General features: G+C 42.5%; 62 protein-coding genes (1 of these 62 running past the window's edge). 37 read left to right on the forward strand and 25 right to left on the reverse strand.

What is annotated here, in order from left to right; translation table 11 throughout:
* Positions 1-402: 402 nt before the first annotated feature.
* Genes KNP75_RS15770 through KNP75_RS14475 form a run of 3 tightly spaced genes read right to left on the reverse strand, consistent with a single transcriptional unit; the run spans position 403 to position 2016 of the window.
* Positions 403-531 carry a hypothetical protein gene (locus KNP75_RS15770; RefSeq protein ID WP_285800849.1) on the reverse strand — a complete coding sequence of 43 codons (129 nt, stop codon included), beginning with the start codon at positions 529-531 and terminating at the stop codon, positions 403-405.
* 35 nt (positions 532-566) lie between these two features.
* Positions 567-1283, reverse strand: coding sequence for an ATP-binding cassette domain-containing protein (locus tag KNP75_RS14470; protein ID WP_214879385.1), 717 nt, complete (start codon positions 1281-1283; stop codon positions 567-569).
* A 13-nt stretch (positions 1284-1296) separates the two neighbouring features.
* Positions 1297-2016: a hypothetical protein gene (locus tag KNP75_RS14475; RefSeq protein WP_214879383.1), complete on the reverse strand. Its 720-nt coding sequence runs from the start codon at positions 2014-2016 to the stop codon at positions 1297-1299.
* Between the two features lie 385 nt (positions 2017-2401).
* Here KNP75_RS14475 and KNP75_RS14480 point away from each other — a divergent pair, with 385 nt between their 5' ends.
* The gene (locus KNP75_RS14480) at positions 2402-3664 is read left to right on the forward strand and encodes a helix-turn-helix domain-containing protein (RefSeq protein WP_214879382.1); all 1263 of its coding nucleotides are present in this window, start codon (positions 2402-2404) and stop codon (positions 3662-3664) included.
* A 196-nt stretch (positions 3665-3860) separates the two neighbouring features.
* On the opposite strand, the gene KNP75_RS14485 is transcribed toward KNP75_RS14480, so the two are convergent.
* The 8 genes from KNP75_RS14485 to KNP75_RS14520 all read right to left on the reverse strand — a co-directional run bounded on the left by KNP75_RS14485 (position 3861) and on the right by KNP75_RS14520 (position 12618).
* Positions 3861-4739, reverse strand: a complete 879-nt coding sequence (locus KNP75_RS14485) for an Abi family protein (RefSeq protein WP_214879380.1) — start codon at positions 4737-4739, stop codon at positions 3861-3863.
* A 123-nt stretch (positions 4740-4862) separates the two neighbouring features.
* The gene (locus KNP75_RS14490; RefSeq protein WP_214776080.1) at positions 4863-5666 is read right to left on the reverse strand and encodes a hypothetical protein; all 804 of its coding nucleotides are present in this window, start codon (positions 5664-5666) and stop codon (positions 4863-4865) included.
* On the reverse strand, positions 5663-6439 hold the full coding sequence (locus tag KNP75_RS14495; protein WP_024127810.1) for a ParA family protein: 777 nt from the start codon (positions 6437-6439) through the stop codon (positions 5663-5665). The genes KNP75_RS14490 and KNP75_RS14495 overlap by 4 nt, the downstream gene beginning before the upstream one ends.
* Positions 6436-7119, reverse strand: coding sequence for a DUF3102 domain-containing protein (locus KNP75_RS14500; protein WP_214879378.1), 684 nt, complete (start codon positions 7117-7119; stop codon positions 6436-6438). The genes KNP75_RS14495 and KNP75_RS14500 overlap by 4 nt, the downstream gene beginning before the upstream one ends.
* Positions 7116-7898: a ParA family protein gene (locus KNP75_RS14505; protein ID WP_214879376.1), complete on the reverse strand. Its 783-nt coding sequence runs from the start codon at positions 7896-7898 to the stop codon at positions 7116-7118. Before KNP75_RS14505 ends, KNP75_RS14500 begins: the two co-directional genes overlap by 4 nt.
* Positions 7899-8340: 442 nt before the next feature.
* The gene (locus KNP75_RS14510; protein ID WP_214879374.1) at positions 8341-8673 is read right to left on the reverse strand and encodes a hypothetical protein; all 333 of its coding nucleotides are present in this window, start codon (positions 8671-8673) and stop codon (positions 8341-8343) included.
* A 589-nt stretch (positions 8674-9262) separates the two neighbouring features.
* Positions 9263-10330 (reverse strand): hypothetical protein, encoded by a 1068-nt coding sequence (locus KNP75_RS14515; protein ID WP_214879372.1) that lies wholly within the window; start codon positions 10328-10330, stop codon positions 9263-9265.
* A gap of 851 nt (positions 10331-11181) precedes the next feature.
* On the reverse strand, positions 11182-12618 hold the full coding sequence (locus KNP75_RS14520) for a hypothetical protein (protein WP_214879371.1): 1437 nt from the start codon (positions 12616-12618) through the stop codon (positions 11182-11184).
* 254 nt (positions 12619-12872) lie between these two features.
* Between KNP75_RS14520 and KNP75_RS14525 the strand changes: the two genes are divergently transcribed.
* On the forward strand, positions 12873-13496 hold the full coding sequence (locus KNP75_RS14525; protein WP_215190743.1) for a BA5345 family protein: 624 nt from the start codon (positions 12873-12875) through the stop codon (positions 13494-13496).
* Between the two features lie 296 nt (positions 13497-13792).
* On the opposite strand, the gene KNP75_RS14530 is transcribed toward KNP75_RS14525, so the two are convergent.
* The gene (locus KNP75_RS14530) at positions 13793-14155 is read right to left on the reverse strand and encodes a hypothetical protein (RefSeq protein ID WP_214879368.1); all 363 of its coding nucleotides are present in this window, start codon (positions 14153-14155) and stop codon (positions 13793-13795) included.
* Between the two features lie 306 nt (positions 14156-14461).
* On the opposite strand from KNP75_RS14530, the gene KNP75_RS14535 reads away from it, so the two are divergent.
* The 4 genes from KNP75_RS14535 to KNP75_RS14550 are packed head-to-tail and all read left to right on the forward strand — an operon-like array spanning position 14462 to position 18072.
* On the forward strand, positions 14462-15817 hold the full coding sequence (locus KNP75_RS14535; protein ID WP_214879367.1) for a DUF262 domain-containing protein: 1356 nt from the start codon (positions 14462-14464) through the stop codon (positions 15815-15817).
* Positions 15818-16804, forward strand: a complete 987-nt coding sequence (locus KNP75_RS14540; RefSeq protein WP_214879366.1) for a DUF3696 domain-containing protein — start codon at positions 15818-15820, stop codon at positions 16802-16804.
* Complete coding sequence (locus tag KNP75_RS14545; RefSeq protein ID WP_215190744.1) at positions 16798-17649, forward strand: hypothetical protein; 852 nt, start codon at positions 16798-16800, stop codon at positions 17647-17649. Before KNP75_RS14540 ends, KNP75_RS14545 begins: the two co-directional genes overlap by 7 nt.
* 60 nt (positions 17650-17709) lie before the next feature.
* The gene (locus KNP75_RS14550) at positions 17710-18072 is read left to right on the forward strand and encodes a hypothetical protein (protein ID WP_214879364.1); all 363 of its coding nucleotides are present in this window, start codon (positions 17710-17712) and stop codon (positions 18070-18072) included.
* Positions 18073-18319: 247 nt separating this feature from the next.
* On the opposite strand, the gene KNP75_RS14555 is transcribed toward KNP75_RS14550, so the two are convergent.
* Complete coding sequence (locus KNP75_RS14555; protein WP_214879362.1) at positions 18320-19345, reverse strand: tyrosine-type recombinase/integrase; 1026 nt, start codon at positions 19343-19345, stop codon at positions 18320-18322.
* Positions 19346-19595: 250 nt separating this feature from the next.
* A complete protein-coding gene (locus tag KNP75_RS14560; RefSeq protein ID WP_214879360.1) occupies positions 19596-22106 on the reverse strand; it encodes a DEAD/DEAH box helicase in 2511 nt (836 codons plus the stop codon).
* 112 nt (positions 22107-22218) lie between these two features.
* On the opposite strand from KNP75_RS14560, the gene KNP75_RS14565 reads away from it, so the two are divergent.
* Together KNP75_RS14565 and KNP75_RS14570 are read left to right on the forward strand one after the other, a co-directional pair.
* Positions 22219-22992, forward strand: coding sequence for a DUF6414 family protein (locus tag KNP75_RS14565; protein ID WP_214879358.1), 774 nt, complete (start codon positions 22219-22221; stop codon positions 22990-22992).
* The gene (locus KNP75_RS14570; protein ID WP_214879355.1) at positions 22992-24137 is read left to right on the forward strand and encodes an AAA family ATPase; all 1146 of its coding nucleotides are present in this window, start codon (positions 22992-22994) and stop codon (positions 24135-24137) included. The genes KNP75_RS14565 and KNP75_RS14570 overlap by 1 nt, the downstream gene beginning before the upstream one ends.
* Positions 24138-24354: 217 nt before the next feature.
* On the opposite strand, the gene KNP75_RS15885 is transcribed toward KNP75_RS14570, so the two are convergent.
* Positions 24355-24612 (reverse strand): helix-turn-helix domain-containing protein, encoded by a 258-nt coding sequence (locus KNP75_RS15885; protein WP_214879353.1) that lies wholly within the window; start codon positions 24610-24612, stop codon positions 24355-24357.
* A 301-nt stretch (positions 24613-24913) separates the two neighbouring features.
* Here KNP75_RS15885 and KNP75_RS14580 point away from each other — a divergent pair, with 301 nt between their 5' ends.
* The 21 genes from KNP75_RS14580 (at position 24914) to KNP75_RS14680 (ending at position 42355) form a co-directional block, all read left to right on the forward strand.
* Positions 24914-25402, forward strand: a complete 489-nt coding sequence (locus KNP75_RS14580) for a helix-turn-helix domain-containing protein (RefSeq protein WP_214879351.1) — start codon at positions 24914-24916, stop codon at positions 25400-25402.
* 298 nt (positions 25403-25700) lie between these two features.
* On the forward strand, positions 25701-25883 hold the full coding sequence (locus KNP75_RS14585; RefSeq protein ID WP_021065836.1) for a hypothetical protein: 183 nt from the start codon (positions 25701-25703) through the stop codon (positions 25881-25883).
* 12 nt (positions 25884-25895) lie between these two features.
* On the forward strand, positions 25896-26120 hold the full coding sequence (locus tag KNP75_RS14590) for a hypothetical protein (RefSeq protein WP_012390467.1): 225 nt from the start codon (positions 25896-25898) through the stop codon (positions 26118-26120).
* Positions 26121-26186: 66 nt separating this feature from the next.
* Positions 26187-27287, forward strand: coding sequence for a hypothetical protein (locus KNP75_RS14595; protein ID WP_214879349.1), 1101 nt, complete (start codon positions 26187-26189; stop codon positions 27285-27287).
* 14 nt (positions 27288-27301) lie between these two features.
* Positions 27302-29665, forward strand: coding sequence for a VirD4-like conjugal transfer protein, CD1115 family (locus KNP75_RS14600; protein ID WP_214879347.1), 2364 nt, complete (start codon positions 27302-27304; stop codon positions 29663-29665).
* Positions 29666-29681: 16 nt separating this feature from the next.
* On the forward strand, positions 29682-29924 hold the full coding sequence (locus tag KNP75_RS14605; RefSeq protein WP_012390470.1) for a hypothetical protein: 243 nt from the start codon (positions 29682-29684) through the stop codon (positions 29922-29924).
* 16 nt (positions 29925-29940) lie between these two features.
* The gene (locus tag KNP75_RS14610) at positions 29941-30357 is read left to right on the forward strand and encodes a hypothetical protein (RefSeq protein ID WP_138858520.1); all 417 of its coding nucleotides are present in this window, start codon (positions 29941-29943) and stop codon (positions 30355-30357) included.
* A 15-nt stretch (positions 30358-30372) separates the two neighbouring features.
* Positions 30373-32334: a pLS20_p028 family conjugation system transmembrane protein gene (locus tag KNP75_RS14615; protein ID WP_214879344.1), complete on the forward strand. Its 1962-nt coding sequence runs from the start codon at positions 30373-30375 to the stop codon at positions 32332-32334.
* Positions 32335-32340: 6 nt separating this feature from the next.
* Positions 32341-32640 (forward strand): DUF5592 family protein, encoded by a 300-nt coding sequence (locus KNP75_RS14620; protein WP_115336761.1) that lies wholly within the window; start codon positions 32341-32343, stop codon positions 32638-32640.
* Position 32641: 1 nt separating this feature from the next.
* Entirely contained in the window at positions 32642-33262 is a 621-nt protein-coding gene (locus KNP75_RS14625) for a hypothetical protein (protein WP_214879343.1), read from the forward strand.
* A 17-nt stretch (positions 33263-33279) separates the two neighbouring features.
* Entirely contained in the window at positions 33280-35232 is a 1953-nt protein-coding gene (locus KNP75_RS14630; protein WP_214879341.1) for a VirB4 family type IV secretion system protein, read from the forward strand.
* On the forward strand, positions 35232-36338 hold the full coding sequence (locus tag KNP75_RS14635) for a lysozyme family protein (protein WP_214879340.1): 1107 nt from the start codon (positions 35232-35234) through the stop codon (positions 36336-36338). The genes KNP75_RS14630 and KNP75_RS14635 overlap by 1 nt, the downstream gene beginning before the upstream one ends.
* A gap of 30 nt (positions 36339-36368) precedes the next feature.
* On the forward strand, positions 36369-36947 hold the full coding sequence (locus tag KNP75_RS14640; RefSeq protein WP_214879339.1) for a hypothetical protein: 579 nt from the start codon (positions 36369-36371) through the stop codon (positions 36945-36947).
* Positions 36948-37787, forward strand: coding sequence for a hypothetical protein (locus tag KNP75_RS14645; protein WP_214879338.1), 840 nt, complete (start codon positions 36948-36950; stop codon positions 37785-37787).
* 192 nt (positions 37788-37979) lie between these two features.
* Positions 37980-38231, forward strand: a complete 252-nt coding sequence (locus KNP75_RS14650; RefSeq protein ID WP_214879337.1) for a hypothetical protein — start codon at positions 37980-37982, stop codon at positions 38229-38231.
* Complete coding sequence (gene mobP2, locus KNP75_RS14655) at positions 38224-39378, forward strand: MobP2 family relaxase (protein ID WP_214879336.1); 1155 nt, start codon at positions 38224-38226, stop codon at positions 39376-39378. The genes KNP75_RS14650 and mobP2 overlap by 8 nt, the downstream gene beginning before the upstream one ends.
* Before the next feature lie 9 nt (positions 39379-39387).
* On the forward strand, positions 39388-39837 hold the full coding sequence (locus KNP75_RS14660) for a hypothetical protein (RefSeq protein WP_214879335.1): 450 nt from the start codon (positions 39388-39390) through the stop codon (positions 39835-39837).
* A gap of 5 nt (positions 39838-39842) precedes the next feature.
* Positions 39843-40130 (forward strand): hypothetical protein, encoded by a 288-nt coding sequence (locus KNP75_RS14665; RefSeq protein WP_214879333.1) that lies wholly within the window; start codon positions 39843-39845, stop codon positions 40128-40130.
* 4 nt (positions 40131-40134) lie between these two features.
* Positions 40135-41568: an ArdC-like ssDNA-binding domain-containing protein gene (locus KNP75_RS14670; protein WP_214879331.1), complete on the forward strand. Its 1434-nt coding sequence runs from the start codon at positions 40135-40137 to the stop codon at positions 41566-41568.
* A gap of 188 nt (positions 41569-41756) precedes the next feature.
* Positions 41757-41963: a helix-turn-helix transcriptional regulator gene (locus KNP75_RS14675; RefSeq protein ID WP_214879329.1), complete on the forward strand. Its 207-nt coding sequence runs from the start codon at positions 41757-41759 to the stop codon at positions 41961-41963.
* 2 nt (positions 41964-41965) lie between these two features.
* Entirely contained in the window at positions 41966-42355 is a 390-nt protein-coding gene (locus tag KNP75_RS14680) for a hypothetical protein (protein WP_214879327.1), read from the forward strand.
* A gap of 517 nt (positions 42356-42872) precedes the next feature.
* On the opposite strand, the gene KNP75_RS14685 is transcribed toward KNP75_RS14680, so the two are convergent.
* The gene (locus KNP75_RS14685; protein WP_214879325.1) at positions 42873-43637 is read right to left on the reverse strand and encodes a putative immunity/bacteriocin fusion bifunctional protein; all 765 of its coding nucleotides are present in this window, start codon (positions 43635-43637) and stop codon (positions 42873-42875) included.
* 397 nt (positions 43638-44034) lie between these two features.
* On the opposite strand from KNP75_RS14685, the gene KNP75_RS14690 reads away from it, so the two are divergent.
* On the forward strand, positions 44035-44538 hold the full coding sequence (locus KNP75_RS14690) for a hypothetical protein (RefSeq protein ID WP_215190747.1): 504 nt from the start codon (positions 44035-44037) through the stop codon (positions 44536-44538).
* A 64-nt stretch (positions 44539-44602) separates the two neighbouring features.
* Here the strand turns inward: KNP75_RS14690 and KNP75_RS14695 are convergent, their stop codons facing one another.
* Entirely contained in the window at positions 44603-45031 is a 429-nt protein-coding gene (locus tag KNP75_RS14695) for an OsmC family protein (protein ID WP_214879320.1), read from the reverse strand.
* A 245-nt stretch (positions 45032-45276) separates the two neighbouring features.
* On the opposite strand from KNP75_RS14695, the gene KNP75_RS14700 reads away from it, so the two are divergent.
* The 3 genes from KNP75_RS14700 (at position 45277) to KNP75_RS14710 (ending at position 46650) form a co-directional block, all read left to right on the forward strand.
* On the forward strand, positions 45277-45792 hold the full coding sequence (locus KNP75_RS14700) for a peroxiredoxin family protein (protein ID WP_214879317.1): 516 nt from the start codon (positions 45277-45279) through the stop codon (positions 45790-45792).
* Positions 45793-45893: 101 nt separating this feature from the next.
* Positions 45894-46316: a DUF1440 domain-containing protein gene (locus KNP75_RS14705; RefSeq protein WP_215190748.1), complete on the forward strand. Its 423-nt coding sequence runs from the start codon at positions 45894-45896 to the stop codon at positions 46314-46316.
* A gap of 13 nt (positions 46317-46329) precedes the next feature.
* The gene (locus tag KNP75_RS14710) at positions 46330-46650 is read left to right on the forward strand and encodes a thioredoxin family protein (RefSeq protein ID WP_214879314.1); all 321 of its coding nucleotides are present in this window, start codon (positions 46330-46332) and stop codon (positions 46648-46650) included.
* Positions 46651-46663: 13 nt separating this feature from the next.
* Here the strand turns inward: KNP75_RS14710 and KNP75_RS14715 are convergent, their stop codons facing one another.
* Positions 46664-46909, reverse strand: coding sequence for a glutaredoxin family protein (locus KNP75_RS14715; protein WP_214879312.1), 246 nt, complete (start codon positions 46907-46909; stop codon positions 46664-46666).
* An 83-nt stretch (positions 46910-46992) separates the two neighbouring features.
* Between KNP75_RS14715 and KNP75_RS14720 the strand changes: the two genes are divergently transcribed.
* A complete protein-coding gene (locus KNP75_RS14720) occupies positions 46993-47673 on the forward strand; it encodes a Crp/Fnr family transcriptional regulator (RefSeq protein WP_214879310.1) in 681 nt (226 codons plus the stop codon).
* Positions 47674-47684: 11 nt separating this feature from the next.
* Positions 47685-48341, forward strand: coding sequence for a haloacid dehalogenase type II (locus KNP75_RS14725; RefSeq protein ID WP_214879308.1), 657 nt, complete (start codon positions 47685-47687; stop codon positions 48339-48341).
* Between the two features lie 57 nt (positions 48342-48398).
* On the opposite strand, the gene KNP75_RS14730 is transcribed toward KNP75_RS14725, so the two are convergent.
* From KNP75_RS14730 to egtB, 3 genes are read right to left on the reverse strand one after another with little or no spacing between them, the layout of a single operon-like run.
* Positions 48399-49742 carry a dihydrolipoyl dehydrogenase family protein gene (locus KNP75_RS14730; RefSeq protein ID WP_214879306.1) on the reverse strand — a complete coding sequence of 448 codons (1344 nt, stop codon included), beginning with the start codon at positions 49740-49742 and terminating at the stop codon, positions 48399-48401.
* A gap of 14 nt (positions 49743-49756) precedes the next feature.
* Positions 49757-50713, reverse strand: coding sequence for an L-histidine N(alpha)-methyltransferase (gene egtD / locus KNP75_RS14735; RefSeq protein WP_214879304.1), 957 nt, complete (start codon positions 50711-50713; stop codon positions 49757-49759).
* Complete coding sequence (egtB, locus tag KNP75_RS14740; RefSeq protein WP_251128384.1) at positions 50710-51960, reverse strand: ergothioneine biosynthesis protein EgtB; 1251 nt, start codon at positions 51958-51960, stop codon at positions 50710-50712. The genes egtD and egtB overlap by 4 nt, the downstream gene beginning before the upstream one ends.
* Positions 51961-52323: 363 nt before the next feature.
* Here egtB and KNP75_RS14745 point away from each other — a divergent pair, with 363 nt between their 5' ends.
* A complete protein-coding gene (locus tag KNP75_RS14745) occupies positions 52324-52938 on the forward strand; it encodes a flavodoxin family protein (RefSeq protein ID WP_214879302.1) in 615 nt (204 codons plus the stop codon).
* A gap of 83 nt (positions 52939-53021) precedes the next feature.
* On the opposite strand, the gene KNP75_RS14750 is transcribed toward KNP75_RS14745, so the two are convergent.
* From KNP75_RS14750 to KNP75_RS14760, 4 genes are all read right to left on the reverse strand, one after another.
* Positions 53022-53636, reverse strand: coding sequence for a helix-turn-helix domain-containing protein (locus tag KNP75_RS14750; RefSeq protein WP_214879300.1), 615 nt, complete (start codon positions 53634-53636; stop codon positions 53022-53024).
* 478 nt (positions 53637-54114) lie between these two features.
* Positions 54115-54246, reverse strand: coding sequence for a hypothetical protein (locus KNP75_RS15775; RefSeq protein WP_285800850.1), 132 nt, complete (start codon positions 54244-54246; stop codon positions 54115-54117).
* Positions 54247-54386: 140 nt separating this feature from the next.
* Positions 54387-54584, reverse strand: a complete 198-nt coding sequence (locus KNP75_RS14755) for a hypothetical protein (protein ID WP_214704260.1) — start codon at positions 54582-54584, stop codon at positions 54387-54389.
* A 400-nt stretch (positions 54585-54984) separates the two neighbouring features.
* Positions 54985-55440, reverse strand: a complete 456-nt coding sequence (locus KNP75_RS14760; protein WP_214879298.1) for a JAB domain-containing protein — start codon at positions 55438-55440, stop codon at positions 54985-54987.
* A 1132-nt stretch (positions 55441-56572) separates the two neighbouring features.
* On the opposite strand from KNP75_RS14760, the gene KNP75_RS14765 reads away from it, so the two are divergent.
* Positions 56573-57671 carry the 5' portion of an iron-containing alcohol dehydrogenase gene (locus KNP75_RS14765; protein ID WP_214879296.1) on the forward strand. It continues 86 nt past the right edge of the window, so only the first 1099 of its 1185 coding nucleotides appear in the window; the start codon lies at positions 56573-56575; its stop codon lies off the right edge, out of view.

Here is a 57671-nt window from a genome sequence, read left to right on the forward strand (position 1 = left end):
TTCTAACGCTGGGTTCTTCATAAGAATTCTCTCCTTTTGTAATGTTTCATTTTATGTTTTGATTAGCAGAAAATACTGAAGCTACTATTAAAATCATTACTTGAACTACTGCTACTTGAACCGCTTGATCCACCTTGGTCTACGTTTTTGCTTCGGGTTGTTTTTTGTAATTCTAACGCTGGGTTCTTCATAAGAATTCTCTCCTTTTGTAATGTTTCATTTTATGTTTTGATTAGCAGAAAATACTGAAGCTACTATTTAAATCATTACTTGAACTACTGCTACTTGAACCGCTTGAGCCACCTTGGTCTACGTTTTTGCTTCGAGTTGTTTTTTGTAATTCTAACGCTGGGTTCTTCATAATAATTCTCTCCTTTTGTAATGTTTCATTTTATGTTTTGATTAGCAGAAAATACTGAAGCTGCTATTTAAATCATTACTTGAACTACTGCTACTTGAACCGCTTGAGCCACCTTGGTCTACGTTTTTGCTTCGAGTTGTTTTTTGTAATTCTAACGCTGGATTTTTCATATACCTCACCTCCTTTAAAGTATGTTTATACAAACTCACTTCACTTTGTCCGAATATTCAATCATTTTAATGAATGCTTCATCAGGATCTCTAGTTTGGAATTTTTCTAGCCACTCATGATAATCACCTTCGTATAGAATCACCCCATCATGTAAGAAAATAACATGAGCTGCGATATGTGAAAGATCATGTAACTGATGTGTAGAGATTAAGCATGTAGCATTTTTATCTACAAGTTCATCTAACCTGTTCATAATATTTTTACGTGAAGATGGATCTACTCCACTTGTAGGTTCATCAAAAATGTACAATTCTTTCTTTATACAAGTAAGTAACATTACAAAGAGCCATTTACGTTCTCCTACAGACATTTTGCCAAGCTTCATATCCCATAAGTGTTTAAGCAACTCTTTTTCACGTTCTGAGTGCAAAGTATGAATGAAAGAGTTCATTTGTTTGTACTCTTTCATTTCAGCTAAACTCCCGATAAATAGGGACATGTCACGCCCTGTCAATTCCGACGAATAAAAAATATTTTGGGTTAAATATAAAGTTTCTAACGTTGAAGGTAATTGTAAATCTCCCTCATTGGCGATCAACGTTTTTGTCATGCAGTCAAATAATGTTGTTTTGCCAGCCCCATTTAAACCAACAAGTACATTCAATTTGTTTTTTTTCAACTCAAATGAAACATTTTTTAAGGTTTCTTTCTTCGCCTTCGGATAACTATATCTTAATCCTTGAATATTCACGGTATTCTCCTTTCTATCTTGTGACTAAAGAGACTAAATTTAATTTCTTAATTGACACAAAACCAATTACAAAATAGATAAGCGTAGCAATCAGTGTCAGAGCTATATTAAATTTGATATCAAGACTAGTTACAACGTTAATAATCCATAAAGCATTTTGCTCTAATGCAAAGAAAGGATTTAAGTAACTTAAAAAATGATCAGGTAGTTCTCTTGCGAGTAAAAAAAGTGGAAATAGTAAAATGTTGGCTAATGTACTCATACTCGATATTTTAATAGGAAGTAGTGTGATTACTGTACTTGCAATAGCAAATGGAATGCTTGCAATTAGTAATAGAATAGGCATCAATAGCATTTCAACCGATAAGTACCCATAAATAATTGTAACTACAGATGTAAATATAACTAAACTCACAAAAGCGAATATAACTTGTGCCATAATCACCGCAATGACAAATGTAAATTTGTTACCGGAAATCATGATATATGTTTTCATTAGACCATGCTCTCTCATCCTTGATAATTGAAGACCAATACCATTTAGATATATAGAAAGAATGATATAAACCCAAAAAAATGAAATAAATAATAGAAAATCTGATTGATTTAATTCTTCTCTTGGTCCATACAAGAGCGCAATTCCTAAGGGCAAGCCAATTGTCCATAGTAACGGGACTTTATCTTTAAGCATTATTTTTAAATATAAACGTAGATAACTTTTGATCTGGTTCATATTTACCTCCTTATATATAAAGCGACATCTACTGACTTAAATTTAACTTTTTATTAACAATCTGTTACCCCTTCGGCCATACTTCCTCATTCATTTGAATATTCACATTATGGTTATCTAATGGATTGATGTGAGAGACCTGAAAAACTGATACAAATACCATAACTAATAGTAATTTTTTAATTGACTTCATTTCCTTACCCCTTTTTGTTATAATTATTAACATAAAGTTAGTTTATAACGATTTGTTTATCGCTCTAACTATTTGTTAATGTAAATTTAGTCCATTTCCACTAATATGTCAATTGAAATTAACAACTTTTATCATCTTTTTTTTTACTAACTTTTAAGTAACAATAAACTTAGATAAGAAAGGAGCTTTTTTATGTCTAATATTGGAGAAGTTCTGAAAAGAACCAGAAAGCAAAAAAAAATGACCCAATCAGAACTAGCTGATGGGATCGTCAATAGGAGTTATATTAGCCAAATTGAAAAAAATCTAGTTCAGCCATCATTTAAAACAGTAACTTTACTAGCAAAAAAACTGAATGTAGATATTTCACTTTTCTATGAGAACATAGAATTGAAAGCATTATCTGAAAGCGAGCTGAAAAATCAGATTAAAAATGCTAAATACCACCTCGAAATTAACAATCAAGGAGCATTGGCTCAATCAGTGGGAGAGCTCGAAAACATTTCTAAAGAAGCTTTTGACAAACTTAATGGAGTCGACAAAACAGAATTTCATTTTGTACTCGCTTCTTATTATTTTCAAGAAGATAATCTAGAAAAATGTATGGAGTATGCTCAGAAAGGTTTACAACTTGCTCAAGAGAATGGTCTTGAACGTAAAGAAATTGATTTTTTACTAAAAATTGCTAAAGTACACATTGAGGAAAATGACTTTCATGTTTCCTTAACATATTTAAATCAAGCTAATAATATAATTCTATCTAATAGGTTAATGGACCTAGTAAAAGTGGACGTTTTGTTAAATATGGGAATTTGTCATGGTCGAATTGGTGAATATTATTCTGCTATTCGTTTATGTGAAGAGGCACTTCATATAAATAGTATTACTCAATCCACACATAAAAGTGGAGAATTGTTTATGACATTAGGTATATGCTATCGGAATGTTCATGACCTCGAACAATCTCAAAAATTTTATGAAAAAGCTATGCAATATTTTGATTTATTTGAACAACGCTTTAATAAAGCTGGTATTTTGATTAACCTCGCTATTCTATTTAGAGAAAAAAATGACATTAAGAAATGTATCGAATTAATCAAAGAAGCAAAACAAATATTTATTGAAATGGATAATGATTATCAAGTTTTAAATTGTGATGTGGAGTTGTTCAAAACAAATGTAATTGTTGGTAATTTTTCAAGTATACCTACAGAGTTTAAAAAAATAAATGAATTAATTCCTAACGATTACAAAACTTTAAAAAGAGATCTACACACGGCAATGATTGATTTTTATTTCAATTCAAAGCAATATCGTGATGCTTTAGTATTTCTCACAGAGTCACAAGAAATCACTTCTAAGAATCTATACTTAGCCAAGATTTTTTACAATTTAAAAATGTGGGAAGATTCCTCTGTTTCATTTATGGAGTATTTCGAACAAAACCTTCCTTGACGGTACTTAAGCTAAATAGTCTATATACTATTTAGCTTACTTTTTTTTAAAAGAACAGGTTGATCATATGCTTTTAAATTTTGGGAGTTCTTGATGCAATTGAATATTTGAATATAAAACAGGAAATATATTAATAAAAGGATACTTGGATGTAGTCAAAGATTGACTCTCCAATGTATCCTTTTCATTTTTAATCTCATATTATAAATCGTTTCCACCCTTGAGGAATACCTAACTGCTTATAATCAATAAAGGCTGCGTATGTTTCTAAAAGATGATTAATCTTGTCTACAAATACGTTCCGCTCGTTTGAAGTCAACAGTTTGGAAATGATAAAGAACACAATAAAGATTCGTTCATTTGAAAGTTCTTTTTTAACGTTCGCAAATACTTGAGGTCGAATCGTTAACGTTTTACCATATAACCGCCCATGGTGTGCACAAATATTCCGAATCATCGTTAACGTATATAACCAGCTTTCAATATATTTAAAATCCATCGAGTAGTGTTCTTTAGAAATCATTTGCTTGTCTTGATTATGTAAATTCTTAAACATCATGGAGAGTGTCGAAAAGGACAGGACCTCGACGGCTACCCATATCGGGAAATTACTTTGATATTTTGTATGATGATGCTTCACAAAGAGTTCCCGCTCATTTTCTTTAAGTGATCGTTCAAGATTAGTCAAAAACTTAGCATGATACGTTTCATTTTTAAAGTGCGTAGGGTCTTTGTAAGCATCTGCACCATACGTATGCGCATGATAATAAGCGATATGAGCCCGAAACGCAGTTTCAATACTTTCAATTGCATCTAGCAACAAAAGTCTCAATTCTTTATCGAATTCGTAGAGCTTTAAAATATGTTCAAATGAAATTCCAGACTTAAATTGATCTACTTTATCACTCGTCTTCAGTGTTAATCCGTATGCGGTCAAACGATAGTAATTGATCCGTTTAAGTACTTCTATAGCCTTTCGCTCACTTTCAATATGCAGACCACGCTCTTTTAGAATGGATACTTGTTCTTCGTAAGTTTTTGGTACTTTTAACTGGTTAGGCTCCATAGAATCCATGTCCTTGCCCCCATTTGTATAAAAAAAATGACCCACCGTGGTCCGCATTGTGAAGAGGCGTGGTGGGTTCTGTTACAAATAATATAACAAATCCACGATATATTGTCTATTTCTTAGGTTGTTTCAGGATTCATTCAAATACTTATTTAAGGCTCGACGAATAATTTCATCTTCAGATACATGTTCTTTTTTAGCAGCTTGTGTTAATCCAACATATAATGGATCCGTTAAATCTGAAAATCGAATATGGACCTTCATAGGTTTTACAGTGGGAGAATCAGCTTCAATGACGCGCTGCTCTTGACGCTCGATCAACATACGCTTCACTTCACGCAATTCTTCACGTGTCATTTCATAAACTGTTTTGTCCCCATTTGCTGTGTAATATTTCTTACTCTCAAGTAATGCGAGCTTTGGATCTTCCGGCCATGATAAGAGTTCCGCTAACTTGGTCGCACTGAAATCTTGTTCAATCGTTTTTTCTAAAATATTCGGACCAAACGTATTCCAAAAAGAAACAAAACGATTCACTTGGGAATGAGACATCCCAATCTTCGCTAAAAAGTCTTTCCAATTTCCCTCTTCTTGTTTAAATTCCTTTTTTGTTTCCGGATCACGGAACAAGCTATTTGCATGCGCAAGAATACGACACTTTTCGACAAAACTTGTCGCCTGAATCGCATCAATATGATTATAGTATTGAACAATGCCTTCCATGTCTTCGGGCAGTTTTTTTGTGATAATACGAGAAAGTCCGGTTGCTGGTAAGGACTGATACGGATTCGTGATAGTCGTCGTTGCAGAAAATTCTTTGACAGCTTCCACTTGATCGGTACGGTCTTCGCTAGATTGTGTTCCTTGTTTCACCGGTAAATTAGCACTGAATGTCGAAATTTTAGGCGTATGTTTTTTACGAGGGCGACTCATAGAGAAAGTACCTCCTGGGCAAGTTGTAAATAAGCATCCGTTGCAGGACTTTTATGATCAATCACAGGTCTAGATTCACGTTGTAGGGTTTGTACCTTAACGGCATACGGGATCGTTGTAAGGACAGGAATCCCGACCTCTTTCCCGAGCTCTTCAAGTTCTTCTACCGTCGTCGTATCCCCTTTAGAACGTGCACTGACCATTGTCGGGATAAACGCTGCGATATGAATATCTTCTCGGAATCGTTTCATTTCTTCTAACTCTTCAGGAGCCGAGTATACCGCATCCATCGAAAACTTTTGCATCTGTACAGGCATGATAATTCGATCTTGTGCGACAAGAGCGCAGCGCGCATAAGGATTCAACGCTGACGTCGAACCAGGACAATCAATTAAACAGATATCAAATAGTTCATCTAGTTTGGCCAACTCTTCACTGAGTCGGTACTCATAACCAATTTGACTCGTTAAATCACTCGGTGAAGCAGACCGTCTTGTCGGAACTAAGTAAATCGTTCCAGTCTCATATTCACAAGTGACGATGACTTGTTCAATCGGTGTATAAAATGGATCGTTCTCTTCGAGTAGACAATCCAATAGCACTTTCCCTTCATAGTCGTTCGTCAGACCTAATCCATTCGTTGAAGACGCCTGATCATCGGCATCAATCACGAGTACACGTAAGCCATCCCGTGCGTAGGCATGAGCTAAATTGATGGTTGTCGTTGATTTTCCAACTCCACCTTTACGATTGTACAATGCGATTTTCTTCATGACTGCTCTCCTTGTTCATCTGTGGCTTCTATTATATTGTCTGATACAGTTCGTTCAATCATTTCAGCTAGTAACTCACTGACACTACGATTATGTGCATGGGCATACTGTTGAAATTGTTCCGAAAGATCGCTTGGAATACGCGCGGACAAGATCGAAGATGACTTTTTCTCTTGCTGAAAAGGTTTCACTTTAAGGGGTGTATGAGTGTTCCCTTTTCGAAGATCACGGATCTGTTTGACCGTGAGTTCTTCGACCTGTCTTCTTTCACCATTAATATATAGTCCTTGCTCGACGACCTCATCGACATTATCGAGATACATGAGTTCAAAAATTTTGGATGCTGGTAGACTTGTTAGCGATGCCTCGAGTGGATGCAGCGTCTCATAGGCTTTTATATATCGTGAGGCAAGTGAGGCGGACATGGAGACCGCTTCTAAAAACGCCCCCCACTCTTTTTTATCATGCATCTCAGAACGGGCGATCACTAGACGTTTGCCAATCTCAAATACGGAAATGGTTTGTACTTTGGCGAGTTCATTGATTTCGTGAACGAGGTCTTCAACTTCCTTTGAAATTGGCAGCTTTTGAACCAGTGAACTGATATTCGTTAAACCGCTCTGATAAGGGTGTTGCTCACTCGGTTTGATTTTATGAATGTTACGATTTCTGGCCTTCATAGAGAATCACCTCTGGCTGTTCGGATCTTTTGTGCCAACTCTCGAAACGGTTCAGATAACTGTTTTGATTCTCTGGAGCGGTATTGAATGACACTTTTTCCGCTATCTGCTGCTTTTTCAATAAATGTCGATCGTTTGATGACAGGTAAAATAGTCAACGATTCAGTCAACGCAATTTGTTCCATTGCTTCGAAGTATTCTTTATCGGCTTTTAACGTATGGTCCATCGCCACAGGCAAGACCCCGGCAATCTCTAAATCAGGATTATAGAATTTTTTCACCTTTTGTACGGTGCGAATGGTACTTCCTAGCTGATCAAAGACAAGCTTTTTCGGCATAAATGGAATAATGGTGGTATTAGCAGTCGACAAGACAACTTTTGAGAGTTCGTTGATCGAAGGAACTGAATCTAAAATGACCCAATCAAATTCATCTTCGAGCGGTGCAATCATATCTTTTAATAAGAAGAGCTTATCTTGCTCAGAGAGTAAGTTGATTAACCTTGCATTTCGTTCATTTGAAGGAAGAAGACTGACATGATACGTTTCGTCATCAAATAGAATGTCTTTGATATCTAAATTTCGTGTATGTACATCAAACATAGTCATGTATTTGATCGTATCAGATTCTTTTAACATTAGTTTGCTAAGAGAACCCTGGGGATCTAAATCAATGAGAAGAACACGTTCCCCTAACTCTCCTAATGCATAGGCCATGTTCAAGGAACAGGTGGTTTTACCCGATCCACCTTTCGAAATGTAAAACGTTAATATGTTCATGTCCTCTCCCCTTTCTAGTTCTTATGATGACACAGTCTGTTTTATGGAACAACTAAAAATAATGAACAAATGACATATTTAAATAAATAATTTGTATACAAATTAAAAATAGTTTGTATACGTGTTTTATACTCTTAATTTTACCATCTGATTTGTATACATTTCGACGTCGAAATGTATACTTTCGACTCTCACCTCAAGAGTGTTTTACTATTTGAAATAGAAAAAAGACTACAACCTTGGGTTATAGTCTTCGAATGTGAAATTAGTGAATGAATAAAACATAGCAACTTGAGCTAAGCCCTTATCAGGATAAGTGGATACTAAAGGAGCATACAGTTTCTGGCCATACATATTTAAAGTTAAAAACACCGAACATGGATAGATAAGATGAGATCAAATAAAAGCTAAGACAATCGTGTAGCTCTAATGAAGAATACATTTACATGTCAAATTGATAGGTTGGTTCCATCAGCGAAACAGAGAGTGATCCTAGTGTATAGACACCGTCATCTTCGTTATGTAAATGTTCAAATATCGCATTGGTTGTGGCACAAGGGGCACCGAGTAGTTGTGTCACGTACTGATAGAAAATTTCAGTTGCAAAAATTTCATCTAACATTTGACCCGTAAATACGAGATTCTCAATATTTTCTCCTGCGTTTTTAAGTTCTAAATCTGTAATCTCATCACGATATGTCCAATGTCCATACTTTTCAATATTGTCAAAACCTGCGAATACATAATCAACATCATAGCGAATACTTCGTTTCATAGGAAAGACCTCCTAGAAGATGATATATACTTTATTGTATGAGGGGTATATAGGATTAAGTCATCATGTATGTGACACTTTCATGATAGTGAATGAACGGTTTTTTGAACGATTACTATGATTTAAGTCGTTAGAGAATGTACATGTAATCAAGCGCTCAGATCTAATCGATTAAGAGAAGAATACAAAACCATATTCTTATGAATAAAAAAGATTAAATAGAATGAATAAGAATTAAAGATAGATTAAAAGAATTAGGAAAAATGAAAGTCCGAAAATCCTTTTGACACCAACGTTTTCGAGAGATTTAGAAGATTGTAAATATGTCAGCTATAGTTTCTTTTATTCAAAAGGGCTATTTTTTTTTCATTTCCTTTTTGATAAATCATATCCAACAGCCAATTTTATTCGCTATATATTTGAAATAAAAACGATTGTATTTGATTTTTTTCCGAAGATGTAAAATATAAAAATGACCTTATGAAACACAGGTCATATACGATGCCTTTTGATGGAATGAATCAACAATGGATATAGATTCGGGATGTTTTCATACAATTTTTCAAAATGAGGCATGCCAAAAAGACCATCATGCGATCGTCAATTTTTCCACTTTATGTTTTAGTTGTTGATGCAGGTAAAGAATTGGCTCATTGAAGAAGAGTTGATGCTCACTTGAATGAACTAAGTCTTCACGATGGTGAAGAAACGCTTGTTTCAAGTCAGCCAAGACTTCACGGAACGCTGATGCACCGAACGTATCACTCATTGAATAGAGAGATTCACGGCTTACTTTTAGTGCATCGAAATCGAAGAACTCACCAACGCGCTTACGCAACTCGAACCAAGCAAGTTGAGCATCTGAACGCTCTTCTTCTCGGATCACTTTACTGTCTTGAGATTTGTCTAACGTCAATTCAACGAGGACTGGACGCGAAATATCTTGAACGCGTTTTTTAAGCGTGAGATTTTGCTTCACCACATTTAAGAAATGACGGCTATCTTCTATAAGGGAAACTTGAAGGAATCTCAAACGAGCCATCATCTTTTGAATGGCAAGTTTGTGGCCACAGTATTTAGGCAAGAAGCCTTTAATCTCGTCATAGGTAAGGATGGCTTGGTCATGTGATTGAACATGGATATCTTTTTCAACTTGTACGAGTGTACGTAACGCAAGACGCAAAGCGTTCACGTTATCAAGCGTGAGCAGTTCGGAAAGAAGATCATGCCAAATAGACGTGTACCCGGTCTTCGAAACGATAGAAGCTCCGTCAACATAAAGGTCACGATAATTCTCAAGATAATCGGTTAGTTCAATCGAGAGCACTCCAGGGAAATGTCGGACAAGTCGTAACAAGCCATGGCTCTCAAATGTTTTTAAGTTATTATGTAAAGAACGGACAGACGTATGAGCGGAAGAAGCAAGCTCTGTATCTTCCATAAACTCAATCTTCCCTTGGTCATCTGCATAAGAAAGAAGTGTGAGGACATGGCGAATCCGTGACTTTGTCCACTTAAAAGAAGTGAAGCATGTAGGGATGTTATAGTGATGCTGTTCATAGCGATAGTGATCAGCTCGTTTCGTCCAACGAGTTAAGCCACTCATCGCGACGAGTAGTTTGTTTGCAACTAAAATGTGACGGTTTTTGTAAGCCACGTACCCTACACCTCCTCTATCCTAAAATATGCTAGTTTTAGTATCTTGTTCTTTCGAGATAGTGTCAAAGTGTGGGTTTGGTACGATGTATCGCGACCAAATTTGATGAAACGTTGATGTTAAGCCATTTTAGAGCTATAAAAATGTGTCATTTCAGTACGATGGTTTGCGACCAAATTAGGAGGAATTGCTTAAGAAAGCCATTTGAGAGTGATTTAGAGTAGAAATTTTATACGAAAAGTAGTCAAAATGTCGTTTCAGTACGACGGTTTGCGACCATTTTAATAAAAGTGTCGTTTCAGTACGACGATTCACGATCAAAATAATCGAAAATGCGGTTTCAGTACGATGATTTGCGACCATTTTTAAGAGACAGACACTTAAATTTTTTTTGGTTTTTCATCAAAAAGTTGAGAAGTGTCGTTTCAGTACGACAAATTGCGACAAAAACCAAATAAATGTCGTTTCGGTACGATGATCTGCGACCAAATTGAGAGGCGTGTCATTTCAGTACGGTAATTTGCGACCAAATTCAATTAAAATGTCGTTTCAGTACGTACTTTTACGAATCATTTCACCCTAAAGCGAACAATTTGGTAAGAATGTTTTTTCTAAATTACTCATAAGTGTCATTTCAGTACGACAAGCTTATGCAACTAATTAAAAAAATGATTTGTCCAAATCGCATAAATGTAGTTTGATAGGATACAGCTGATAATTAAATACTGGCACTCACCTGTATTTAATCATCACTTCATCTAAAAACGTTCCATGTGAAACATAAACTATAGAGTAAGCATAGAAAAGAAGAAGCCTTCAATATAGTAGGCTTCTTCTATGTTTTGTTTCTATTAAAGTAGCAATGTATCAGGATGATTTAATAACTCCCATGATTCGAGCGGGTAAAACGTGAAGAAATAGTAGTCGCCCGAACGATGCCAATCTTTCAAAATAAATTCATGTTCTTTAATGCGATCAAGATTTGCCTCAAGTTCCCGCAAGTTCTCTGACTTTCGTGATTTATTGAAGCGAATCGAATAAGTAAATTGACGCCAATGCCGACGAACCGGGCTTTGCTCCCCTGTCTGAAGCGACGCAATGCGTTCTTTTTGAAGAACGAATGCCAAATGATAGGCAAAGCTCCCTTTCAACTGTTCAATCTGTTCACCATAGATACTGACGATTTGCTGCTTGAGTAGATCATCATACACTTCTTCAGCTACTGTGACGATGACCTGACTATCCGCAAGGGTTGTGGCGTTCTTGATGGTAACGGAAGAGAAGAGGCCCCGGATAAAGAAATCGCCTTCTTCATTGTGCCCAGCTACTCGATAATAACCAAGTTTCATAAGGCGTTTTGTTGTTAAGTCATAGCTCTTCCCGCTCTTGTTGGCATAGAGCTTTTCAACTAATTGTACGAGTGGAAAGATGATCTTGCGACTCGTTTGGAACGAGATATCTCGATATGACAAGATCTCGGTAAAGGCCTCGAAATCTTTCGCGTCTAGATCAGGTACTTTACCATTTAACTCTTGAATAAACTCTTTACTAACCAAAACAGAAAGGTTCTGTGGGACGCCATCTTTATATTTCGGTACGACCGAGTCGTAGTTCAAAAGCTCGAGGTTAAGTTGTGACGCGTCATTGAGCTTCTCATCAAGTTGTTCAGTCTTATTTTTGATGCGATCAGACATCCCGAAAAATGGAATATCAACAGCAAGCGTTGGAGAGTGATGTGCTACACGCTTGGTTGCATCAATTTCCTTTGCAACTTCCCCTAATATCATGAGCACATCTGTTTTTAACGTCGTAGTTTTTTGATTGACGGTTTTTTGAGACCAGTACGGATATGTGTGGATTAGTTGGTTTGGGTCTTCTGCCCACTCTTCAATCTCGGTGATACAGAGATTCATGTAGTCTTCAATTGTTTTCACGTGAAACTCTTTGTAAAGTCCTTCAAAACCTGCAACTTTTACATAAGCTGAGATCATGTCGTGTTTGGCTCGAAGTTCTTTGTTGTAACCACGATTCTCTTGATAATTTCGCACGGCTGTTTTTACCCAGCGGCGTTTTAGTTTCATAAAAGAGTAATAACGAATCTTCTTATAGGCGCTTTCGATATTTTCAAGCGCATAGTGCTCCTGATAGAGTGTTGAGACAAATTCCTGAATATCAAAAATGGATACACTATGGAGGATCTCCTCCATACCATGCTGCTTTATCGTATTGACCGCTTGAGAAATAATGAGTTGTTGCGAGCGGCTATTGGAGGATGAATGATTCTCCATATTAATCACCTCTTCTTTGAATAAATATAGCATATAAAGTAGAATACGTACGGAGAGTTTTCATTTATTTCAATTACCGCGAAAGTGTGCGCTGGCGCACACTTTTTTAGAAAGGGACTAAAATTAAAATGATGTCTAAAATAAGAAGTGGATGTAGAAAAGATATATAGAAACATCGACCTGAAATTAAATTTCTAATTAGCAGTGTTACGACTGATACGTGATACTCTATAAGAAAAAAGGAGATTGATTGGATGAACTTTGAAACGAAATATTTAATTAGATGGGGAATACCAGGATGGGTGTTCATTTTTTGGTTATTCTTTTATTTTTCATTTGTGCAAAATGATTATTCCGAATTCGTAAAAAATGTTCCGTTATTAATATCTTTGATAGTTGCAGGAGTTCCCTTGGGCTATCTAATTTATCAAGTCTATTTTGTCTGTTTTTGGAGTTTTAGAACAAAAGACAGTCTGAATAGATTTAGAACCGAATTAGGAGACAAGTTTTCTACAGATGCGAACTTTGGCAAGCTTTACGAAAATAGAAATAAAGATTACTACTATCTTGAACACGTGTGGCACTCTATGTTATTAGAACAGGATGAGGGAGTCCGTGCTTATTTAGAGGGGAGATATAGACATTTGTTGAGCACAATCCATGGGGTTGGAACATTGTTCGTCAGTACGACAGGGTCACTAATGCTTATCTTCTTCTTGTTGGTCCGGAGTTTAATCACAGGTGAAGAACCATCATTATTTTATATAGGTATTGTGATGCAATCCATTATTTTAGTTGCGACTTCTTTTAACTATAGATACTTCTCCGATAATCTTCGAGCGTTTCAGATCAATATGTTAAATAAATACCTATCTTGAAGCGATGTACCAAAGGACTTAAATCATGGTTCTAAAAATAAAAGATAGACTAGTGATTATAAAAATACATTATTGATTTATTTTCATCTAAAAGGAGAGATGATTCATATATATTCTAGAATCATCTCTTTTTGATGAAATATCTTTACTCGTTATGATGAAAACTTTCAGCATCTTACATATTCATTTGATTTACCCAATATAAATTTCAACCAAGCAGACACGAAAGCATTCATCATATTCTTGATAGGAAGTAAAAAAGAGTCTGGATAGAAGTCGATCTTTGCAAAAAAAAATCACAACAAAGGTTCTTTCTCTTCGTTCTGGATCATTTCAAAAAAGAAATCAATAAAATCTTTCCCGAACCTTGAGATTTCGAACTGCTCCTTAGATTTAAATTTAGGCTCTTTCAATTTTGGTAAACGATTGGACTTCGGATTTAAAAGTTTTTCAAGGTGTGTAAAAATATCTTTGAATGTCTTTGAGATTTCTTTGAGATCATCAACGACATTAAGCTCTGTACGAGTTGTCAATAAGCCAATCCGAAGCAAATTTATTTTTACTGCTTCGTACGGCTCAAAGGATATCCCATGTCTCTTCATGACATCGTGAAATGTTTCTATAGAACCCTCTTGATACCAGAAACGAGTCGAATTCATTAGCCGTAAAACCGAAGTATCAACAACTATAATTCTTTTAGCACGTCGTAATAAGTCAATACGAAGTTTTCTGATACAAAATCATTATCCACGATTTGTACAAGCCATTGACCATGCATTTAATTTATTCTTCTTATTGTTCGTCTATCACCGAGTCTAATACATACTGAAAAAGTCTATCAATCTATAAACAATGTTGATCATAGATTAGAGTAATTTAAATAATCAGCAGATGGTTAAAAAGAGTGTTATATAATTAATAGGCAATAGTAAAATTAAATTGTATAAGAGATGGGTGGAGTAAATATGAATAATGTATATGATGATTTCAATTATGAAGTAAATACTAATAATAATAGTTTAAATTTTAAATATAAAAATCAAAGAATCAGCTTAAACATTTCAGATCCTATTTTATTCTACGAAGAAGTTGAAAGAATAATTGAGGAAGAAGATTTCAAGGACTATTTAAAAGAATTCTATATGAAATTATCTGAAAAGAATTTTGAAGCTAGCTTAGATGGGGTCGAAGGAAATGATGATGAGGAAGACAAATATAAAAAAGAACCTTATGACCCCACGAAAGTCAGATACACTCTCAAGATTTTTTCTGCGGCTAGTTTGGTATCTTATGTTACGGGATTTGAAGGCGAAGAAGAGCCTACAATTAATTTACATCCTGATTTTCAAAGGAATTTTGTATGGTCCGCAAAGGATAAAAGTTTATTGATTGAGTCCATGTTGTTAAATATTCCTATCCCAGCTATTTATTTGAACGAAACAGAAATGGGGAAATACTTCCCCGCTGATGGATTACAACGTCTTAATACACTGACGGAATTTATGACAGGGAAGCTAAAGTTAACTGGGTTAGAATACTTAGAAGAGTATAATGGTTTCAAGTATAAAAAGATTAATGATAATGATAAAGTACTACCAATAAATATTAAAAGACAAATTCGAGATTATCAAATCACTTGTTATGTAATTGAATATAGTACTCCAGAAAAGATAAAGTTAGATATTTTTAAAAGGTTAAATTCTTCAGGAGTCAAATTGACTTCACAAGAATTGCGTAATGCAATTACTAGTCCACAGGTACGCATTCTTTACAATAAAATTGAAGAAAATTCTATATTTAAACGTTTAATTAAAGACACTGTTAACACAAATCGATTTGTACACCATGAATTTATTTTAAGATTTTTTGGATTTTACTATTCCGAAATTTCAAAAGAGATTTCCTATAAAGGAACTGTTAAAAACTTATTGGATTCTGCTTTAATAAAAATGAATAGTGAAAGTAACGAGAAACTAAAAGATGTGGCTGATGAGTATATTTCTGTTCTTGAAAAATCATACTATTTGTTTGGTGAAAACAGTTTCAGAAGATCAAATGCCTCAAAAAAACATTCAAAATTCAAAACACCGATAAACACAGTCCTTTACGTTCAAATCTTATTACATTTAATTCACGCAAAGTTACCAGTCGGAAAAGAAATTGGGTTTGCGAGCGAGGAATTCTTTAAATACTTAGAAAATAATCAAGATTTTTTAATGAGTATTTCAAGTGCTACAAGTAATCAAAAAAATATTGTGTCTGCAAGAGAACATGTAAACAGGTTTTTTGATTTTTTATTTTTGGGAGAGGAGAGAAATTAAATGATAAATACTTTGTATTGTAAAAATTTCAAATGCTATTTAAGTACAGAAATTGACTTTCAACAATTCACTGTAATATCAGGAAAAAATTCTAGTGGGAAGTCAACTATAATACAAGCTATATTATTGTATTACGCGAGTTTAAACAGTAACAAAGTTAATCTACACAATATTTTCAATTTAAATTTAGTGGGACAAAAGGAATTAGTTTGTAATAAGCAAATGGACGAAGATTTTTTTGAAATAAGCATCAATTCAAACGCATTTACATATAAAGAACTTGTTTTGAATGAGCGATCAGTCTTAAACAATATTAGCCTTGTCGAAAAACAGCCTGACTTTGATGATCATTCAATTATATATTTAGGAGCAGATAGAACATTATCTTCTCATCAAATTGAAAGTATCCACGGTGATGGATATGTTCCTACGCCAACAAATAGTTTTCTGGCAGATTATGTATTTATAAATGATAATGCACTTAAGTCAGATACAATACGAAACAAGATTTCTGATTGCTTAATAAAGCTAGGATTCGTATCTCAATCATTTGAAGTGATAAAAGGAGGGAGGAATTATCAATTAAAAATAGATAATACTGATATTGAACATGTAGGAGTAGGAATAAAGTATACAATTCCAATTTTATTATCTGTCATTAGTAATCAAAACAGTGTGATCATTATTGAAAACCCTGAAATTCATATTCATCCAAGTGCACAAGTTACTTTAATGCTTTTACTTTTACAAATATCTAAAGAAAATAATAATCAGTTGATTATTGAAACACATAGTGATCATATTTTGAATGCGTTAAGAGTAGGAATTAAAAGTGAATTGGTAGAGTATCAAAACTCTCAAATTTTATTTGTTAACGAAGATAGTGAGGTTAATAGTATTGACATTGATTCCAAAGGTAGACTAGGAGAGAGACATGACGGTTTCTTTGATGAAATTGAAAAGCAATTAAAGGTACTTTTATGGTGAAAAAAATAGTTTTGAATAATGATTCCATTGTTTCTGAAAACCCTCAAAAGTTTGTTGAAAGTTTTAAATTTTTTAGCAATGTTTTAAATGAAAATTTTCTCGAAATTTATCATTCGCGAAAAATTATATATTTTTCTAATCTGGAATTTGCTGAAATGAATTTAACGTCTGATGGTAAAACTCTTTATGACTTTTACCAGTTCATAGAGAATCCGCACGATTGGATAACATTAATTTCAATTTTTATGGATAGTAATTTCATCGTTAACAAAAATATTGATGAAAGAAATCAACTTATATCTTCAAATTCACTAATATTAAGTAGTTTTGCTCATAATTCAATATATTGTACTGATTGTTATGAAGTGGAACTTGATTCGATAAAATATCCAATAAGAAATATTTTTAATTGTGAAACCCTAGAAAGCAATTTAAGTGAAATAATAATAAGTGACTTTACAGAACGAATTTTAGAGGATGATTTAATTATAATTAATAAGTGCGGTAAAAATAGAATCGGGATATCCAAAATTCTTTTTCATGATCAATTTGTTGATGAATATCGTGTAATGCAGAAAAAGTATCAAGATAAGTTTCTAAAGATTTATTCGGCTATTTTGAGGGGAGAAAAGGTTTTAAGAGACTATGATTATCATGGAGAATCAGAAACAGTAAGAAATGGAGATAAATACAAAGCTGAAAGAAAAGTCAAATTCCAAAAAGTTGAACGTATAATATACTATCACTTGAAACTAGATAAGGATGTCAGTGTCTACATGGAAATCGAGAATGAAATATTATATGTTGGAAAGTTTACACATCATCTTAGTACTAAAAAAAATTAGCTGGGTTGAATTTGCACTTAACTCATCCTAAGTCATGAATTGATAAAGAGGAGACTTGAAATGGGGCAAAAACAGAATGAAGACTCTATTCTTAAAGCATATAATATGAATGGCAGAAATAACGCCCTGAATAACATACAGATTATTCTAAAAAATGGACAAGGAGATATTTATTTAGAGAATGTAAATGTTGAGCTGGGACCTAATCCTCCAAAAAGTTCAAATATTAGAATTGAAGTTCAGGACGAAGATGAGGAGCAATTTAAAGAGTGTGGATTTAAAGAAACATACTTTTCAAAAGAGAAAATTGCAATTAAATTTTCTGACATAAGTGATCACCAAATTAAAAAAGCTTTTTTATTTCTCAAACCACAGAATACGAAATACACTTTATCTTTTGAAATGTTCTTCAAACCATATTGATTTTAATTTTTTAGGTTAACTCTATATAATTTAGTAAAACATATCAAAGCTTTAACTGATAGTTCGATACTATGGACAGAAATAATATTTCAAATCTATTCGTAAATAAAAACTGTCTAGTGTGGTTTGTTCAATGAAAATGTGTAGTAATAGGCTTTAAAAAATTTGATAAAATATGATTTCTGCTTAAGAATCAATATATATTAATGTTAAATATTTATTTAATATGGTAGGACAGAACAAGACTTTACTCAAATGGTAAGTCAGCGTTCGATATGTTTGAGAGTCGATCAAGTGATTGCAAGTAACCGTTCGTCGTGTTTATCGATTCGTGACCGACCAACTGCATAACCCCAATTAACGAATTGCCGTTAGCAAGGAGTTTCGTGATATAAGCACGGCGGAACCAGTGAGGTGGATTGGTATTCTCTGCTGCTACAAACTCCACTGCCTTATGGGTCATTAAACGAATTGCTTCATATGTCATTGGGTTTCCTGACTTCTTTGTGCTGAAAGCGATGTATGGAGAATCCATTTCTTCAATCATCATCAATGTCTGCAATCGATTAATCAGATGACTCGCTTTTTCGGTGAGAGGAATTCGACGCCATTTATCACGTTTTCCTTTCACTTCGATGTAGAAGGTTTGTTGATTTCGTTTTATGTCATTAAATTTTACGGAAAGAAGTTCTGAAGCACGCATTCCGGTCGTCAACAACAAATAGCCAATGGTTTCATTTCGGAGCTCTATGAGTTCCTTTTTTTGTGTTCGTTGAACCGTATAGCGAAACGATTCGGCAATGCGTTCAATCTCTTCAAAATCAACTTCTCGACGAAGTGGTTCTGGTCGCTGCTGACTTTTTACATGGAAAGCTAAGTTGTGTTGATGATATTGATTTGTATGAAGGTAAGTCAAGAAACGCTTCAGCATATTGTTTTTACGTTGTGCCGTGCGAGGTGCGTATTGCTCGTTTACGTCAAACAAATAACGATGAATATCCAGAACAGTCAAGCGCTTCAGACCTTCGGTTTTGGTCATCACAAAACTAAGTACGAACTCGAGGTCTTGCTTATAGGCACGACGCGTGTGCGGACTTTTATCAGCGTAGATTGGAAATAATTCCGTTGCCCAGAACAATTCAATTATTTCGATATCAGTTAACGTCTCGAGATCGATATGGTCCTTTTTCAGCGCCTCGGCCAATTTCGGATTCGCCCCGGTCAATTCTCGCAATGCCACTTCGAACGCCAGCTGCTTTTTTTTGATTTCCATGCCTCTCCCTCTTTTCTAATCAATTCTTATAAAAAATGAAACGTATGAACAGTATCTAGCAATATAATGTGTATTACAAATGTATTTTAAATCAGATACAACAAACATTATGGTTTATTCTAGTGAATATAATGTAATACATCATTTACTTTTATATCAAATAATAATCATTAACTTGTGATAACCTTATATTATCACAAGTTAATGTCATATAAAACATAGGCCGAAAATTCGGCCTATGTTTTATACCTTATGATTTAACTCGGAAAGGTACTAAATAATTATCGACTAATTTGTCAGACCGCAAGTTAGACTTCGCTAAACATTCATTGCATAATGCGATAAATTGTTCATCTTTTAGTTGAGATTCTACTAAAGTAGTAATTAATACTCTAGAATCTGAAATTAGTGAAGAAAGTTTTTCAAAAGTTAAAGCATAAGAATCCTCTGCGTATGCAGCTTTAGCAGCGAAATTTTGAGGATGAATACTAGTCCTTACGCACTGATAATCAGGATACTTATTAGCAAACCACTCTCCAGCAACCAATAGTTGACCGTGCTCTGTCTTTGTCAGTTCATTCTTTTTAAGTTTTTTACTCTTGGCCTCAATCACTAATCCAACTCTTTCAGGTAATAGCCATAGGACATCAGGACCTTCTCCTCTTTCGTCAAAACGTTCTGCTACTAAACCAATGAATATAGCTAGCTCTTTAAGAGCCTGCTCAAAACGATTAGCAGAAGAGTCAGGATGCAAATCTGACACTATACTTTCAAATGCTTGTAAATAACCTCTGCGAATTTTGTAGGCTTGAATTCTTTGTGCGATTTTGTCTGCTTGAGGCATTGAAACAGTTAGAGCACGGTAGGGTGGAATAATTTTAGGTCTAATCAAATTTCTATTTTGAGAATAGGCGGAACGTTGTAATTCCGAAGCTTTTTCTCTATTCCCCCAATGATGTGCAATTCTAGCAGCTAATTGTTGAAGCCAGCCAATTGTTTGAGAGTCAAGTTCTTTTCTATCTCGTTCAATGAATTGTTCGATTTTATTTATAGCTTTGTTATGATGACCGTCATTCCATAAATTTAAAGCTTTTCTTTCTATCTTAGCTAGTTCTAATTGAATTCGATCTAGTTCGTTCTCATCCACTGACTCAGCCAAACTGTCTGCATGATATCCCACCCAATCAGAGTCTCTGTTGAAACTTTTTTCAATAGTTTCGATTAGATCTTTAGGAGATTTTATTTCTTTACTTACTTCAATCCCCATTTCTAACTGTGCTTGCGTTGCACTTGTTAAAAATTTGAAATTTGCTTCTTTAGAAATCCATGAAGCGATATCTTTGCCGACTAGTAGAATGACACAATGATCACCTGCTCCTCTTGCGCCTCTACCAAGACCCTGCTCGATTCTTTGAGCAATGCCTTTTAAAATTGTATTACCTTCATATAGTGTACTAGCTTTAAAAATTTCATAATCTGATGTACCTTTTGGGAGCCCTTCCATTACAAGTAACCGACATGAATCGCCAGGTAAATCAATTCCATCGTAACGATTTACAAACACTGCAGGACCTAAGGTCGCTTGTTCTTGTAGTTCTTGAACTACTTTTTCTACATCTTTTCCCATTGATATCTTAGCGAAGATTTTCCAGGATTCTGTTGCTCCTTCCGAAGGAACTAGTACTACTGCGCCCAATCCTTTATTGTTTACAGTCCATTTAACAAGGTTTTGATTAAAGTTTTCAGGAGAGGTAAAAGGCATTAAATCAGGAACAAGTATCATACGTTCACTAATTCCTGCTAAAGATCTCGATTTCAAAGGGTTCTCAAGACTAGCTGGGTTTGAATCAAAGGTTCTCAAAATATCGCTGTCGTCGGATATTGTGGCAGACATATATATTTTTCTTTTAGCATCATCAAAACTAGGGAACATATTCACTTGTGGTAAGACTGGTGTAATTGTGACTTTAGTTTTACTGATAAAGGCATGACATAAATGAAGATTATCTCTTAGTAAGGGCCAAACAAAATCGTATTGCGTTGTATCGGTTCTAAGTCGTTCTCTGATTGTATCAAGCTGTTCATTCCATGCATAATAAGGTACTTCTAAAATTGTAGAATTTTTACCTGAGACTATGTCTTCAAGTGTACCTAATTTATCTATTTCTCGAAAATCTTTGCGGAATATATCGATTACAGATTCAAATAAAGAACGATTGGTGTCAGCTTTAATCTCTAAGGTAAAAGAGTTTCTAATAACTGAAAAAGCCGCATGCGCATCATCTAAAATAATTCCACCTAGTCTCTGTGGATTCATGTCTCCTCTTATACCAAATTTACTTCTCCCATTAAATAGTGCATTATAAGTTCCTACCATAATTGCTTTACTATTAATAAAATCAATATTGAGTGGGTTTCCAGGAACGTAAGGTACAGCGTCGATTCCAAATTCTCGAGCTTTTTGAATAGTTTGTTCTACTAATTGCCTAGTAGGCGTCAAGTATAAAACCGGTTCACCTAATTCATTAAGAGTAGATTGAGCGATAAGTAATCCTATTAAAGTTTTACCACCACCGGTATGTAATTTTATAACTGTGTCAGGCTCATTCTTATATGTATCAAACCAAGTTTGAAGGATGTCAGTTTGACTGGTATACAAGTCATTTACACCCTCTGGTTTAGGAAGTCTTCTGAAAATCTCTATAGGATGTATTGATTTGGGCTTTGCTTTTTGAGTTTTCAACTTTTTAAAATCAACCATATACTGAAACCTTCTTTCTGTATAATGAATATAATAGTGCGGTTATATTTCTAATTGTAACCTAATTAAGATCCATTTATTGAAATTCCAAATTTATAAATCGAGGTGCAATATGATAAAAGTAGTATACTTTGACGAAGCTTCAGCCTTAGATATCCTAGATCAACAACATAAAGGTAGAATGGCTGAGATTACCAAAGAAATGGCTGAAACAGCTAGTCAATTGTCTGCCGAAGGAGAGGTGGGGGTAAAAGGTAAATTGAATCTGTTTGCCTTTTTAAATATGCACACTGGGGTCGAAGGAAAGAGCGGTATATCAAAAAAAGGTAATAATATTTTAACCACCACTTTAACTAATACTATTTTTACTAGCTATAAAGACATCTTGAATTCTGAATATATTAAATCCAATCATAATTTTATCGAACTTAAAAAATGTGAATTAAGAATCCATCCTAACTCCTTGACTTTTATTAAGTCTCTTGCGCCTTTCGTCAAAGCATATACTAATTCAGCTGATGTGCTAATTCAAATGGACGCGAGTAAAGCAACTGAACCGACCTACGATATCTCATTGCTTGATGAAATTTTAGAAAATGCTAAAGGTTATTATGAATTCATTGCAAATACTGATAGTGGAAAAAAGATTGTAAGATTTAATCTGGAAGGTCTAAGAAATAATTACCGCTTAAGTGATCTTCAAAAAATGGACCTCACAATTCATGGAGTTAAGGTTGGTATGAGCAATGAAGCCGACTTAGATTATTTGAAAGAATTTGAAAATAATTCTTTAGAGGAATTTAATTTAGGTGTTCATCTCGATGAGGATAGAAAAAATTCTGGGAAACTTGAAGTAATTGATGTGATTTTAGCAGGTGTAGAGTAATGCCTAATATAACAATTTTTGAGGGGTCTAACAGAGAGTTTATTGAACTAGTAAAAGAAAAAAGTACCTCAACTTTAAGTTTGCAAACTCTTGTTATTATTCTTGATAAAGGGAACTTTGAAGAGTGGTACAGAGAAGAAGTTGACAAGGGGAACAAGTATACATTTATAGGGCATGCAAACGACTTCTCAGCAGTTACTGAATCATTTTTAGATACTTTCCCTGCTTTAATATTTTTTTTGATTGATAACGGAATATTAGAAAATGTTTATATACAGAACCCTGTAATTAAAGTTAAAGACCGTTTTGAACAGTTAAAAAAGCATTCGAAAATTGATTTTAAAATATTGAACGGTAAAATTCAGTCCATAAACGATAGCAGTTTAAAAAGCTTTTATGAAGAATTTAACGAGACAATTATTGGTCAGGAACATGTTGTAGAAGATTTGCTTTCATATGTATATCCACACACTGCTTCATACAAAAAACCAATTGTGCTAATGTTTTATGGACCACCTGGCGTAGGAAAAACAGAAACGGCTAAATTACTAGGAAAAGCTCTTTTTAAAGGAGAGATAGTCAGGGAGCAAATGTCTATGTATCAAACTGAGGCTTTTGCAAATTACCTTTTTGGTGGCAAACCTCATGAGAATTCTTTTGCGAAAAATTTAATGAGTAGGGAGAGTAATATTGTACTATTAGATGAATTTGATAAATGCCCTATCGGTTATTTAAGTGCTTTTTATCAGTTATTCGATGAAGGTATATTTATTGATAAAAACTATAAAGTTGATATAGGAAAATCAATTATTATCTGTACAACCAATTACGAATCTAAAGTCGAAATTTTAAAAGCGGTAGGAAGTCCTATCTATTCAAGATTTGATGGTTTTATTTCTTTTGAACCGTTAAGTACAGAAGCTAGGGAAAAAATCATAAATATTAAATATGAAAAAAATTTAAAATTGTGGAGTATTCCAGACAAAAAAATAATAGAAGCCTCAACATTGAAAGAAGAATTGCTAATAAAAGCTGGGTCTTTTTCTAACGTTAGGAATATTGATAACACTGTTAGGTCTTTCATGTCACAAATTTTAGTTAAAAATAATATCATTTCCAAATCTGAAAAATGCAAAGATAAATAACAAGTGAAAAATTAATTTTATTTTGGAACTCAGACTGGTTATGTTTCAATAAAATAATTTAACGGAAAAGCTGAACAAAGAGTCTTATTCTTTAATTCAGCTTTTCGTAATTATGGTTAAAGAGACAAAATATTTGAAAAGCTCGATTCATACACTATATTTTAATATACAGTGTAAGAACTGAACTTCACCAACTTATCCCTTTAGACATACACAACTACTCGAATTTTTTACTATCAAAAAAATGGCTTATCGTAACGTTTAATCCGTCGCAAAACTTTTGAATCGTACTCACCTTTGGATGCTTTGTACGTCCGCTCATCAGTTCTGAAATCGTCGCTTGATTTAATCCCCCCTTTTGAATCACTTGATGAATAGTCATATTTCGTTCATCCGCGAGCTCCTTCATCCGCTCGATGATTGCCTCATTCAATTCCACTTGCTCACCCCACGATCCAAGGTCTCTCTTCATCATTTATTCTTTACCAAACCTTCTATTCCTCTACCCTACCATAATCTCTTGAAATCAAAATACTTGTCATTATTTTCTATAATTAAAGCGTTATTTTTTTACAGTTGTGCTACAATACCAAAAATATTGAGTTACTGTTGCCTATGAATCCTTATATAGAGCGGATTCGACAAGAATCGTCAATTGTAAAATTTCTGATATATCAGAAAACTGATGATTTTTATTCCTATCCCTGCTATATTAGAACCAACAAAAGGAAACATCTGTTTGGTCGCCGCTCTGATTTACAGAAAGGGGAAGGCTTATGTATCGATTCGGGGAGTGGTTGAAGGAGAACCGCCGGCTCTCGGGCTGGTCACAGGTCGAACTATCAGAGAAGACATTCGGGGAAATCTCACAGCCCGCCATCAGCCAATATGAACAAAACCGCTCGGTGCCGTCAATCGCGGACATCGATCATCTGGCCCGAGCGTTCGGGCACACGCTCGCAACGGTGCCATGGGACGCCATCGACTTCGGATACGGATTGAAGCGGTCCGTCACCAAGCTCGAGCGACGTCGCTTCGACCTGAAGGAACTGCCGCAGGCCGACTCGGTCCGTACGTTCGACGGGAAGACCTATGAGCTGCACGGTTTCATCGGCATCGAGAAGGCGAGCGGCGAGGCGGTCCAGCTGACCCAACTTTATTACCGGATCCGCACGGTAGTCTGTGACGCCCACGTGCTCGCCAAGCGCAAGAACCCGGATGACGAGCTCATCCAGGTCAAGAAACGGAAAAGAGTCCGACAGTAACCGACATCGACGTAGTAGCACATCCTTAAGGATGGTCTCCTCCAATCACATACCGGCGTGTCCCTCACCAGTGACCGGGTGGGCGGGATCTACGCACAGATGGTTCGGCGAGAGTCGCCTAAAACTCGCCACAAGGTCACCGCATCGTTCCGGGTCATCGAAAAACCCTGTACAGCTCCTTCGATTCAACGAGGAGCGGAGTTCGTGGGGGAACGGCTAGAAACCCACCGCACCGAATCGACTGTCCTTAATGATGTGCTGCTGCACATCACAAGATCAAGGGAAGGAAGTGTGTACTGTGGCATCAAAAGAACAGAAACAGAACCGTAGCTTCGCCGAGAAACTCTTACGCATCCGTGGGAAGGACTATGAGGAGTGGCTCGACGAACAACATCAACAGGTCATCCAGGACAACCAGGAACTTATTTTGGAGGCGCTCGAGGCGAAGCTCAGCTTCAAGTCGCCGGCGCATCAGGACTAAGGAGGGAACGACATGGGACTCAATGAGACAGGGCTCAGCTTGCTTCAGTTCTTTCAAGGACTTGCCGTCATCGCCGCGGCCATCGCCTTCGCGATCGGGGGCTTCTACTTTATCTTCGGCGGGGATCGCGGCCGCTCGAAGGCAGTCGGTTGGCTCGTAGGGGGCGCCGTCGGTCTGATCATCGTCATGGGCGCGTTCACGCTCGCCGAGATGGTCGACCAGAACATCAAATTCTAATGCACACGCACGCGGCGTTCCAATCGGAAGGCTTTTTTTGTTGCTTGAAAGGAGAGGAGGAACAAGATGCTGTTTGTACGATTCACCGACGTGCCCGACACACGGGTCCAGAACTATGAACGGCTCACCTTCGCCGAGGCCGTCGTTGCGACACATGACCTGCATAAGGTACTCAACGAGGAAGGGACGAGCTGTTCCGGTGATTTCCGGCTCTTTGATCAGAAAGATGAGTTGCTGTATCGAGGGACGTTCACGTTCGGGACCGAAGGGACCTATCCGAACCTGTATCATCAAGTGAAGGACCGGGTACAACGGATCCGGACGAAGAAAGAGGACAACGCGAAGAAGATGTGGCTCCTCGACGAGATCGAGTCCGAGACACCGGAAGACTATAAACGCCATTCCATCAAATCCAACCCGATCGTGTCGTCGACCTATCAGTCACGCCTGACCCGACTACAGCGTCGCCTCATCTACGGTGCGGCCACGGCCGGGATTCTATTCACCTCACTCTTCACTGCCGCGCAATGGTTCAGTGACAAGGAGGCGCACGCCGAACAGGTGACCGGTACTGAACAGAGGTGGTTAGATGCTTACGAACGAGCGCTCCAAGGTGAGGAGTCCTCGCTCATCGATTTACTGGAACGGAAAGACCGGTCCGAGGAAGAGGATATTCTACTGGTCGACCTCTATCTCGCAGAAGGAGCAGACCAGAAAGCGCTCGAGCTCACGGATGACCCTATCCTGATCGAGACGAAGCTGGCCAGGCTCGACCTATCCGATCAGGAGAAATTGGAACGGCTCCAAGAGTTCCAAGCGTCACATCCGACCGATGAGGGCGCATTCGATCTCGCCACACTGGAACGGGATCATGAGACCGTGGCCAAGACGGAAAATGTGGAGTGGACTGCTCCCCGTATTTCCGCGAAAGTGACCGCCTATCTCTATCTCGGGGACATCGAGGCTGCGAACGATTGGGCGTCCAAGACGAACGACCCTGCCGTACAAGAAAAAATCGACGAGTACCAAAATATCACGGCCACCATCGGTGAACTGAACGAGAAACTGAAGAAGACCTCTAGCAAGGACACATCGGCCCGTGAGAAGATTCAAGCCGCGATCGCAGCTGAAGAAGTTAACCTGGAAACGATTCTTTATTCAGATTAAGGTAGGTGAAATAATTGAGAACTCAGTCTCTATCACCACGATTCCCGATACGTCTGATCTTCCCCGCCCTGTTCTGCCTGTTGGTGGTGCCGGCCGGGATTTTTTATCTGCTGAACGGGGTCTACAACATTATTCGACAAATCATGACCCCAATCGTACAAGATGGGCTGTTGGCCGGAGCGACGATTCCGGCGCTCTCACCCTCCTTGTTCTTGGAGGTGAGTCTCCCCTCTTCGACCGTCTTGATCGGACTGGTGGTGTTCAGTCTGTTCATCGGATTGGTCGTGTTCGGCAAGGTATGGCTGAACTTCCGGGATCTTCGGAAGAATCAGAAAGGGAGCGCCCGCTTCACCTCATTCGATGAATTGAAGCAACAGTACCGTCGTGTCCCGGACCGGAAGAAGCGCTATGACGGATTGGGTGGTGTCCCCGTCGGACGGGTCAAGAACGAGCTGTTCATCGATGATTCGCCCGTCAACAACCTTGTCATCGGGACGACCCGTTCCGGGAAGGGCGAGACGTTCGTTTTCTCGACAATCGACCTATACAGCCGGGCAAGTGACCAGGCCAGCCTGATCATCAACGACCCGAAAGGCGAACTTTTCGCCGCTTCGAAGGAGACGCTCGAGCAACGCGGCTATCAGGTCGAGGTGTTGAACCTGATGAACCCGCTCCAATCGATGTCGTACAACCTGTTGCAACTGACGATTGACGCATTCCTCGAGGAGAACTATTCGCTCGCCCAACAGTATGCACGATCGGTCGCCTTCATGTTGTACCATGACCCGAAGGCGCGGGACCCGTTCTGGGCCAACTCGTCGATCGACCTGTGTACGGCGCTCATCCTCGGACTCTGTGAGGAGGCGAAGGACACACCGGAGAAGATCAACATGTACAACGTCGCGCTCATGCTCTCGGACCTCGGTTCCCGGACGGTGGTCACGCGACAAGGACAGGAAATCTCCGCGCTCGACGAGTTCTTTCAGCGATTCCCGGAGAACCATCCCGCCCGACTCCAGTTCGCGACGCTCCACTTCTCCGGTGGCCAGACACGGGCGAGTATCTTAGCCAATACGAATGCGAAACTCGGGATCTTCACGTTGAACGGGACCGGGAAGCTGACGTCGATGAACTCGCTCGACATGCGACGCATCGGATTCAACCGCTGGATCAGTGGACGGACTGAACCTTTGACACGACTCACGTTCACGTTTCCCGATGGGACGACCCATGCGCTCACGACAGACGACGATGGCAGCTTCATCGTGTACCACGCGTCGTCACTTAGAACCGGAGACGCCGTTCAAATCTCGACCGACTCAAGCACTGCGACGATCCAGCTAGAAGCGCATGACGAGGAGAGTGGACGTTTCCGTTACGCAATAGATGAGATGATACAGATTCGTGAGGTGATGCACCAGCTCCGTCCTGTGGCGGTGTTCCTCATCGTCCCAGACTATGACCCGACATTCAACGTCATCGCGTCGCTCTACATCAAACAGGTATACACGGCGCTCGCCCGGGTCGCCTCGCAGACGAAACAAGGCAAATGCGAGCGCCAAGTCGTCTTCTTACTCGATGAGTTCGGCAACATGCCACCAATCGAGGGTATGGCGAACATCATCACGGTCTGTCTCGGGCGCAACATGCGCTTCAACCTCGTGATCCAGGCCTACTCTCAGCTCGAGAACCTATACGGTGAGGATTGGAAGACGATCGACGGCAACTGCGGGAACACACACTATCTGTTGACCGCGGACGAGTCGACCGCCGAACTAATCTCGAAGAAGCTCGGTGAGGCGACCATCGTCACGAAATCGCGGTCCGGTCAGACGTTCTCGCTCAAAAAATCGAAGACGGAGAATGTGGACGGCCGCCGGCTCATGACAGCGACCGAGGTCATGGGACTTAAAGAGGGCGAGATGCTCATCATCCGTGTCATCAAGCGTCAGGACACGAAGAAACGACGTATCCAGTCGTATCCAATCTTCCTGAGCGGCAAGACGGCGATGAAATATCGTTACGAATACCTGGCGGACGACTTCGACACGAACCGCTCCCTGCATGACATCGACATCCCATGCCGTCACGCCGGTCTCGACTTCGAACAAATCCGTATCCGTTTCGCGAAGCAAGAAGACGAAACGGATATCAATATTCCATCGAATCAGGAAGATAAGTCCTTGACGGTACGAGATGTGCTGCAGGACAGCATCCTCCGCTCGATGTTCGAAGGACATGACATCGGCGGGATGTCCCTCCCCGAGTTCGAGACGAATCTGAACCTAGAAGTTTACGACGTCACCGACAGCCAGAAGAGCTTTTTGAGCACGATGATTGCAAAGCGACTCGAGAAACTGAAGCAAGGTACACCGTAGAGAGGAGGCCGAACCCATGGCCGAGAGTGCGAGAGAGAAGCGAATCCAGAACGAATTGCGTGTCGTCGCGAGGATCATCGAGACGCAACGCGTCCGCCTCGAACGGGGCGACGTGCTCAATATCCAAACGACCGATGGCTTTCTGACCGTCTATCAGGACGACACCTCAGACACCCCGAAAACTGTTACACTAATAGATAAGTTCGACTTCCGCGTCAACTTAAAAGTCGCGGATCTATTGAAGGGGAAAATCGTCTGACGGAGGGGTAAACGTTATGAGGAAACTACTTGCGGGTACTTTAGGAATCAGCTTGTTTTTACTTGGAGCTTGCTCAAATTCCAATGAGTCTTTGGTTCAACGTGATATTGAACACGTTGAGAAGGTCATGACAGCCGAAGAGGATGATTATTTGCTGATTGTAAAAGAAGAAGATGGTGAATTCGAAGAGTTCGTTGAATTCGTAAAAGAGGTAGCGAACGAAGAGAGTCAACAAGTCACGCTCTATAATACGTTTCAGCCAGATGGCGAGGAACTTGTCGATCGTGGTAACTTTGAATACACTGACGAACTAAAAGGTGCCGTTCTATACTCGATTCAAGATGGAAACGTCACAGATGAAATCAATGTTGGAATGTTGACGGCGGATAATTACGAACAACAGTTAGCAGACTTCTTTACTAGGACTCAGTAGATTGGGGGTCTTTCAATGGCTGATTCCGATTTAATCACCAAATTACAGGAATACGAAGATGTACTCCAAATAAGTAGTATGGTCAATGACGCACTGCGCTCAATGGGATGGATTCTTGTCAGAGGACTATCAGTCTTGATTGACGGCCTTGAATCAATCACGAATCAAATCCTATTAACCAATACATTCTTCAATAATGAACAAGTGGTTGAATTCGTTCTTACGATTCAACCTTTTTTGTATGTTCTTTTAGCAGGAAGTTTCTTGTTCACTGGGTACTTGTTGATTTTCCAAAAGAAATTTGAACGTGAGAGTTTTTTGATCAACCTGTTCATCACACTATTGATCTTAGGTTTACTTTCACCAACTATGAGCCGAATTCAGGAGTTCTCTGATGAGGCAATCGCAGAAATCGGAACAGACTCGCTTTACGACGGAGAAGCCTCATTATCTGAGAGTATCTTAAAGCGGAATGTACATGATTTGATTGAGCACGATTCGAAGAATTTTGATGCTAATACAGGCGAATCATTAAATGCCATTCCGACTGAGTTGATTGATAATATCCGAATTAATGAAATTTTCGACAAGAACAACTATGACTTATCGGCAACCGGAAACAAATTGGCCGAGTCCTATATTCTATGGAACGGAAAAGAGACAAGTCTCGGTAAACTCGATCAAAGTGGCGTCGAATGGAACAACCAGTATTACTACCGCTATCAGCCGAACTGGTTGACCATCTTCGTGACACTCGGAATCATGGGCTTCACGCTGTTCTCGATCGCCTACAAACTGGCTCGTCTCTCGTTCGAGCTTGCCTTCAACTATGTCTTGGCAATCCTCGTCGCACCGGCCGATCTGCACAGTGGTCAAAAGACGAAAAAGGTCATCCAAAGCATTTTGAACACGTTCCTCGTGATCATTCTGATCTTCGTCTCCATCAAATTGTACACGATCGGGACCCCCTATCTCGCAGAGACGTTGGACGGGTTCGCCTACCTGATCGCCCTCATCGCCTTCTCGGTCGCATTGATCGATGGGCCAAACATGGTCGAGCGGCTGTTTGGGATCGATGCCGGGCTTAAACGGGGCTGGGGTGTCGCCCTCGGTGCCTATGCCGCCGGGAAAGGCGTGACCTCGGTAAGTGCCCACGCGGTCTCAAAGGTCGCACGTGCCACACAAGGCGCACCGAAGATGCCATCGCTCCATGAGGCCGCGACGACTCGGATGGATTCAAACTCCGTTCCTCAGAATGGTTCACCGCTTAATGCGGCGAGCCAAACTCCACAAAGGATGGACAATGAGCGACAGATTGATGCGAATGAGTTCGCCCAGGCGAATCAAACCGCCAGTCGCACGCAGGCCGATCAAGAGAATCCGACAATTCCGAAGGACGTTGCGCAACCAATCAGTGGTCAAGAATCAGAACCGGAATCGCAAGGCTCTACACACGTGAAGGAAGCGGCAGGTCGCACGTCTCCCGAATCGATTCATGCGACGAACCCGGAATCGAATACCGAACGTGGACCCGACCATCAAACCAGGTCATCAGAGACGCCAAGACCGGAATCGATTCGCGACCATTCAAGTTCTGGTCATTCTCCAGTCCCTGCTTCGTCGACTATCGAACCGGTTACCGGGTCCATTGATGCCGTGTCTGGACCAGACCACCGTCACAACGAATCGGTAGCCCGAAACGACGTGACGTCACCGACACCTTATGAGGCACCACATTCAAATGACTCATCCTCGTCTTCATCATCAACGATGGATTCGAGTGATGCGGCAACAGCGAAACATCAAGGACGCGCCCGACGGACCATCCATCAAGACACCGTGCTCGACGTCGAGACCGAGGTCATTGAACAGGTGCGTGAGAATCATACGCACCGTCATAGCCAGAATCATGAAGAAACGCGACGGATTTATCCGACCTCGCCGCCTAAACCTGACAACATCAAGAAGAAGGAGTGATGACCTATGCGCAACTACCGAATCCCGAACGAGGTCACGACCGAGCTCAAGATCAACAAGATGCTCTATCTGCATGACTTCCTGTTCCTCGTCGGGCTCATCGTGCTCCGGCTCGTGACGCTCCCGTTCATCCCGTCGATGCTGCACATCCCGTTCACGGTCTTCCTCGTCGTCTTCGGGCTGTTCATGGTACTCCGGCCGGCGACGAACCCGCAGAAGCGGATGGTCCACGCGCTCTATTACACGCTCATAAAACGGAAAGACACCTATATCGCGCTCGATGCGCAGACGAAAGGACGTGATTGAGATGGCTTTCATTGAAGACACGCTAAGGGAACCGAGACGCACAGGCACCTGGCTCGACGAACAGGACGTGGTCGAGAAACGGAAGGTCAAAGACAAGGTCGTCGTCAAACCGACGGTCGCCGAACTGATGCCGATCGTCGACATCACCGGTACCGAGGCTTTCGAGATGCGGGATGGGACCTATCTCGACATGGTCCAACTCACCTCAAAGGACATCTACTCCTTGAATGAGGAGGAAAAAGACCATGACGTGTTCTCACTTGCCTATCTTCTGCAGGCGTACAAGCATCCGCTCAAGGTCGTGCCACTGAACACACCGCTCGGTCTCGAACGGCAGAAGATCAGCATCGAGCGACAGATTCGACAAAATCAGACACCGGCCTACCTGCCCTTCTTACTAAAGAAGAAGCAGGAGCTTGAATACCTCGAGGAGCATCGCACCAATCGCGATTATCTCCTCTTTTTTTATGCCGATGACGAGCGGACGCTACGGGAACGGAAGACACACCTCTATAAACTGCTCCGCCGCTCGAACCCGATGCGCGAGCTGACGCTCGACCAGAAGGTGCATGTGCTCTATCAATTGAACAACCCGAACACGAAACCGCAACTCGACGCCTGAAGAAAGGATTGACGTATATGTGGCAACGCCTGCGTGACAAGTTATCCAAACAACAGGACCCAGAGACCGTCAAGATTGAAAAAGGCTACAATCCCGACGTCATCGCCAAGATCCAGCCGCAGGGCGGCATCCGGTTTGAGGCCAACTTCATCCGGCTCGGCGACGGCTATTTGTCGTGCCTCCACGTCTATAAATATCAGTCGCTCGTCTACGACTACTGGCTCGAACCGATTCTGAACATGCCGGGCGTTTTGACGACGCTCGACATCGGGACGGCCGACAAGCGCGAGATCATCCAGACCATCAACAAGTCGATGGCCGAACAGAACACACGCTTCGAGAACGCAAAGGACAACATCGACCGCATCGACGCCCGGGAGACGTATAAGGAACTGAACGAGCTCTACGAACAGATCACCCAGGGCGAGACGATGAAATATCTGCACCTTCGCCTCTATGTGAAGGCGAAGACGCTCGACGCGCTCGAGGTGAAGGTGCAGGAAGTGATGGAGGAGCTCGAGGCCCGGAACTTCCGCTCGACGATCTTCCTGAACGAACAGGAATGGGAGTGGCAGAGCCTGTTCACGAGCTATGACCAACAACAGAGACTGCCGAACCGGCGACGTGGGAAAGAGATCCCTTCCCTCTCCATCGCTGGCGGCTATCCGTTCCACTTCACGTCGCTCCAGGACGCGACCGGGACGTATTACGGGATGACCGACACGAACGGTAGCGTCATCTTCGACCTGTTCCATAAGGACAAACAACGCAAGTTCTATAACGCGCTCATGATCGGCAAAATGGGCTCTGGCAAATCGACACTTCTCAAGAAGACCGTGCTCGACCAGGCGATCAAGGGCAACAAGATCCGCATCCTCGACGTCACGGGCGAATTCTCCGATCTCGTGCTTCAGCTCGGCGGGAAAGAGATCGCGCTCGACGGGTCGGCCGGGCTCATCAACCCGCTCCATGTCTATAAGACCGTGACGAACAATGACGGGAGCGCCAACGAGGCACTCTCGTTCATGCAACATCTCTCGAAGATGGCCGTGTTCTATCACTACATCAACCCGGCGGCAACGCAGGAAGAGACGAACGAGTTCGAGATCCTGCTTCGGGATCTGTACGTCCGGCACGGGCTCTGGGACGAACAGGGCGAACTGCCGATCACGACGCATCCGGCGAACCGGTACCCGACGTTCTCCGACTTCTTGATGCTTGTTCGTCGTGAGCTTTACACGGACGACACGCGCACGTCGATCAAAGAAGCAATCAGCCCGAACCGGGTCCGACGTCTCGAGAACATCGAGCTCGCCGTCACGAACCTCGTTCATAACTATGGCAACATCTTCGACGGCCACTCCTCCATCGACCGGTTCGACGAGGAGCTCATCGTCTCGTTCCCGCTCCGAAACCTCACAAGCCTCCGCGACGAGGTGTTCCAGGCGCAGGTGTTCTCGCTCATGAACATGCTGTGGGACGGGATGATCGCCAACGGATCGGATCAACTGAAGGCCTATAACCAGGGCGTGCTCCGGACCGAGGAGGCATGCAAGTACCTCATCGTCATCGATGAGGCGCACCATTTGATCAACACGCGCGACATCGCACAACCCGCCATCCTGTATCTACAACGTTGCATGCGCGAGGCGCGCAAGTATTTCGGCGGCATCTTCTTCGTGTCGCATCTGATCACCGACTTCGTGCCGGCCGGATCGAAGTCCGAGAACGCGGAGAACGTCAAATCGCTCTTCCAGTTGACGCAGTACAAGATCATCGGCGAACAGGACGCAGAGAGCATCCCGATCATCCAGACGGTGTTTGATGGCCAACTCTCAAATTCCGAGATGCGCATCATCCCCTCGCTCGAGACGGGGCGTGTCGTCCTCAGTATCTCGGGCGTGCAGAACCTCATCTTTGACGTCGACGTCGCGCCCGAGGAACTCGCTTTGTTCGGTGGGGGTGCCTGATGTGGGCGGCCGCGAAACGGACGGCCCGCTTCGCCGTCACAGCGAAATGGCAGCTCGCGACGCTCAAGTGGCGACTCATCCTGCTCGGGATTTCGATACTCGTGTTGTTCCTGGTCATCCTCGTTATCGGAATCCTCGACACGCTCACAGGTGTCCAGAACGAACAACCGACCGATGTCACGTTCGATACGGCCCGTGGTCTCCAAGTGAGCGACCAGGTGCTCCAATATCGGGGCTTGGTCGAATCGGAACTGTCGAAGCACGGACTGGCCGAACAGACGAACCTCGTACTCGCGCTCATGATGCAGGAGAGCGGCGGGCGCGGGAACGACCCGATGCAGGCGAGCGAATCGAAGTGTGGACGGATCGGGTGCATCACCTCCCCCGAGGAGAGCATCGTCTACGGAGTCGAACATTTCGCCTCCGTCTTCGAACGGGCGAACCGTGACGTGCAGCTCACGCTACAGAGTTACAACTTCGGAGGCGGCTTTATTGACTATGTCCAGGAGAACGGAGGACGGTACTCGAAAGAACTCGTCATCTCGTTCTCGCAGATGATGTTCCAACGCGTGAAACACACCGGCATCTATCGTTGTCATCGCCCGAGCGCGGTCCAGCACGGTGCCTGTTACGGGGACATCGAGTATGTCGATGCGGTGTTGAAATACCTCGCGCCGGTCGCCGTCGCCGATGGGGTCATCACGAAAGAACTGTTGTCGGGGTTACATTCCCCGCTCGCCATCCCACTCAACGTGACATCGCGTTTCGGGTGGCGCGTCGTCTTCGGACAACGGGACAACCACACCGGTATCGACTTCAGTTGCACCCCGTCCGACACGATCCACGCGGTCAAGAGCGGCACCGTCATCTATAGCGGGAACCGCGGACCGTATGGCAATCTCGTCCAAGTCCGACACGACAACTACATCACGTCGTACGCGCACCTGAGTCGTCTCGGCGTCCAGACCGGGCAACAGATCAACGCTGGGCAGGCGCTCGGGTACTGCGGCACGACAGGCCGATCGAGCGGGAACCATCTGCATTTCGAGATCAAGACGAGCGAATGGTCCGGTCATATCGACCCCGCCCCGGTCTTCGGATTTTGAGTCATGGATGTATGGAAAGGAGGAGGAAGAATGAACTTCACCGCACGTCACCTCGCGTATCTGTTCGGGGTACTGCTTCTTATTTCACTCGCGGCGAACGCCTTTTTCTATCAACAAGCGACGGCTGTGACGAGGACTTCAGACCCTAGTGAGACGAAAAATGAGAGCGTCACTTCCCTTGAATCGGCAACCTCCGAAGAGTCGTCGGCGGACACTGAACAAGTCGTCACATCGACAGAGACGGAACGAATGGAGGAGCTGACGACACGCGCGACGCGCTTCGTCGAGTACGCCTTCACCATCACGAAGGACAGTTACACGACCCAGAAACGACAGGCGAAGGACGTCATGTCGGAGGAACTCGCGGCCACGCTCTTCGCCGCTTACGGCAGTGACGTCGGCACGTTCGAGACGACCGTCCGCGACATCGAGGTGTTCCCTTCTGTCTCCGGAGAAGATTGCCTCGTCCAGTTCGAACAGCACCTGTTGATCACCGAGACGGGTTATGAAGAGACGACGCGAGAACTGTTGGCCCTGACGTTCGAGTCCATCGAAGGACGTTTGGTCGTCACTGAAATGGAAGACCTGACACCTGAAGGAGGAATCTAGATGCGACGACAAACACGACGGCGTCTCACCCAGAACGTCTCCCGGTTCTACCTCGTACTCGGCGTATTCTTTGTCGTCGGCTTCCTCTTTTTCGGTACCTCGTCGTTCTTCTTCGCCGAGGAGGCACCGGTCAATGAGACGCCGATCAACGAGGCAATCCGTCTCTCGAACGGGGAGACCGTGACGCTCCACGCGTCCAGTTACGATACGGAGGCCAAGACAATACGCATCCGACTCTCGCTCGATGAAGCACCAGGTAACACGAACGATCATCTCTTCCGCTATGTCTATAAGGCACGTCCGGATTCCGAGAAGGAAGTCATGGTGCTGTACGAACGTAACGACCAATACGTGCTCGAATTGAAGGACGTGCCGAGAGACTTCGACCAGCTCGCCGTCCGAATCTATGGGGTAGACGAGTCACAATCAATCGACACACTCACATCCGAGGAACGTGAGAACAGTCTTTTGACGTCCCTCTATGCCGACCGCCGGACCATCGAACAGGCGAACCACAGTTCATCTGACGAGACAACTTTCGCGCGACTATTCGTCGAGGACGCGCTCGCGGGGACCGAGAAACAGTTGAAGACGGCGCAACAATCGGTCGAAGCGCAGCGGCAAAAAATCAAACGGCTCGACCGTGACAAAGAGGAACTCGAATGCGAACTTCCCTACCTCTCGCTCGACGAACAGGTCGAACAGGAGAACGAAATTTTCGACCTTGGCCGAAAGCGTGAGGAGCTCAATCTGGAGCTTGAGAAACTCGAACAGTCGGTCCAAGCGCTCGAAGAAAAGCACGACAAACTGCGCGTCCGGCTCCGGGAACTGTCGATTTAAGTGGCACATTTCGTGCCAAATCGCTGGTTTTACTGGCACATTTCGTGCCATTTTCGGACTTTTGGTGATATCACGGAAACCCCAGGCTCTGCCTGGGCTATCACGACAAGTGATAGCAGTTTCTCCTTATGCTCTTTGAACGGTTATTTCGAACGTTGGCAATAAGTAGCCTCTAGAAAGGTGGTCAGGCAGATGGATCTGTTACTCCGCGACATCGACCCCGTCATCGTGAAGCAGATCGATGAATGGGCGAAAGAACACGACCGCTCCCGGCAACAATATTTGAAAGAACTGCTCGCCTCCTGGTGCGCGAACGGCATCCAATCGACGCAGGTCGAGCGTCTCGAACGACAGCTCGAGGCGAACACGCTCCACTTGAAACGGAGTGCGGACGAGCTCGCCGAGGTGACCCGGTTGTTGAGCGAGGTGATGCAGGATGCGTGAGATGCCGGGGGTCGTCATCAAGTCGAAGTTCAAGGTACCGGGCACGAAAAAGAAGTCGCGTCGGTACACGACGTACCTCGACTACATCAATCGTCCGGACGCGAAAGATAGCCGCGAACAGTTCGAGACGTATCACGACTATATGGAAGACGAGACGAAGTCGAGCGGTCTGTTCACACGTGAGGACGACCGCTTGAACGACGAAAAGCGCCGCGCCGTCCGCAACATCTTCAAGCAAGCGCAAGAGAACGGGAGTATCCTCTGGCAGGACGTTATCTCGTTCAATAACGCCTGGCTACGCGAGACCGGTGTGCTCCACGACGACCTCATCGACGAGAAACGGTTGATCCAGGCGACACGGAACGCAGTCGATTCGATGCTCCAAAAAGAAAAGATGGTCCACGCCTACTGGACCGGTGCAGTGCATTACAACACCGACAATATCCACATTCATGTCGCCATCGTCGAGACGAGCCACATGCGCGAGCGCGGCAAACGCAAACCGAAATCAATCGAGCTGATGAAGTCGAAGGTCATCCATTCCCTCGCTGACCGGACGAAAGAACAGGAGAAGCTGAACGCGTTCATAAGAGACGAACTGGTCGCCCATAAACGGAACCGGAAGATTCCAACGCTCCCGAACCGTGTCCTGCATCCCGAACTCGTCCGTCAATTCAAAGACATCTATAAACGATTGCCGGAAGACAAACGTCAATGGCGCTACAACATGAACGGGATGCAACCGCTCCGTGAGTCGCTCGACCGTCTGACCGACCGCTATATCGACATTCACTTCAAATCAGAGTTCCAAGCCTTCAACGAACAGCTTGAACAGGAAGTGTCGTTCCATCGTCGTAGCTACGGCGACAGGGAGAAGGCCGAGCGGTACCGGACGACGAAGCGACAGGACCTCTACACCAGGATGGGGAATGCCATCCTCTCCGAGATGCGTGAACTGGCGAAAGAGCAACACGTGAATGAGAAGAGTGAACCTATCAAACATCCGGTCCGACGTGCGTTCAAACAACAAAAAATCTTCAAGGAATCACTCTACCGGATCGAGCGGCATATGAACGACGAGTTCGAACACCTGAAGAATCAACGTGCTTTCGAACAGCTGGAACGGGACATCGAATATGGAAAGTGAGGGAGGACGATGGAAGAGTTGAGACAGATCCGCCTCCGATTGAAGCCGGAGACGGTCGCCTATTTGGAAGAGTTCGCCGACGACAAACGCTTCGGTCACCTCGGTCAGGTCATCGACCATATCGCAGACGAGCATAAACAACTGGCCGACGAGAAATGGGACATGCAGTTCCTCATCCGCTCAATTAGCACGCAGGTATCCCGTCATATAGAGGAGATGATGAATGAACAGGTTTCAACGGAACTTGAGCGAATTCGGCTCGCCGCGAACCGCTCTGATCGGCACGGACAGATCCTGACAGAGCTCTTACAGGCGCTCATGCAGACCGAGGGCATCGAGGACATCATGACGACGGACCAATTCAAACCGACGTTCCTCGAGACGGCGGAACGTGTCGTCCAGGAACGCATCGAACACCAAAAACAGAAGAAGGACACACTAACTTTTGAGAGAGGATGAACCTTATGCGACCACTTGACCGTCCCTTTACGATGGGACAACTGTTGACACTTCAACAGAAAACTGTCTCGGTCCTCATCTATGGAAAGCGGTACGAAATTCCGATATCCATAGATGAGCATCAGCTTTTAACCGCCATTGCAGAAGACGAGATCGTCTTGCTTCCCGTCAATTTCGAACGGACACGGCTGTTACTCGATATCCCGGAAACGTCGCCACAACTTGAACATGAACTGAACGAATTTGCGGATAGTGATGAATCTGTCACCGACTTGTTGAAGGAAGGAGTCTGACACGATGGCCAAGATGAAGACGAACGAAGAACGGAAAGCCGATCTCGAGGCCTTGACGGAACAAATGGGGAAACAGATCGACAGCTACTTCGAGAGTCCGGAGAAAATTCGGGAACATCTCCAGTTTCTCGGCAAGTTTCATCAGTACTCGATGCGAAACGCAATCTTGATCGAGTCCCAATTCCCCGGAGCAGTCGCGGTCGGCTCTTATCTGTTCTGGGAGAAGCAAGGCGCACAGGTTCAAAAAGGTGAACGTGGCATCAAAGTATTCGTCCCAAGTCCAGTGACTTACGCCCTGAATAAAGATGAGTGGGTGCCGCTCAGCAAGGCACCGAAGCCAATCAAAGACGGCGTGACACAAGGACGCATCCCGTCACGTAAGATGATGTACTTCAAAATCGGTCATGTGTTCGAGTACACGCAGACCGACGCACGCGAGAAAGGAATCGAGGTCTCGGACATCTTCAAACGGTATCACCGGGACGGCGGGCTCGAGAACGAACAAGACATCCGTGACGCCTTGACGACGCTCGCGGATGCCCGGAATGTGACGCTATTGGATGAAGCGATCGACGAGATCGGGACGGCGAAGGGTTGTTACTATCCGGAACTGCATGCGATCGCCTTGAACCCGCGGAACAAATCGATTGAGGACATTAGCGTCCTGATCCATGAGCTCGCCCACGCAGAGCTACACAACCAGGAGCGGAACTTTGAGCGGAACAAACCACTCACGGCACCCGAGAAGGAGTTCCAAGCCGAGATGGTCGCCTACGTCGTCTCGCATCAGCTCGGGTTTCCGACGGACGATTTCTCACTGTCTTACTTGGCCGGTTGGACGAAGGACAAAGAGCTACTCGATAAGGAAAAATTGTTGCAGGAGGTCCATCAAACATCGGTGGCTTTTATCGACCATATCGAATCACACTTGGAGAAGGCACACACCTTGCAACATGAGAAAGAACAGAGCCCGCTCAATTACCTCGAACAGCTGGAGCGGCGTATGGGGTGGAAAGACGCTGACCTCAATCTCTACGAACGGGTGCATGCCGTACAGCGTGTGTTTCCCGAGGAAATCGAGAACTATCTGAATGCAAAAGCGACCCTCGAGACGAACCTGAAGGTAGATCGTGTCGATGAGCCGCTCATGTATATTCACGATAAAGGGTTCGGATTCCAGTCATTCGGTGTCGCCAACAATCATGACTTCAGTGAAGATGTACTCGTTGTCTACACTCTCGCACTACCCAATCAGCCATTGATTAGCGGTCATTTGGATCCCGAAAACACAGTCCACCCATTACACGATTTAGAAAAGAACAATAAAGTGGAAAAGCCACTTCTAAAATCGCTTGAAGATTGTTGGCATGATGTACTACTTGAAAAAAAGAAGTACCTCTCTGAACCCACGATGCTTAATATTGAAAGACTAATATAGGTTTTAGAAGGTATGAACTTAACTTAAAAGCTCATACCTTTATTACATAATCAATCGAATGAAAAATAGATTCAAAAAATTTTGCTCATCATATAAAAAGGTAAAGTTTTCTTTACATTAGAGCTTTTATCACTTACGATATATGTAAAGATATATTTACTTATTGATTTCCGGGAAGTAGGGATGAAATGCCGGTAAAAAACAATATCCAACAAATACGTAAAGAAAGAGGAATTAAGCAAATAAAAATGGCCGAAGACTTACAGGTCACAAGGCAGACATTTACAGCCATTGAAAAAAATAAATACAATCCCAGTTTAGAACTAGCATTAAAAATCATTCAATATTTTAATCTTCCCATCGAAGAAGTTTTTACTTTAGAAGAGGAGGAATGAAAATGAAAAAGAAAAAACATAATTCTTGGATTATCGCTATAGGAGCAGCTAGTGGTTTGATTGGTATGCTTTTCGGAATATACTTCACTGAAGGGTTAGATTGGGCTTCGATTTCAGGAGCTATAACAGGATTTATCTTTCTTTTCCTGATTAATTTTTTCTATGTAAGATCAAAAAAGGATCAAACACCTGAAGTCGATGAACGAACGATAAATAACATAAGGAAGTATTATGCAATTATCGCTAATGTTTTTATAGGAGCTCTTTTTATAATATTATGCATGGTCTCATACATGGGACATGATCAGATTGCAATTTCTTATTTATGGATTTTTGTAATCTCGTATATGTTAATAAGCGGAATGGGTGCTTTTATTGTTTCTCGTAGATAAGAAACATATAATTTATACACTAAAATAAGTTATTAAAAAGGGATTGCAAAAAGTCGCTCCAAACTGAACTGCTTCCCTCTAAGTAAACAGGAAAAAATAGCAAGAATCGGTCTAGGTGGCTTGAGACCTGTATTCGACAGTGCTTAAGCCATTTAGTCGTTTTAGGCAATCGTGGTTGTAAAGAGATATATTGGTCTCAATGGTCGTGTACCGCAATTGTAAACGGATTTGGCTGATCAACCCTCTCTTCTCGATTTCCTCTAACCTTTCTAGAAAATGCTTCTCAGGTTGAATATGTTCGTTGACTCATACTAAGGGCTCTGCTTTAAGAAGCTGGATAATATATAGATTAGAATAGGAAATCTGCATAACACTTCTTCAATATTATAGGACAGAACGCCTCAAAAATCAGAAATTCACAAAAAAGATGAACCAAATCGCTTTATGCAATCTGGTTCATCAATAGCTTAAGGGACCTAAAGAAGTACCTCTTTTAATACTATACACTTAACCATAGTTAACAAATGGCAGTACCCCAAAATAAACTACAAGCATTAGTACAAATACCATATAGTGCTGCTCCAAAAGGTCCTGAAGCAAATGAAGCTACACATCCAGCTCCACAAGCGGCGATACCCGAAAAACTACAAGCAAATTTGTACCAATAGCTGCTTGTATCAACAGCTTTAGCTGAAACTTCTTGTGGTGCAAACCCTTTAGTTTGGTTTTCGTATACACTATAATATGTTGTTCCGTTCTCTAAGTTTCCATTGAGAAAATCTGTGGTATTAAACTCTTGATGAATCATTAATGTCCCATTCTCATCAAAGTCTTTGTACATGACTGTATCTGTGTTCACCTTAACGTAAGTAAGTTTCAAGATTTTTTTGCTATCTTTTTCAATGTGTGCTGTTAAAAGATCATAATTTAATTCTCTCTTCGAGTTCTCAAATAGCGTCGTAATTTGAAGAACATCTCCATTTGCATAGTCATTTTTCCCTAGATTCAGCACTTTGCTTTTTTTAAAGTTAATAGATTTATGGTCCACATTTTTTTCAAAAATCGAACTCTCTTCTAAACCTGTTAATGCTACTCTTTTTTCTTTACCTTGAATTTCGGTATACTCAAGGTTAACTCCTTCGCTACCACATCCACAGTCTTCCTCTAAATTAGATGAAGCCGAGATAGAATTTGGATTTGAGAGCAGTACCAAAATCATGGTAAGTAACATTATCAGTTTAAATTTTTCCCCTTTGAAGAACGACCTAGATAGTTTAGTCAAATCAATCTCCCCTTTTCTATTTTCTGAATTAAACTATATTTGTTAATTCACCTCCTTTTTTTGATTTTTTTTACATATTTAAAGTATTAAATAAGTACTCCTTTTACAACCTAGTATTTTTTTGATAAGAGGAAAAATTGTTCATGCTTCAAGTAACCTTAAATATGACTATTGATTAATTTAAAGTTTATTTAAGTTGAGATGGAGAAATAGGCATGAACTTTCTTAATTATTCATTGTTTATATTTCATTCTCAATCTTTACTGTTATAAAATTAGTAAACTATCTGGCTTGTTGGACGAAAGACAAGGAACTCCTAGACAAGGAAAAATTGTTGCAGGAGGTTCACCAGACGTCTGCGACTTTCCTCGACCATATCGAGTCACACTTGGAGAAGATGCATACGTTAGAGCAAGAGAAAGAACAGAGTCCACTCGAGTATATCGAGCAACTAGATCGGCGTATGGGATGGAAAGACACCGACCTCACACTCTACGAACGGGTGCACGCCGTACAGAGTGTGTTTCCTGAAGAAGTGGAATCCTATCTTAACGTAAAAGCGGCTCTCGAGACGAACCTGAAGGTGGATCGTGTCGATGAGCCGCTCATGTATATTCATGGTAAAGGATTCGAGTTTCAACAGTTCGGTATCGCGAATAGTCATGACTTCAATGACGAAACGCTTGTCGCTTATACGCTAGCGTTACCCAATCAGCCATTGATTAGCGGTCACTTTGATCCTGAAAAAACTGTACATCCATTACATGACTTGGAAAAGAACAATCGATTAGAGAAGCCGACTCTGGAGGCTCTTGAAGAACATTGGCATAACACACTCCTTGAGGATGAAAAAAGTCTATTTTCTAAAAGATCAGCGCCCCTTATTGAACGGCATTTGTGACGTCCTAAAAACGATTTATCCATGAAAAAGGGAGACTCCTTCGCGAAGTCTCCCTTACGTTCATTTAGGCCTTTGACCAATTAGCGACCATCTCAACATCTGCTGCCACCATAGTGGTGTAGATTGGGCAACGAGCATCTACTATTTTTTGTAGTTCTTGGACACGTGCGTCCGTTTCACTCGTGCTCACTTTTGCATCTACAGTGATCTTTTTGAAATATGGTCGGACCGTTTCGTCCCCCATCATCCCTCTCGGGTCGATATCACCTCGTACTTCGAACTCAATCCCTTTTAAATCGAAGTTGATTTCTTTGGCCACAAAGTTGGCGATTGCATTCTCACACCCTGTCAACGAAATCAATAGTGTTGCTAACGGATTGGCACCTTGGTCTGTCCCACCCATGTTCTGTGGTTCGTCGATGATCACCTTATGATTATGAGAATTTCCTTCCGTATACATCCCTTTAGATACAGCTTTGATTTGTTCTACCATGATCAATCACTCCTAAACTTTGATTTAAATCAATACCAAACGCTTGATATTGACCGTACCTTATCATGTTGATAATTCCCACTTCAATTAAAAAGTTCGAGAGTGTAATCTAGCTTACACAACGGGTCTCAATCGAAACAATATAACATGAAGCGAAACATGTGACCTGGCTTACTTCTTTAGATTTGTAAATGTGCTATATATGTTTTTAAATACAATCTACTTATGTGAAGGAGTGCTTCATAATGACAAAAAATCTTGAGTTGTTAGATAGGGTCCCAGAAATAAATCTCTCACAAGTAACCGGAGGCACATTCTCATTGAACGAGTCAATGTCTCAAAGTGATGATTGGCATTTAATCATCTTTTTCCGTGGTTCTTGGTGCTCGGTCTGTGTGCAAGACTTGAAAGATTTGGAGAGCCAACTAGGATACTTTCAGAAGAAAGGTGTCCGACTCGTTACGATTTCAACTGACCGAACCGAAGACTTGAACAAAATGGTCGACGAGCACACGCTTAGTTTCCCGGTCCTACATGAAGATTCGCTTCGGACGTTGATGGATTACGGAGTCAAGTATCACGGTCCTGATGCGCCATATAACGATCATGGCGAACATGGTGAACCTGCTTATTTCCTCATCGACAAGCACGGACGCCTTTTATATCAACAAATCCAGACGAGTCCCTTTGGACGTCCTACTGCGACCGAACTTCGAAAAATCATTCAATACATCAAAAAGAATTTCAAATTAAGTGAGTGACGGCGCTTTGAGGCGCCACTCACTTAATTGTAAGGTTGGTTACAGAATCAAGAATCAGTTTAAGGTACGCTAACGATATCAACATAAAAGGAGTGAGAAAGATGAAGCGCAACGTGGTCAACGGTGTGATCGGCGGAATCGTTGGAGGAATCTTATTTGGTTTATTGATGCAGATGATGGAGATGATTGGGGCGATTGCCGGGATGGTCGGAAGCGAGAGTCTCGTTGTAGGTTGGCTGATCCATATGATGATTAGTGTCATCTTTGGTGTCACATTCGGTTTGGGACATTTGGTCATCCCGAATATTTGGACTCTGGCGGTCTTATTCGGGATTGGTATCTGGATCGTGGGTCCACTTGTCATCATGCCGCTCATGATGGGAATGGGTACAAATCTTGCAATCGCTCTCGCACCAGAGCAATTGATGAGTCTTGCCACACACCTGTTCTTCTCATTCATCTTAGCGATTGTCTTCAAGTTTCGAACTGAGAAAAAAACCGCACCTAAAGCAGCGGTCCGCTAATGGAGGAAGAGAAATGAATATCACAACCGAACAGCAATTCAACCAGCTCATTTCGTCGAATGAGTATACAATCATCAAATTTTATACGAACTGGTGCCCTGACTGTAGACGCCTTGACGCCTTTATGCCAGATGTCAACTCGACGTTAGGTGATGTCCCATTACACACTCTCAACAAGGACGAACTACCTACGCTGTCCGATCGTGAACAAGTAATGGGTATTCCAAGCCTCCTCGTTTATAAAAACGGTGAAAAAATCGGGCACCTGCATAGCGCGAACGCAAAGACCCCAGGTCAAGTCACAGAGTTCCTAGCCACATATGTCACATCATGAAAAAAGGGAGTGATCACTCCCTTTTGTTCGTTTCCGCCACTAGCCGATCAAGTTCGTCCCATAACGCCTCACCTGTGAAAACCTTATCCCGGTTCACGAGTGTCGGGGTCACAAGTTCTCGATTCAATTCAATCAGTTCCTCGATATGACGATGATCCTCGAATAGATTTTTCTCAGTGAAAGGAATCGCTAATTCATTCACTCGCAGTCTGACACGGTGACAGCGCGAACAACCATCGATTGTATACAGTCGGATCATGAGGCCTTCCCCCTTTTTTTCATCATATCGTTTACAATCATAAAAGACAGTAAGACAAATTACATGAGAGAGAGGCGTAACAAATGGACAAATTGATGTTACTCTCACACATCAGCTTATTCGATGAGCTACCAATGAATGAATTGAAAGTCATCGACGAGATGAGTCAGATGCGACCTGTCAAAAGAGGGACGCTTATCGTTTCTCCAGAGGCCCCGATCCCTGCGCTATTTTTATTGAAGGAAGGGCAGGTTCGGCTCTATCGCATGAATCAGCATGGTAAACAGTTCACTGTCGATATTTTGACGAGCGGCAATATTTTCGGGGAAACAGCGACACTCTCCTTGACCGATGACGACCTATATGCAGAAGCGATGACCGACACGTACCTGTGCACCATCGGGATCCAAGAGTTTGAACAGTTCATCGAGAAAAATCCTAAAATCGCATTGAAACTGATCAATATTTTGTCTGCACGACTCAAAGAAGTATATGCACTCAGTGAAAAAATCGCATTGAGCGATGTAAAATATCGTATCCTATTCCTACTTCTCAAATTGAGTGAGAAGAGCGGAGAACGTCAAAAAGAATGGCAGACGATCAACATGAGACTGACCCATGCCGATATTGCTGCAATGGTCGGTACGACCCGAGAGACGACAAGCATCATCATGTCTAATCTGAAGAAAGACGGGTATATCAAGAAGGGGATTCGCCTGTCCATCCATGCGGACAAGGTTTATCAAGCCCTAGATGAATTGTAGGAGGGGATTTTTTGATAAAAGCTTTTGTATTCGATGTGTATGGCACATTGTTCGATGTCCACTCTGTTCAGGCGGAGTGTGAAACACATTTTCCTGGAAAAGGGGACCAGATCAGTCAGGTTTGGCGCGCAAAACAACTGGAATACTTCTTCATCCGTCAGATTTCAGGACGTTATGAAAACTTCTCAATCGTCACCCGTGATGCCTTACGTTATGCCTTGATGGCGACAGATGTGACCACTTCTGTTGAAACTGAGAATGAACTTCTATCGACATACGCGAGGCTAGCACCGTACGAAGAGGTCGAGGATGTGCTGAAACAGTTAAAGGATCGACATACCGTCGTCTTGTCGAACGGTACTGATGAGATGCTCGATCAACTGATCGGGCATGCATCTTTCGGCCCGTTGTTCGATGAGCTCGTCAGTATTGACGGTGTCAAGCAATTCAAACCCTCACCATCCGCATACATGCACTGGTTCAAGACGACGGACTTGAAACGGGATGAGGTTTTATTCATGTCCTCCAACGGTTGGGATATCGCCGGCGCTAAAAATTTCGGTTTTCAGACGGCATGGATCAATCGTGATAATAAACCGATTGAAGCGTTGGACGTTCGACCGGATTCGGTCTACGAGAATTTGACTGGGATTTTAGAATGGCGTTGACAATCAAATCTTTCGAGAAGAGGTTGATGACCAGTATGATGGTCATCAACCTCTTTTTCAAAGCATGTAGGCGATATCGGATGCAGAAGTCGGATAAGCAAAAACCATCCGTTTGACTTCTTTAACCGGCAATTTGAAACGAATCGCGATTGCAAATATATTGATCAGTTCATCTGCTCCACTCCCGAGAACATGCGCTCCGAGAATCACATCTTCCTCTTCATCGATGATGACTTTGAATGCAGCCGATTTCTCGTTCGTTCGCTTGTACGTATACCAATCGGTCGTTTCTTTATAATTGACCTTCACGCTTTTCCCGGCAAGCTTTGCTTCGCGTTCGCTCATTCCTACCGTGGCGAGCTTCGGGATGGTGAAAACGATTGTCGGCGCAATGACCTCTTCCAGTTTCTTGTGGTTGCCTTTCAACAAGTTCGCCGCCACAATATGAGACTCTGTACTAGCGAGCGGAGTCAATGGAGGAGACACGGTGGCCGCAACATCCCCCGCAGCATAGACACGGGGATTGCTGACGCTCTGAAGATATTCGTTGACAATCACGCCTCTTTTCTCCCATGTCACGTGTCCCTTTTCAAGCTCCATGTCGGCCGCAGCTTCACGACCGGCGCCATGTACGACAAGATCGGCGATCCATTGTTCTTCTTGGTCCTCATGAATCGTAGCGAGCGTGAATTCGTCACCAATTCGTTCAATCGAAGTGACACGTTTGTCCAAATGGACGTTCACTCCGACGTCTTCTGATGCCTTGATCAGTAGTTGGACCAAATCAGGGTCGAACTGTTCTAACGGGGTCGAGCTTTTATGAAAGATATGCACTTCTGCCCCTGCCCGTGCAGCAAGATGAGCAAATTCAAATGAGATATATCCGCCCCCTACGAAGGCGATTCGTTTCGGCAAGTCCTCGATTTCCATGAAACGATCACTGTGAGTCAGGAATTCCTCCCCTTTTATCCCTAGTCGCGTAGGCATAGCCCCTGTAGCGAGCAGGATCCGTTTCCCTTCAAGCATCTCGTCCCCTACCTGAATGAGTGATTCACTCGCGAACTCGGCTTTTCCGAAAAATGTGTCAATCCCTCTCCTTGTGAAATCCCGCTCTCGATTTTCCGGTACCGGCAGAGTGAAGGAACGTTTGAATGTCACCAAAGCCTTCCAATCAATCGATACATTCCCATCGATGCCCGAGGCGTCCATCCGATGATACCAATCTGTCAGTTCAGCTGCGCCGATCAGTACCTTCTTAGGGTCACATCCACGCAATGCGCACGTCCCTCCATAGGGCATCTCGTCGATGATTGCGACTTTCCAACCTGCTTGTCTGCACTTTCTAGCGGCAACGGACCCTGCCGATCCGGTGCCGATGACGATTAGGTCGTATCCTCTCATAACTCTTCCCCCTTTTATTGATGGCCCACTTCCATGACACAGACACTGAAATAGGTAAGTTCGTCGGAAATGACACGTTTTAATCGAAGACCACTCTCCTCGCTCAAGCGTTCGATGTCGTTCAAGTCGAATTTATAGGAGTTCTCTGTATGGATCGTCTCTCCCTCAGCAAATGTGATCAGGTCCCCATCGAGCGATATCGTCTGATTGACCAGGCTTTGAAGGTGCATCTCGATCCGACCCTCCTGCTCATTGTAGAATGAAATATGTTCAAAGGCGGTCTCATCAATATGGCTTCCGCACTCTCGATTGATACGGGTCAGCAAGTTTTTATTGAAGGCCGAGGTCACGCCATCCGCGTCATTATATGCGGCCTCGATGATTGACCGTTCTTTTTTTCTGTCCACCCCGATGATCAACAAGTCACCGTTTGATAGACGTGTCCGGACATGGCGAAGAAACTCGATGGCCGCTTCGGGTTCAAAGTTACCGATTGTTGAGCCTGGGAAAAACACAATCGTCCGTTCCGTATCAAACGTCGGAATCTCGAATGACTTCGTATAATCAGCACTGACTCCAGTCATCGTGACATCTGGATACTTAAGGCTCAACCTCCGTAATGTCTCGTTTAAAAAATCCGTCGAGATGTCAATCGGGACATAGGCCTGAATCGCATCCATCTCATCGAGTAAAATCTTTGTTTTGGTACTACTGCCACTTCCCAACTCGACCAACGTCGTCGGTCGATCAAAGTAGAGTCGAAGGATGTCTGTCGAGGATGTCAGGATTGCTGTTTCTGTCCGTGTCTGATAATACTCGGGAAGTGTCGTGATGTCTTCGAAGAGACGCGACCCTGTTTCGTCATATAAAAACTTGGATGAGATGGTTTTAGGTGTCTTCATCAACCCCATGACTAGATCTTTCGCTGACGCCTTCCCTTGCATGGTGGTCTCATCATGATAGCGACTCATACGTTGTCCGCCAATCGGATACCACTAAACTGCCAACGCATGTGGGGATAGAAGAAATTCCGATACGACGCCCGAATATGGGTGCGTGGCGTGACGCAGGCCCCTCCCCTTAGTACAATCTGATTCGACATGAATTTTGCGTTGTACTCACCAAGTGCGCCATCAAGGGGTTTGCTTCGGGGATACGACATATAAGGACTTTGCGTCCATTCCCACACGTCACCGAAGGCTTTCATGAATGTTTCATCCTTATACTGAGAGTCGGGATGGAAATAGCCATCTTCCATAAAGTTTCCTTCTAGCGGAAGCGCACCAAGTGCCACTTCCCACTCTTGCTCGGTCGGGAGGCGATATCCCGCCCATCTTGCATAAGCATCAGCTTCATAAAAGCTCACATGACAGACCGGTGCGCTAGGGTCTATCGGCATCAATCCGTTTAGCGTGAACGTACACCAGGTCTCTCCGTCTCGTTGCCAATAGCCCGGTGCCTCAATTTTATTGTCTTTCACAAAACTCCATCCATCAGACAACCAATATTCTGCTTTTTGATATCCTTCGTCTTCGATGAATGAAATGTATTCTGCATTTGTCACTGGACGATTGGCCAATCTAAACGGATGCATGTAGGTCTTATGCCGCGGACGCTCATTGTCAAAAGAGAATCCCACTCCATCATGTCCGACTTCAGCCATCCCGCCTTCGAACGTATGAAACTCTAATCGAGGCGCCATGCCCCCTTCCCGATTGCTCCTCTGATTAAAGATAGGACGAAGCGGGTTAAACGAAAAGTTATAAAGAATATCCATCAGGATGAGTTCCTGGTGTTGTTGCTCATGCTGCAATCCCATCTCGATCAACTCCAGGACGTCTTCTGACATCTTGTCATTCTTGAAAAATGCATCCATCTCATCATCGACATGGCGACGATAGGCCAGCGTCTGGGAAACGGTAGGTCTCGAAATATTGCCTCGTTTCGCCTGTGGATGAGGCTCTCCGACCGATTCATAATAAGAGTTGAACAGATAAAAGAACGTTGAATCAAACGGTATGTAACCTTCGATATGTTCTTTCAAGATGAACTGTTCAAAGAACCATGTCGTATGCGCCAAGTGCCACTTCGTCGGGCTGACGAACGAAGTGGCCTGGATCATGAAATCTTCAATCTCCAATTTTGACACCAAGCCCATCGTAGCACCACGTACCAAATGGAATTTTTCGCTCAGGTGTTGTTGGGTTGAAATAGACAAGACGCTTCACTTCCTTTTCAGAGAATCAAGATTTTTTCTTTCACATTAGATTACCCGTTTTGTCAAAATATAAATGTAAGCGCGCTCACATCTATTTTTCCACTCCTCTGTTACGATGCGTCTGAGCAATATGAGCAATATAGGGTGTGCGATGAATACAATGTCGCTTAGAGAGGTTACATCCGTGAGAAGTTCGGGTACATGACCGTGTAGTCTTGAGATGCGTATTCTAAAAGCGAAGAAGGTTCCTGTGATTCATTCTGCCAAACATCATCATCGTACATATCTCATTTCATGACTTCTAATGAAAAGAAACAGTGAAAATGTTGAAGCGTGTCAAACATTACGAGGGAGGAATGTTACATGAAAGCACTATTTTTGAACTGTTCGTTGAAAGGTGGAGACACGATTTCTCATACGGAGGGTCTTATGAAAGACATCATCCCCCACTTCGAAAAGCTAGGGGTTGATTCTGAAATCGTTCGCGTCGCAGACTACAACGTTTCATTCGGTGTCACCGAGGATGAAGGGGACGGGGACGAATGGCCACAGATTTTTAAAAAGGTGAAAGAATCTGACATCCTCATCATAGGCACACCGCTTTGGCTTGGAGAGAAAAGTAGCATCGCGACTCAAGTCATTGAACGCTTGTACGGTGGAAGCGGGCTGAAAAATGAACACGGTCAGGCCATCTACTACAACAAAGTCGGTGGCGTTGTCGTCACAGGGAACGAAGACGGGGCCAAACACGCTTGCGCATCGGTACTTTATGGGCTCTCCCATATCGGTTTCACCGTCCCACCGAATGTAGACGCGTACTGGGTCGGAGAGGCGGGACCAGGAGCCTCTTATCTAGATGCCGGTCGCGAAAATGCGTTCACTAAAAAGAATGGGCGTTTCCTGGCATATAATCTCTACCATTTCGCGAAGATGTTGAAAGATCATCCAATCCCAGCTGAAGGAAATATCATGCCTTAAGCGGCATTAACCGATACAAATGACCTGACCTCTTAGATGGGTCAAGTGAAAAGGAGCTTCTCTTATGGATAGAGAGGCTCCTTCTACATGCATCCATGTTTCCCCTTCACCCGATCAAGTCGAATCTTCTCAATCAACGCATGAATAATTTGTTCATTTCTCCCCGCGAAATCTTTGTTGAAGGGAATCCGCTCCCCTTCGAACATAAAATAACCGAGCAGGTATGGGACTCGTGGTCTCGCATAACCCCAAGTATACTTCGAGCAACGTGCCCACACCTCGGCTCCGAACTCTTTCGAATACCGCATATGCTCGACAGCAGCATTGACTTCTGATTTCTTCAGGACAAAGTAGTCCTCAAAGACGAATTTGCCGAGAAGCTCGTACCACATCTCCTCGCGGGCTCGCTCTTTAATCGCTTCTACATCGACTTCGACGTGATATAGAGCCTCTTCTTCATTCTTGACGACATCCCGAGAACCCCCTGTCACTGACTCCGGATACAGCTCCCATCCTTCAGGCATCCGTTCTTTGATGAACTGTTCGAGCGCCTCCTCACTGATCCGATAGCCTTTTTTACGCGACTCGAGCGGTTCTGCCTGGATCACGCCTTTCCGTACCCAGTTGCGGACCGTCTCTTTATGAGTCGTGAGCTTGTTCTTCGATAAGATCTCAAATGCCTCGTCAATCGTATACATAATAGACCTCCTTTAATACAATGATGATTTTATTAAAAAATACCATGAACATTGTATTAAATTGAGCTGATTCTTTAATCAATTTCGAATCGTTCACAATTTACTGAACGGATACCAAACAAAAACACCATTCGACCGAATGGTTTTCCTTGCGTGGCGTGAGACGCGCCCAAGCTCTTGGTTTTGACGTTGCTCTTACGCTCCGTGTCTCCCGTTAGAAAAGGCCAGGAACATAGAGATGCGGCTTATGAGCCAGCAGCTCTTGTTATCGGTCCGTCAGGGGGCAGCGGTGCGATGAGCGACTTCGCCCTAAGGCGTTAGACGCTCACGCATGAGCCCGGATCACCATTCCTTCTCCCATGCCCCGTCCTCAGAGACTCCCCAATCCTCGAACCGATACTTGATGAGCCAATGGACATGCATCACTTCATATTCGAATATACCCTTGGATAGCTCCGAAACGACGAAACTGACCTCTCTATCGGCCACCACCCATGTCCCATATAGATATACGCTCTTGATCGGGACGCGCCATCAATTCAGAGAACACGGTCCGGACGAACGGATCTAATCCATCGAACGCATAGTCATTAAGTAGCCGCTCGTCCATCACGTCTCATTCCTTTCAGTTTTTATAGATTGATTCCCGATACTTATGTGATTCACGCCTCGTTCAAAGACTCTCAAGAAAAATGAAAATGTATACACGTATACAAATCTACAAGTATATATGTATACATTTTGAAACAATCAATTATGTACTTGCAACGTGTTCGTATTAAAGAAGACTGTCATCTGTTTCAATCGTTCCCCTTCTTTCACCTCACAAAGGATATCCATGCTCACCAACTCGAATGCCTCAGGGTCGATGTCCATCCGTTCAGGAAGTCTTCTAAGCAATACCTCTTTCATCTCTTCAATCGTTTGTTGGTCCAATGTGTGATTCATTTGAATCATCCTCTCCTGTTGATAGCTCAACGATACCTTGAATCTGACCACTCGACATCTCGGCTTATTTCATATAAGCCCTGGGCTTGTTTGAAACAAGCCCAGGGCTTACGTAGGAAAAACGACCATTTTCACCAAACAAGCACTCATTTTTCATTAATACAAACATCGCAAATACACATTTATGAAAAAACAGAGCAACGTGATTTCTTTATGCCTTTGACTTCTCACCAAATCATTTGTTTTCGCCACGCGAAAACATTCCTTTTCCCGGATCCGAATTCTGGATCCAGGTGAGAGCAGCGCGAGTCGCCGAACCCGTCAAAGAAAAACGTATGTTTTTCCTCCTTGCCCTTGCCGGACGGACCAGGACCGGTCCCCCGGCCCCGCTCCTTTCCATTCAACCCATGTAACCTCGCTGTTTCATGCTGACGTACGACTCGTCCACACCGAGGATGAGATGGTCGAGCACCGGGATGCCGATGAGGTCCCCCGCTTCATGTAACCGTTCGGAGACGAGGATGTCCTCCCGGCTCGGGGTCGGGTCACCGCTCGGATGCTGATGACAAACGATGAGGCACGAAGCGTTGTTCAAGATGGCGCATTTGAAGACTTCCCGTGGGTGCACGACGCTCGAGTTGACGCTCCCGACGTGCGCCCGGTGGACGCCGATGACCCGGTTCTTCGTGTTGAGCATAATGACAAGGAACACTTCACGGTCATCATCCCCGATGAATGATGCGCCGATTTGGCTGGCGCTTTCCGGAGAGTGGATGATGACGTGCTCGAGGGCGACCATTTCCTCGCGAACCTCTTGTTTGATACGGATGACCTCGATGATGGCGGATAGTTCCATGATAGTTTGTCCCCTTTCGGATAAGCTGTCCTCAGAACGAACACCGTTGTGCGTCCTGTTGACGGATTCGTTGCGAGCGTCGGGAGACGGTGCAAGGGCGACCGGAGGGAGAGCCTCAAAAAAAATGCGTAGAGCGCACATAGGACCTGGCTTCCGTAGCCAACGAGCGAAAAGCCTTGCTTTGAGCCTGAAGCGAAGGAAGACGGGCCGGAGGGCGCGTCATTTTTTTGACGTCCCTTGCACCGATGACCAGCGAGCTAGAGTACGGAAACAGGACGCACGGATCAACCAATCACGAAAAAGGCTGTTCAAAAAAAGAAGAAATGGGTATAAAACAGGAACGAACGTTCGTTTTTTTAAAGAGAGGGATTATGATGATAATGTATCGAGACCGAGGTGAGCTCAAATGGATCCCCTTCCTCACCCGAGGTCTTTCTTCCTTTTGTCATACATCAGCCCGTCTCTGTTCTCAAATCCGTTAATTCGCTATGACCAATATACTTATTGATCTAGTGATAGAGAACGGAATAATGACTGAATTAATATTTGGAAACTGCCTCCATCAACGTGAGCTCATTAACTCAGTCACGAGCGACGCCATCTTCAGTTCTCTCGCATAAAGTTTCCATGAACAAAATTGTAAGAATACCTCTCCCCTTCTGACTTAAATCTGAAGTCTCATCTTTCAAAGGTGCTCTTCAAAACACCAGTGGTCTCAAAAATCTCTTTTAATGTATCCCCCTCAAATTCAATCATTCAAATCACGTCCGATTTTTGATCGAAAAAATGCATTCATTGCAAAACTTAAAACGTATTACATTAACAAACTTTGTATAGATTTTAATAAGCAAAAGAGATATAATTTAAATGCGGAACGTAGTTCCGCATAGTGGAACTATTTAATTTTATTCTTGTACCATTGATTAAAAAGACAATATATCCGTCTTTTTTATTTCTAAAATATAATATTTTATAAAATTAAGTACTATTTGGGCTTTATCTTGGTTAAACAAGTTAACACATGAGATTTGAGTGCAAAAATGTTAATTAGTAAATCACTCTAAACTAAGGTGTTGTTAACTTTTTAATATATAGAATATCACAATAATTTAAGAGGAAAAGGAGAATTAGAATGGATAACTTTAATTGGAATTTCCCTACAGAATTAGTTTATGGCGAAGGTAGAATTTCTGAGATTGGTAAGATAGCTAAAATGCACGGGAAAAAAGCTATGATTGCTACATACGAGAAGGGAGGATTTTTAGATCCGATTATTGACAAAGTCGAATCTTCTTTAAACGAGGCAGGCGTTGAATTCATAACGTTTACCGGAATCGAACCCAACCCACGTGCCCAAACGATTGATAAAGCAATTGAAACTTTTAAAGCCGAGAATTGTGACCTAGTTATTGCGTTAGGCGGGGGAAGCGTAATCGATGGTTCAAAATATATTGCAGCAACTAGTTTTTCAGGTGGGAAATCGTGGGATTATGTAGTATTAGGTGATCGAGTCCCTAGAGAGTACACGGGTGCATACCCAATAATTTCAATCCCAACAATTTCAGCTTCTGGCTCTGAGTGTAATGCAGGTGGTGTTTTGACTAACTCAGAAACAAATGAGAAGAGTTTTTCTAGATCTCCGTATAGATATCCAAAAGTTGCTATAGTTGATCCAGCCTTGTTAACTTCTGTCCCATTATCAATCACAAAAGATAGTTGTGTTGATATATTTTCTCATTTAATTGAACATTATTTGTCGAGCCAAGCAGAATCAGAATTTGCAGATAGAGCAACTGAAGGCATGATTTTAACATTAAAAGAAAATTTTGATAAAGTAATTGAGAATCCTAATGATTTGGATGTAAGAGGTCAAATTGCTTTGTGTTCTATCTTTGGTTGGTCTGGTTTTCAAGCACTCGGTCGCTTAGGTTCTATCCCAATGCATTCAATTGAAATGCCTTTGAGCGCTATTTATGATTTACCACATGCAAGAGGTATGACTATTATTATTCCTCCTTATCTTGAATTAATGGCAGAAACTATGCCTTCAAGATGGGCCAAGCTAGCTAGAAGATGTTTCGATGTCGTTGAAGAGGATGATATTAAAGCAGCTAAGATGCTTTCTGTAAAAGTAGTCGAATGGCTAAAATCCACTGGTTCGTATCTAACACTTGCTGACGTCAATATTCCTGCTGATCAATTTGAAAAAATGGCTGATGACGTAGTAAGAA

Source organism: Exiguobacterium sp. s6, assembly GCF_018618155.1.
In the GTDB taxonomy this organism is placed as follows: Bacteria; Bacillota; Bacilli; order Exiguobacteriales; family Exiguobacteriaceae; genus Exiguobacterium; species Exiguobacterium mexicanum_A.

Excerpts from the sequence above, each read along its gene's own strand:
- KNP75_RS14750 (WP_214879300.1), bottom strand. The coding sequence starts at position 53,636 with ATGTATACGATTGACGAGGCATTTGAGATCTTATCGAAGAACAAGCTC.
- mobP2 (WP_214879336.1), top strand. The coding sequence starts at position 38,224 with ATGCGTGAGATGCCGGGGGTCGTCATCAAGTCGAAGTTCAAGGTACCG.
- KNP75_RS14550 (WP_214879364.1), top strand. The coding sequence starts at position 17,710 with ATGGGGCAAAAACAGAATGAAGACTCTATTCTTAAAGCATATAATATG.
- KNP75_RS14595 (WP_214879349.1), top strand. The coding sequence starts at position 26,187 with ATGCTGTTTGTACGATTCACCGACGTGCCCGACACACGGGTCCAGAAC.
- KNP75_RS14490 (WP_214776080.1), bottom strand. The coding sequence starts at position 5,666 with ATGAGTCGCCCTCGTAAAAAACATACGCCTAAAATTTCGACATTCAGT.
- KNP75_RS14545 (WP_215190744.1), top strand. The coding sequence starts at position 16,798 with ATGGTGAAAAAAATAGTTTTGAATAATGATTCCATTGTTTCTGAAAAC.
- KNP75_RS14755 (WP_214704260.1), bottom strand. The coding sequence starts at position 54,584 with ATGAATCACACATTGGACCAACAAACGATTGAAGAGATGAAAGAGGTA.
- KNP75_RS14580 (WP_214879351.1), top strand. The coding sequence starts at position 24,914 with ATGTATCGATTCGGGGAGTGGTTGAAGGAGAACCGCCGGCTCTCGGGC.
- KNP75_RS14670 (WP_214879331.1), top strand. The coding sequence starts at position 40,135 with ATGGCCAAGATGAAGACGAACGAAGAACGGAAAGCCGATCTCGAGGCC.
- KNP75_RS14650 (WP_214879337.1), top strand. The coding sequence starts at position 37,980 with ATGGATCTGTTACTCCGCGACATCGACCCCGTCATCGTGAAGCAGATC.
- KNP75_RS14570 (WP_214879355.1), top strand. The coding sequence starts at position 22,992 with ATGCCTAATATAACAATTTTTGAGGGGTCTAACAGAGAGTTTATTGAA.
- KNP75_RS14620 (WP_115336761.1), top strand. The coding sequence starts at position 32,341 with ATGCGCAACTACCGAATCCCGAACGAGGTCACGACCGAGCTCAAGATC.
- KNP75_RS15770 (WP_285800849.1), bottom strand. The coding sequence starts at position 531 with ATGAAAAATCCAGCGTTAGAATTACAAAAAACAACTCGAAGCAAAAAC.
- KNP75_RS14555 (WP_214879362.1), bottom strand. The coding sequence starts at position 19,345 with ATGGAAATCAAAAAAAAGCAGCTGGCGTTCGAAGTGGCATTGCGAGAA.
- KNP75_RS14605 (WP_012390470.1), top strand. The coding sequence starts at position 29,682 with ATGGCCGAGAGTGCGAGAGAGAAGCGAATCCAGAACGAATTGCGTGTC.
- KNP75_RS14535 (WP_214879367.1), top strand. The coding sequence starts at position 14,462 with ATGAATAATGTATATGATGATTTCAATTATGAAGTAAATACTAATAAT.
- KNP75_RS14745 (WP_214879302.1), top strand. The coding sequence starts at position 52,324 with ATGAAAGCACTATTTTTGAACTGTTCGTTGAAAGGTGGAGACACGATT.
- KNP75_RS14640 (WP_214879339.1), top strand. The coding sequence starts at position 36,369 with ATGAACTTCACCGCACGTCACCTCGCGTATCTGTTCGGGGTACTGCTT.
- KNP75_RS14660 (WP_214879335.1), top strand. The coding sequence starts at position 39,388 with ATGGAAGAGTTGAGACAGATCCGCCTCCGATTGAAGCCGGAGACGGTC.
- KNP75_RS14720 (WP_214879310.1), top strand. The coding sequence starts at position 46,993 with ATGGACAAATTGATGTTACTCTCACACATCAGCTTATTCGATGAGCTA.
- KNP75_RS15775 (WP_285800850.1), bottom strand. The coding sequence starts at position 54,246 with ATGGACGAGCGGCTACTTAATGACTATGCGTTCGATGGATTAGATCCG.
- KNP75_RS14560 (WP_214879360.1), bottom strand. The coding sequence starts at position 22,106 with ATGGTTGATTTTAAAAAGTTGAAAACTCAAAAAGCAAAGCCCAAATCA.
- KNP75_RS14675 (WP_214879329.1), top strand. The coding sequence starts at position 41,757 with ATGCCGGTAAAAAACAATATCCAACAAATACGTAAAGAAAGAGGAATT.
- KNP75_RS14705 (WP_215190748.1), top strand. The coding sequence starts at position 45,894 with ATGAAGCGCAACGTGGTCAACGGTGTGATCGGCGGAATCGTTGGAGGA.
- KNP75_RS14760 (WP_214879298.1), bottom strand. The coding sequence starts at position 55,440 with ATGGAACTATCCGCCATCATCGAGGTCATCCGTATCAAACAAGAGGTT.
- KNP75_RS14665 (WP_214879333.1), top strand. The coding sequence starts at position 39,843 with ATGCGACCACTTGACCGTCCCTTTACGATGGGACAACTGTTGACACTT.
- KNP75_RS14505 (WP_214879376.1), bottom strand. The coding sequence starts at position 7,898 with ATGAACATATTAACGTTTTACATTTCGAAAGGTGGATCGGGTAAAACC.
- KNP75_RS14730 (WP_214879306.1), bottom strand. The coding sequence starts at position 49,742 with ATGAGAGGATACGACCTAATCGTCATCGGCACCGGATCGGCAGGGTCC.
- KNP75_RS14525 (WP_215190743.1), top strand. The coding sequence starts at position 12,873 with ATGAACTTTGAAACGAAATATTTAATTAGATGGGGAATACCAGGATGG.
- KNP75_RS14690 (WP_215190747.1), top strand. The coding sequence starts at position 44,035 with ATGCATACGTTAGAGCAAGAGAAAGAACAGAGTCCACTCGAGTATATC.
- KNP75_RS14615 (WP_214879344.1), top strand. The coding sequence starts at position 30,373 with ATGGCTGATTCCGATTTAATCACCAAATTACAGGAATACGAAGATGTA.
- KNP75_RS14510 (WP_214879374.1), bottom strand. The coding sequence starts at position 8,673 with ATGAAACGAAGTATTCGCTATGATGTTGATTATGTATTCGCAGGTTTT.
- KNP75_RS14495 (WP_024127810.1), bottom strand. The coding sequence starts at position 6,439 with ATGAAGAAAATCGCATTGTACAATCGTAAAGGTGGAGTTGGAAAATCA.
- KNP75_RS14630 (WP_214879341.1), top strand. The coding sequence starts at position 33,280 with ATGTGGCAACGCCTGCGTGACAAGTTATCCAAACAACAGGACCCAGAG.
- KNP75_RS14590 (WP_012390467.1), top strand. The coding sequence starts at position 25,896 with ATGGGACTCAATGAGACAGGGCTCAGCTTGCTTCAGTTCTTTCAAGGA.
- KNP75_RS15885 (WP_214879353.1), bottom strand. The coding sequence starts at position 24,612 with ATGATGAAGAGAGACCTTGGATCGTGGGGTGAGCAAGTGGAATTGAAT.
- KNP75_RS14710 (WP_214879314.1), top strand. The coding sequence starts at position 46,330 with ATGAATATCACAACCGAACAGCAATTCAACCAGCTCATTTCGTCGAAT.
- KNP75_RS14715 (WP_214879312.1), bottom strand. The coding sequence starts at position 46,909 with ATGATCCGACTGTATACAATCGATGGTTGTTCGCGCTGTCACCGTGTC.
- KNP75_RS14520 (WP_214879371.1), bottom strand. The coding sequence starts at position 12,618 with ATGGAGAATCATTCATCCTCCAATAGCCGCTCGCAACAACTCATTATT.
- KNP75_RS14480 (WP_214879382.1), top strand. The coding sequence starts at position 2,402 with ATGTCTAATATTGGAGAAGTTCTGAAAAGAACCAGAAAGCAAAAAAAA.
- KNP75_RS14540 (WP_214879366.1), top strand. The coding sequence starts at position 15,818 with ATGATAAATACTTTGTATTGTAAAAATTTCAAATGCTATTTAAGTACA.
- KNP75_RS14645 (WP_214879338.1), top strand. The coding sequence starts at position 36,948 with ATGCGACGACAAACACGACGGCGTCTCACCCAGAACGTCTCCCGGTTC.
- KNP75_RS14475 (WP_214879383.1), bottom strand. The coding sequence starts at position 2,016 with ATGAACCAGATCAAAAGTTATCTACGTTTATATTTAAAAATAATGCTT.
- KNP75_RS14565 (WP_214879358.1), top strand. The coding sequence starts at position 22,219 with ATGATAAAAGTAGTATACTTTGACGAAGCTTCAGCCTTAGATATCCTA.
- KNP75_RS14635 (WP_214879340.1), top strand. The coding sequence starts at position 35,232 with ATGTGGGCGGCCGCGAAACGGACGGCCCGCTTCGCCGTCACAGCGAAA.
- KNP75_RS14625 (WP_214879343.1), top strand. The coding sequence starts at position 32,642 with ATGGCTTTCATTGAAGACACGCTAAGGGAACCGAGACGCACAGGCACC.
- KNP75_RS14700 (WP_214879317.1), top strand. The coding sequence starts at position 45,277 with ATGACAAAAAATCTTGAGTTGTTAGATAGGGTCCCAGAAATAAATCTC.
- KNP75_RS14530 (WP_214879368.1), bottom strand. The coding sequence starts at position 14,155 with ATGAATTCGACTCGTTTCTGGTATCAAGAGGGTTCTATAGAAACATTT.
- egtD (WP_214879304.1), bottom strand. The coding sequence starts at position 50,713 with ATGAGTCGCTATCATGATGAGACCACCATGCAAGGGAAGGCGTCAGCG.
- KNP75_RS14610 (WP_138858520.1), top strand. The coding sequence starts at position 29,941 with ATGAGGAAACTACTTGCGGGTACTTTAGGAATCAGCTTGTTTTTACTT.
- KNP75_RS14485 (WP_214879380.1), bottom strand. The coding sequence starts at position 4,739 with ATGGATTCTATGGAGCCTAACCAGTTAAAAGTACCAAAAACTTACGAA.
- KNP75_RS14695 (WP_214879320.1), bottom strand. The coding sequence starts at position 45,031 with ATGGTAGAACAAATCAAAGCTGTATCTAAAGGGATGTATACGGAAGGA.
- KNP75_RS14680 (WP_214879327.1), top strand. The coding sequence starts at position 41,966 with ATGAAAAAGAAAAAACATAATTCTTGGATTATCGCTATAGGAGCAGCT.
- KNP75_RS14500 (WP_214879378.1), bottom strand. The coding sequence starts at position 7,119 with ATGAAGGCCAGAAATCGTAACATTCATAAAATCAAACCGAGTGAGCAA.